The organism is Nocardioides carbamazepini (assembly GCF_024614185.1).
Taxonomy (GTDB): Bacteria; Actinomycetota; Actinomycetes; order Propionibacteriales; family Nocardioidaceae; genus Nocardioides; species Nocardioides carbamazepini.
Map to the genome: position 1 here is coordinate 1 of NZ_JAHTLF010000025.1, position 57671 is coordinate 57671.

The 57671-nt window shown below is 72.6% G+C and carries 47 protein-coding genes (1 of these 47 running past the window's edge); 29 read left to right on the top strand and 18 right to left on the bottom strand.

Annotated features, from left to right (window positions below; genetic code table 11):
• Window positions 1-201, top strand: a 201-nt coding sequence (locus KVF89_RS26135; RefSeq protein ID WP_257430063.1) for a hypothetical protein, incomplete at its 5' end; no start/stop codon positions are given.
• A 7-nt stretch (window positions 202-208) separates the two neighbouring features.
• On the opposite strand, the gene KVF89_RS26140 is transcribed toward KVF89_RS26135, so the two are convergent.
• The 5 genes from KVF89_RS26140 to KVF89_RS26160 all read right to left on the bottom strand — a co-directional run bounded on the left by KVF89_RS26140 (window position 209) and on the right by KVF89_RS26160 (window position 5675).
• Entirely contained in the window at window positions 209-382 is a 174-nt protein-coding gene (locus KVF89_RS26140; RefSeq protein ID WP_257430064.1) for a hypothetical protein, read from the bottom strand.
• 90 nt (window positions 383-472) lie between these two features.
• Window positions 473-2188 (bottom strand): lysine--tRNA ligase, encoded by a 1716-nt coding sequence (gene lysS, locus KVF89_RS26145; protein ID WP_257430065.1) that lies wholly within the window; start codon window positions 2186-2188, stop codon window positions 473-475.
• Window positions 2189-2207: 19 nt separating this feature from the next.
• Window positions 2208-3101 (bottom strand): diacylglycerol/lipid kinase family protein, encoded by an 894-nt coding sequence (locus KVF89_RS26150; protein ID WP_257430066.1) that lies wholly within the window; start codon window positions 3099-3101, stop codon window positions 2208-2210.
• On the bottom strand, window positions 3064-4932 hold the full coding sequence (locus KVF89_RS26155) for an ABC transporter permease (protein WP_257430067.1): 1869 nt from the start codon (window positions 4930-4932) through the stop codon (window positions 3064-3066). The genes KVF89_RS26150 and KVF89_RS26155 overlap by 38 nt, the downstream gene beginning before the upstream one ends.
• Window positions 4932-5675, bottom strand: coding sequence for an ABC transporter ATP-binding protein (locus KVF89_RS26160; RefSeq protein WP_257430068.1), 744 nt, complete (start codon window positions 5673-5675; stop codon window positions 4932-4934). Before KVF89_RS26160 ends, KVF89_RS26155 begins: the two co-directional genes overlap by 1 nt.
• Before the next feature lie 132 nt (window positions 5676-5807).
• Here KVF89_RS26160 and KVF89_RS26165 point away from each other — a divergent pair, with 132 nt between their 5' ends.
• The 3 genes from KVF89_RS26165 to KVF89_RS26175 all read left to right on the top strand — a co-directional run bounded on the left by KVF89_RS26165 (window position 5808) and on the right by KVF89_RS26175 (window position 9313).
• Window positions 5808-7088 (top strand): sensor histidine kinase, encoded by a 1281-nt coding sequence (locus tag KVF89_RS26165; RefSeq protein WP_257430069.1) that lies wholly within the window; start codon window positions 5808-5810, stop codon window positions 7086-7088.
• 38 nt (window positions 7089-7126) lie between these two features.
• Complete coding sequence (locus KVF89_RS26170) at window positions 7127-7777, top strand: response regulator transcription factor (protein WP_257430857.1); 651 nt, start codon at window positions 7127-7129, stop codon at window positions 7775-7777.
• Between the two features lie 87 nt (window positions 7778-7864).
• On the top strand, window positions 7865-9313 hold the full coding sequence (locus tag KVF89_RS26175; RefSeq protein WP_257430070.1) for a carboxyl transferase domain-containing protein: 1449 nt from the start codon (window positions 7865-7867) through the stop codon (window positions 9311-9313).
• 123 nt (window positions 9314-9436) lie between these two features.
• On the opposite strand, the gene KVF89_RS26180 is transcribed toward KVF89_RS26175, so the two are convergent.
• Window positions 9437-9811 carry a nuclear transport factor 2 family protein gene (locus KVF89_RS26180; protein WP_257430071.1) on the bottom strand — a complete coding sequence of 125 codons (375 nt, stop codon included), beginning with the start codon at window positions 9809-9811 and terminating at the stop codon, window positions 9437-9439.
• A gap of 214 nt (window positions 9812-10025) precedes the next feature.
• Here KVF89_RS26180 and KVF89_RS26185 point away from each other — a divergent pair, with 214 nt between their 5' ends.
• Window positions 10026-11324, top strand: coding sequence for an adenylosuccinate synthase (locus KVF89_RS26185; RefSeq protein ID WP_257430072.1), 1299 nt, complete (start codon window positions 10026-10028; stop codon window positions 11322-11324).
• A 69-nt stretch (window positions 11325-11393) separates the two neighbouring features.
• Here KVF89_RS26185 and KVF89_RS26190 read toward each other — a convergent pair whose 3' ends face one another.
• Both KVF89_RS26190 and KVF89_RS26195 read right to left on the bottom strand, forming a co-directional pair.
• Entirely contained in the window at window positions 11394-13574 is a 2181-nt protein-coding gene (locus KVF89_RS26190) for a serine/threonine-protein kinase (protein ID WP_257430073.1), read from the bottom strand.
• A 44-nt stretch (window positions 13575-13618) separates the two neighbouring features.
• Entirely contained in the window at window positions 13619-14185 is a 567-nt protein-coding gene (locus tag KVF89_RS26195; RefSeq protein WP_257430074.1) for a TetR/AcrR family transcriptional regulator, read from the bottom strand.
• A gap of 117 nt (window positions 14186-14302) precedes the next feature.
• Here KVF89_RS26195 and KVF89_RS26200 point away from each other — a divergent pair, with 117 nt between their 5' ends.
• The 17 genes from KVF89_RS26200 (at window position 14303) to KVF89_RS26280 (ending at window position 30288) form a co-directional block, all read left to right on the top strand.
• Entirely contained in the window at window positions 14303-15175 is an 873-nt protein-coding gene (locus tag KVF89_RS26200; RefSeq protein ID WP_257430075.1) for an alpha/beta hydrolase, read from the top strand.
• A 32-nt stretch (window positions 15176-15207) separates the two neighbouring features.
• Window positions 15208-16491 carry a phosphoribosylamine--glycine ligase gene (gene purD, locus KVF89_RS26205; RefSeq protein ID WP_257430076.1) on the top strand — a complete coding sequence of 428 codons (1284 nt, stop codon included), beginning with the start codon at window positions 15208-15210 and terminating at the stop codon, window positions 16489-16491.
• Window positions 16484-16990 carry a GNAT family N-acetyltransferase gene (locus tag KVF89_RS26210; protein WP_257430077.1) on the top strand — a complete coding sequence of 169 codons (507 nt, stop codon included), beginning with the start codon at window positions 16484-16486 and terminating at the stop codon, window positions 16988-16990. Before purD ends, KVF89_RS26210 begins: the two co-directional genes overlap by 8 nt.
• A gap of 161 nt (window positions 16991-17151) precedes the next feature.
• Window positions 17152-17373 (top strand): type II toxin-antitoxin system CcdA family antitoxin, encoded by a 222-nt coding sequence (locus tag KVF89_RS26215; protein WP_257430078.1) that lies wholly within the window; start codon window positions 17152-17154, stop codon window positions 17371-17373.
• Complete coding sequence (locus KVF89_RS26220) at window positions 17370-17774, top strand: type II toxin-antitoxin system VapC family toxin (RefSeq protein ID WP_257430079.1); 405 nt, start codon at window positions 17370-17372, stop codon at window positions 17772-17774. The genes KVF89_RS26215 and KVF89_RS26220 overlap by 4 nt, the downstream gene beginning before the upstream one ends.
• Window positions 17767-18264: a GNAT family N-acetyltransferase gene (locus tag KVF89_RS26225; protein ID WP_257430080.1), complete on the top strand. Its 498-nt coding sequence runs from the start codon at window positions 17767-17769 to the stop codon at window positions 18262-18264. Before KVF89_RS26220 ends, KVF89_RS26225 begins: the two co-directional genes overlap by 8 nt.
• A 123-nt stretch (window positions 18265-18387) precedes the next feature.
• Complete coding sequence (locus tag KVF89_RS26230; RefSeq protein ID WP_257430081.1) at window positions 18388-18942, top strand: Uma2 family endonuclease; 555 nt, start codon at window positions 18388-18390, stop codon at window positions 18940-18942.
• 105 nt (window positions 18943-19047) lie between these two features.
• The gene (locus KVF89_RS26235) at window positions 19048-19617 is read left to right on the top strand and encodes a Uma2 family endonuclease (RefSeq protein ID WP_257430082.1); all 570 of its coding nucleotides are present in this window, start codon (window positions 19048-19050) and stop codon (window positions 19615-19617) included.
• A gap of 17 nt (window positions 19618-19634) precedes the next feature.
• Window positions 19635-21095 carry an adenylosuccinate lyase gene (gene purB / locus KVF89_RS26240; protein WP_257430083.1) on the top strand — a complete coding sequence of 487 codons (1461 nt, stop codon included), beginning with the start codon at window positions 19635-19637 and terminating at the stop codon, window positions 21093-21095.
• A gap of 108 nt (window positions 21096-21203) precedes the next feature.
• Window positions 21204-21440: a hypothetical protein gene (locus KVF89_RS26245; RefSeq protein ID WP_257430084.1), complete on the top strand. Its 237-nt coding sequence runs from the start codon at window positions 21204-21206 to the stop codon at window positions 21438-21440.
• 128 nt (window positions 21441-21568) lie between these two features.
• Window positions 21569-22357 carry an ABC transporter ATP-binding protein gene (locus KVF89_RS26250; RefSeq protein ID WP_257430085.1) on the top strand — a complete coding sequence of 263 codons (789 nt, stop codon included), beginning with the start codon at window positions 21569-21571 and terminating at the stop codon, window positions 22355-22357.
• Window positions 22354-23202, top strand: coding sequence for an ABC transporter ATP-binding protein (locus KVF89_RS26255; protein WP_257430086.1), 849 nt, complete (start codon window positions 22354-22356; stop codon window positions 23200-23202). The genes KVF89_RS26250 and KVF89_RS26255 overlap by 4 nt, the downstream gene beginning before the upstream one ends.
• The gene (locus KVF89_RS26260; protein ID WP_257430087.1) at window positions 23199-25040 is read left to right on the top strand and encodes an AMP-dependent synthetase/ligase; all 1842 of its coding nucleotides are present in this window, start codon (window positions 23199-23201) and stop codon (window positions 25038-25040) included. Before KVF89_RS26255 ends, KVF89_RS26260 begins: the two co-directional genes overlap by 4 nt.
• Window positions 25037-25924, top strand: a complete 888-nt coding sequence (locus tag KVF89_RS26265) for a branched-chain amino acid ABC transporter permease (RefSeq protein WP_257430088.1) — start codon at window positions 25037-25039, stop codon at window positions 25922-25924. Before KVF89_RS26260 ends, KVF89_RS26265 begins: the two co-directional genes overlap by 4 nt.
• Entirely contained in the window at window positions 25921-27045 is a 1125-nt protein-coding gene (locus KVF89_RS26270; RefSeq protein ID WP_257430089.1) for a branched-chain amino acid ABC transporter permease, read from the top strand. The genes KVF89_RS26265 and KVF89_RS26270 overlap by 4 nt, the downstream gene beginning before the upstream one ends.
• 35 nt (window positions 27046-27080) lie before the next feature.
• A complete protein-coding gene (locus KVF89_RS26275) occupies window positions 27081-28382 on the top strand; it encodes an ABC transporter substrate-binding protein (RefSeq protein ID WP_257430090.1) in 1302 nt (433 codons plus the stop codon).
• Between the two features lie 55 nt (window positions 28383-28437).
• Complete coding sequence (locus tag KVF89_RS26280) at window positions 28438-30288, top strand: carboxypeptidase regulatory-like domain-containing protein (protein WP_257430091.1); 1851 nt, start codon at window positions 28438-28440, stop codon at window positions 30286-30288.
• A 6-nt stretch (window positions 30289-30294) separates the two neighbouring features.
• Here the strand turns inward: KVF89_RS26280 and KVF89_RS26285 are convergent, their stop codons facing one another.
• The 7 genes from KVF89_RS26285 to KVF89_RS26315 all read right to left on the bottom strand — a co-directional run bounded on the left by KVF89_RS26285 (window position 30295) and on the right by KVF89_RS26315 (window position 45549).
• Entirely contained in the window at window positions 30295-30612 is a 318-nt protein-coding gene (locus KVF89_RS26285; protein WP_257430092.1) for an antibiotic biosynthesis monooxygenase family protein, read from the bottom strand.
• A 58-nt stretch (window positions 30613-30670) separates the two neighbouring features.
• Window positions 30671-31963, bottom strand: coding sequence for an HNH endonuclease signature motif containing protein (locus tag KVF89_RS26290; protein WP_257430093.1), 1293 nt, complete (start codon window positions 31961-31963; stop codon window positions 30671-30673).
• Window positions 31964-32237: 274 nt separating this feature from the next.
• Window positions 32238-33215, bottom strand: a complete 978-nt coding sequence (locus KVF89_RS26295; RefSeq protein ID WP_257430094.1) for a hypothetical protein — start codon at window positions 33213-33215, stop codon at window positions 32238-32240.
• A 256-nt stretch (window positions 33216-33471) separates the two neighbouring features.
• Window positions 33472-36333, bottom strand: coding sequence for a hypothetical protein (locus KVF89_RS26300; RefSeq protein ID WP_257430882.1), 2862 nt, complete (start codon window positions 36331-36333; stop codon window positions 33472-33474).
• A gap of 153 nt (window positions 36334-36486) precedes the next feature.
• A complete protein-coding gene (locus KVF89_RS26305; protein ID WP_257430095.1) occupies window positions 36487-39072 on the bottom strand; it encodes a helix-turn-helix transcriptional regulator in 2586 nt (861 codons plus the stop codon).
• Between the two features lie 274 nt (window positions 39073-39346).
• Complete coding sequence (locus KVF89_RS26310) at window positions 39347-45046, bottom strand: Ig-like domain-containing protein (protein WP_257430096.1); 5700 nt, start codon at window positions 45044-45046, stop codon at window positions 39347-39349.
• Between the two features lie 8 nt (window positions 45047-45054).
• Window positions 45055-45549, bottom strand: a complete 495-nt coding sequence (locus KVF89_RS26315) for a hypothetical protein (protein WP_257430097.1) — start codon at window positions 45547-45549, stop codon at window positions 45055-45057.
• Between the two features lie 80 nt (window positions 45550-45629).
• Between KVF89_RS26315 and KVF89_RS26320 the strand changes: the two genes are divergently transcribed.
• Window positions 45630-47087 carry an MFS transporter gene (locus KVF89_RS26320; protein WP_257430858.1) on the top strand — a complete coding sequence of 486 codons (1458 nt, stop codon included), beginning with the start codon at window positions 45630-45632 and terminating at the stop codon, window positions 47085-47087.
• Here the strand turns inward: KVF89_RS26320 and KVF89_RS26325 are convergent.
• Window positions 47044-49602 (bottom strand): LuxR C-terminal-related transcriptional regulator, encoded by a 2559-nt coding sequence (locus KVF89_RS26325; RefSeq protein WP_257430098.1) that lies wholly within the window; start codon window positions 49600-49602, stop codon window positions 47044-47046. The two genes, KVF89_RS26320 and KVF89_RS26325, sit on opposite strands and share 44 nt — an antisense overlap.
• A gap of 94 nt (window positions 49603-49696) precedes the next feature.
• Window positions 49697-50059 (bottom strand): hypothetical protein, encoded by a 363-nt coding sequence (locus KVF89_RS26330; protein ID WP_257430099.1) that lies wholly within the window; start codon window positions 50057-50059, stop codon window positions 49697-49699.
• A gap of 106 nt (window positions 50060-50165) precedes the next feature.
• On the opposite strand from KVF89_RS26330, the gene KVF89_RS26335 reads away from it, so the two are divergent.
• Window positions 50166-51059 (top strand): hypothetical protein, encoded by an 894-nt coding sequence (locus KVF89_RS26335; protein ID WP_257430100.1) that lies wholly within the window; start codon window positions 50166-50168, stop codon window positions 51057-51059.
• On the opposite strand, the gene KVF89_RS26340 is transcribed toward KVF89_RS26335, so the two are convergent.
• A complete protein-coding gene (locus KVF89_RS26340; RefSeq protein WP_257430101.1) occupies window positions 50967-52019 on the bottom strand; it encodes a sulfotransferase family protein in 1053 nt (350 codons plus the stop codon). The genes KVF89_RS26335 and KVF89_RS26340 overlap by 93 nt on opposite strands.
• A 151-nt stretch (window positions 52020-52170) precedes the next feature.
• Between KVF89_RS26340 and KVF89_RS26345 the strand changes: the two genes are divergently transcribed.
• The 5 genes from KVF89_RS26345 to KVF89_RS26365 all read left to right on the top strand — a co-directional run.
• The gene (locus KVF89_RS26345; protein WP_257430102.1) at window positions 52171-53424 is read left to right on the top strand and encodes an ATP-binding protein; all 1254 of its coding nucleotides are present in this window, start codon (window positions 52171-52173) and stop codon (window positions 53422-53424) included.
• Window positions 53425-53463: 39 nt separating this feature from the next.
• Window positions 53464-54030 (top strand): RNA polymerase sigma factor, encoded by a 567-nt coding sequence (locus tag KVF89_RS26350; protein ID WP_257430103.1) that lies wholly within the window; start codon window positions 53464-53466, stop codon window positions 54028-54030.
• Window positions 54027-55082 (top strand): hypothetical protein, encoded by a 1056-nt coding sequence (locus tag KVF89_RS26355; protein WP_257430104.1) that lies wholly within the window; start codon window positions 54027-54029, stop codon window positions 55080-55082. Before KVF89_RS26350 ends, KVF89_RS26355 begins: the two co-directional genes overlap by 4 nt.
• Before the next feature lie 54 nt (window positions 55083-55136).
• Window positions 55137-56048: a phosphoribosylaminoimidazolesuccinocarboxamide synthase gene (locus tag KVF89_RS26360; protein WP_257430105.1), complete on the top strand. Its 912-nt coding sequence runs from the start codon at window positions 55137-55139 to the stop codon at window positions 56046-56048.
• 113 nt (window positions 56049-56161) lie between these two features.
• On the top strand, window positions 56162-57671 hold the 5' portion of the coding sequence (locus KVF89_RS26365) for a long-chain-fatty-acid--CoA ligase (protein WP_257430106.1). 74 nt of this gene lie beyond the right edge of the window; only the first 1510 of its 1584 coding nucleotides appear in the window; it begins with the start codon at window positions 56162-56164; its stop codon lies off the right edge, out of view.

Below are 57671 nucleotides of genomic sequence, written 5' to 3' on the forward strand. Positions count from 1 at the left end.
GTTGACGGCCAGGAGCACCTGCCGCTGCGCCCGGCCGTTGTCGGTGCCCGACTGCGCGCGCACCTCGTCGAGGGTGATCCGGTCGGGCAGCAGACGCAGCTTCGGTCCGGCCGGCTGCGCCAGCCGCGCGATGCCGTCGAGCCCGAGGTCCCACGGCGCTGGTGGTGGCCGTGGTCCGGGCGCGGCTCCGCCCGACGGTGAGCCCGGCTCAGGACCGCACCGCGAGGTAGGCGGCGGCGACCAGCAGGATGAGGCCGAGGGCTGCCGCGATCGGGAGATCGCTCGCCCGGGAGGCGCGGTGCGCGCGGGTCGCGGTCGGCCGCTCGTCGGCCGGCACCGGCTGGGTCGCGCGGTGCTTGTGGGTCAGCTGGGTGGTCCGCATGGGATCTCCTTCTCCGAGATGTTCACCTGACTGGACGGAGCCAGCGGTGGTTCATTACGCGGATTTCGGAGATTTTTCCGGGCGCGGACCTCAGGGGACGAGCAGCGAGCGCGCCTTCTCCGGCCCCAGCGCCGCGAACAGCGTGGGCAGCCGGGGGCCGCGCTCGGCGGCGACGAGCAGCTCGTAGAGCAGCTTGAAGAACGCCTTCTGGTCGGCCTTCACCTCGTCGGTCGGGGCGTCGGCCAGCGTCAGTCCGCGGCCCAGCTTCGGCACGCCGTAGATCAGCGTCGTCAGGGCGTCGACCGGATCGGCGGCGCCGTAGGCGGAGGCGAGACGCTTGACGAGCAGGCCTATCCAGAGGGTCTCCTGCTCCGACAGCGATCCGAGCCGCTCGGTGTCGGCGGCCTCGCGCACGGTGGTGCGGTCCTCGGGATCGACGTAGTCGGTGATCCAGGTCGCCGCCTTGGCCAGCCGCGGCTCCAGGTCCGCCTCGCTGGCACCGACGGTGCGCGCGGTGATCTCCCGCGAGCCCGCGGTCACGTCGGCGACCGACGACAGCATCCGGAACGGTACGACGACCGCGGGGGTCGGCAGCGTGCCGGCGGTGGAGGTCGCGGAGGCCCGCTCCCAGGCGAGCACGGCGGCGTCCCGCTTCTCCGGGATCGCGGCCTTCTTCGTGAGGGCGTCCCACTCGTCGTAGAGCCGCAGCACCTCCTGGCCGAAGTCGACGTTGAACGCCTGCTTCGGCTGGCGGCGGGCGTAGAGCCAGCGCAGGATCGGGGCCTCGAGGATCCGCAGCGCCTCGGCCGCGGTCGGCACGCCGCCCTTGGACGACGACATCTTCGGCATGCCGGCGACGCCGACGAACGAGTAGCCGACGAAGGACGGGGCCGTGCCACCGAAGATCGGTCCGACGATCTCCTTGCCGACGGTGTACGACGACCCGGGGGAGGCGTGGTCGACGCCGCCGGGCTCGAAGTGGACGCCCTCGTAGGTCCAGCGCATCGGCCAGTCGACCTTCCAGACCAGCTTGCCCTCGTGCTGAGTCGCGATGTTGGTGACGAACGACTCGCCGCAGACGTCACAGGTGTAGGCGAGGTCGGTCGTCTCGTCGTCGTACGACGTGAGGGTGACCGTGTCGCGGCCGCAGCCGCGGCAGTAGGGCTTGTAGGGGAACCTGATGAGGGAGTCCAGGTCCCCGTCATGGCCCGCGCCGTGCCCCGACTCCTCCTCCGCCGTGGGCTCCTCGGCCCCGTCCACCTTCTTGGTGCGGAACCGGGCCATCACCGTCTCGATCTCGCCGCGCTTGCGGATCGCGGTGAGGACCTGCTCGCGGTAGGTCCCGGAGCGGTACATCTCGGTCTGGTCGACCTCGACCATGTCGCAGCCCATCTCCACGAGCGCGGCGCGCAGCGGCGCCTTGTAGCGCTCGCCCCAGTTGGCGAACTCGGCCGTCGGGTCGGGGACGGCGGAGAGCGGGCGGCCGATGTGCTCGTTCCACGCGGGGTCGATGCCGGCGGGCACCTTGCGGAACCGGTCGTAGTCGTCCCAGCTGTGCAGGTGGCGCACGTTGATCCCGCGGCGACGGATCTCCTCGGCCACGAAGTGGACGGTGAGGAACTCGCGCAGGTTGCCGAGGTGGATCGGCCCGGACGGGCTGATGCCGGACGCGCAGGTGACCAGCTCGGGCAGGGTGCCGCCGTTGACCTGCTCGGCGTGCCGCAGCGCCAGGTCGGCGGTCCGGGTCACCCAGTCGCTGGGGTCCTGCTGCCGGCCGTCCTGTTGGTTGCGCTGTCCTCGTGCCACGGCGCCCAAGCCTATTGCGCTACGGCGCGGGGACCACCATCGCGTACGCCGCCGGCAGCACCTGCCACGTGCGGGACCGCACCGGCCCGTCGATCTCCCCGTCGCTGTTGCAGTCGAAGGGGGTGCCGCTGACCCGGACCGTGCGCCCCCGCAGGATGCGGACGTCGGAGTGCTCCTCGTGCCGGCCGAACGGCAGCCGGACGAGGTAGCCGAGCCGGGCGAGCGGGCTCGCCGGTGTGGCGATCAGCACGTCCACCTGGCCGTCGTGGGGCTCGGCGTCCGGGGTGAGCTCGGTGCCGCCCCCGACCGAGGCACCGTTGCCGACGGCGACCATCAGCACCGGCTGGTCGACGTCCACCACGACCTCGTCGTCGACCTCGACCCGGACCCGGAGGCTGGGCGGGTTCAGGGCGGTCTGCAGGGCGCCGATCGGGTACCCGATCCGGCCCAGCCGGGCCTTCCACCGGGCGCCGCGCTTCCCGGCCTCCGCGCCCGCGCCCAGGTGGACGCTGTTGACCGTGACGTGACCCTCCTCGTCGACGACGAGGTCGGTGGGTCGCGGTCCGCCGGTGAGGACGACCCGGGCCGCCGCCACCGGATCCAGCGGCAGGTCGAGGGTGCGGGCGAAGTCGTTGCCGGTGCCGAGGGGGATCAGCCCGAGCGTGCGCCCGGCCAGGTCGCCGCGCGCGTGCAGCTGCTGGACCACGGCATGGATGCTGCCATCGCCGCCTGCCGTCACGATCGTGCGGTCGCCGGCCTCGGCGAGCACGTCGGCGAGCTCGCCGGGGCCGGACGTGGCCCGCACCTCGACCTCGGCACCCGCCCGGAGCACTGCCAGCGCGGCGTCGACGGCCTCCTGGTCCGCCGTGCCGGCGTCACTGTTGGTGATCAGCAGCAGCGGAGGGGTGGCCACGTAGCCACACTACGGGGACCACCGCCGCCACGACCGTGACCGTCGCGCAGGCGGCGGCGATCGCGAGCAGGCTCGCCCACGGCACCGTCAGCGGTACGTCGTCGAGCCCGGCCGTCATGGGCGCGCGGAGCAGCAGCGCGACGGTCGCGGTCACCGCGGAGCCGAGGAGGAGCGCGGCGCCGGCGACCATCGCGGACTCGGCGAGCACCATGCGTCGGACCTGGGCCGCGGTGGCGCCGACCAGCCGGGTCACCGTGAACTCCCGGCGCCGTTGCAGGCTGCCCATGAGCAGCGTGTTGGCGATCGCGATGCCGGCGTAGAGCCCGGTGGGACCGAGGATGGCGATGAGGCCGACCTGGTTCTGGTCGCGTTGGGCCCGATCCACGCGGGCGATCCACTGCTCGGCGGTGAGCACGTCGCCGGTGCCCTCGTCCCGGAGCGCGGTGTGCAGCTCGGCGGCGTCGACGCCCGGGGCCGGCAGCACGAACCAGGTTCCGGTCGGCTTCGCTCCGTGTGCGCGGGCGAGCCTGGTGGGGAGGAGGACGTCCTCGTGCAGGGTCGCTGCGTCCTCGACGATCGCGACCACGCGCAACGGCACCCGGGTGCCGTCGGGGAAGAGCACCCGCACCTGCGAGCCGAGCCCGAAGCCGGCGTCGAACACCGCCGAGCGGCTGATCGCCATCGTCCGCCCGGTCAGCCGGGTCAGGTCGCCCCGGTGCGTGCGCAGGCCGCGGGTGGCGACGGCGGTCGCGGGGTCGATGCCCTCGGCGGTCCAGTCCATCCCGGCTTCGCCCGTGGTCGCCAGGGAGACGGCGTTGGTGCCGTCGATCACGCCCACCTCGGGGGCGTTGGGCGCCCGCAGGGTGTCGGTGACGACGACAGGGGCCGCCAGCTGCTGGCGGGTGATGCCCTGGTCCCAGTCCGCCGCGAAGCTCAGGCTGAGGATCAGGGAGCCCGCTATCGCGGAGATCGCCAGCACCGGCGCCGCGAGCGAGGTGGTCCGGCGGGCCTGGTTGCCCACGTTCGCACGGGCCAGCCCGAGCACGGGGTGCTCCCGGAGGGGCGCGGTCAGCACCCGCACGAGCAGGGGGAGCAGGACCGGGCCCCAGCAGACCAGGCCGACGACGACCAGCTCCGGCACGAAGATCGAGAGCATCAGCGCCAGCACCGGGTCGCCGGCCCGGATCCCGACCAGCATGAGCGCGGCGCCGGCCAGGCAGAGCGTGCCGACGACGCCGCGGAGCACTCCGATCCGGCGGCCGGTGTCGGTCGCCTCGCGCAGTGCCTGCGCCGGCGGCACCTTCGCGGCCCGGCGCGACGCGGCCCACGCGCCGAGCATCGCGACCACGACCCCGCAGCCGGCCGAGATCGCCAGGGGACGCAGGTCCCAGGTCACGGGCGCCCGGTCCGGTGTGATGCCCTGGGCGGCGAGCAGGACGGCCAGGGCCAGGGCGACCAGCCGGCCCAGGGCCGCCCCCGTCACCGCCGCCAGCGCGGCGACCACGAGGGCCTCGACGCGCACCTGGCGTCGTACCTGGCGCGGGGTCGCGCCGACCAGCCGGAGCAGGCCGAGCTCGCGGCGCCGTGCGGTGACCGCGAACCCGAAGGTGCTCGCCACGACGAAGATCGCCATGAAGCCGGCGAAGCCCGCCATCACGCCGAGCAGCGAGAGCGTGTCCTGGACCTCCGCGCCCTGATCGCCGATCGAGACCGTCAGCAGCACCACCCCGGCGATGAGTGCGACGCCGAGGGCGACCGCGACGAACGAGCCGGCGTAGAGCGCCCGGTGCTCGCGGACCGAGGCCAGGCCCAGGCGGATCGTGGCCGGCATCACCGCTCCAGCTCGTTCATCGCCGCCGCGATCTGGGTCGCGGTGCCACGGGCGAGGTGGCCGACGAGGAGGCCGTCCGCCAGGAAGAGCACGCTGTCGGCGTACGACGCGGCGACCGGGTCGTGGGTCACCATCACGACGGTGAGGCCCTCCGTGTCGACGGTCGAGCGCACCAGCTCGAGCACCTGCCGGCCGGTGGTGCGGTCGAGCGCACCGGTCGGCTCGTCGGCGTAGACGACCTGAGGGCGGGTCACCAGCGCGCGGGCGATGGCGACCCGCTGCTGCTGGCCGCCGGAGAGCTCCGCGGGGCGGCGGCGCTGCTGGGTGTCCAGCCCGACCCGGGTCAGCGCCGCGGCGACCTCATCGCGTGGGGGACGCCGGCCCGCGAGCCGCGCGGGCAGCGCGACGTTGTCGTAGGCGGTGAGGGCGGGCAGCAGGTTGTAGGCCTGGAAGACGAAGCCCATCGCGTCGCGCCGCAACCGGGTCAGCGCGGCCTCCGACAGCAGGCCGAGGTCGTGACCGGCGACGAGCACCCGCCCCGATGTCGGCCGGTCGAGTCCCGCGGCGCACTGCAGGAGGGTCGACTTGCCGGAGCCCGAGGGGCCCATGATCGCGGTGAAGCTGCCGGGTGCGAAGGCGTGCGTGACGCCGCGGAGCGCGTCCACCCGGCCGGCCCGGGAGCCGTAGCTGCGGGCGACGCCGTCGAGGACGATCGCGGGTGGGGCGAGGGTCGCGGTGCTCATGACGACCAGCCAACCGGCGTACCGGCGGCTGCGCGCTGGCCCGCGCGCGAGAGCGGGGGTAGCGCGGACGCGACCCCGGGTCGGGCGCCTGTGCCCCTCCGGGACGCACCCGCGGATCCCTACGCTGGGCGCATGTCCCGCCCGGAATCCGCCTGGAGTGCGCTGCGCGGCAACCCGGTGCGGTTCCTGCTCTCGTCGTGGCCGTGGCGCTCGCTGGCCTATCTGGCGAGCTCCGCCGTCGTCGGACTGACCGTGCTGATGGTCCTCCTCGGCCTGCTGCTCACCGGGGCGGTCACGGCCGTCCTGGTCGTCGGCTTCCTCCTCATCGGCGCCATCCCTCTCGTCGCGGTCGCCGTGCTGGCGCTCGAACGGCGCCGGATCCGGCTGGTGCAGCCGGGCGTCGTACCGCTGGGCGAGCCGCGTCCTCCGGTCGTCGGCGGCCTGCGCGCGTGGGTGCGGCAGCGGCGGCGGGAGCCGCCGTCGGGCCGTGAGGCCGGGTACGTCGTCCTGCTGGTCACGCTGCTCTGGCTGGTCGACGCGGTGGTCGCGTTCAACGCGGTGCTCCTCACCGGCGTCCTCCTGGTGTCCCCGCTGCTCGCGGCGAGCGGCGAGGTGGTCGTCTTCGCGTGGACCCCGGCGTCCGCCGGAGAGGCGCTCCCCATGCTGCTGATCGGGGCACCGCTCGCCTTCGCGGTGAGCGCGTACGCCGTGACCGCCCTGGCCGCCGCCCAGGCCGCGCTCGCCCGGCTGCTGCTCGAGCCCGGCGAGGAGGTGCTGGAACGGCGGATCCGCCAGCTGCGCCGGTCCCGGCTCGACCTGGTCGACGCGTTCGAGACCGAGCGCCAGCGGATCGAGCGGCATCTGCACGACGGTGTCCAGCAGCGGCTGGTGGCGCTCGGCATGACCCTGGGACGGGCCGAGCTCGACGTGGCGGAGGGGCCGGGCCTGGACCTGGTCCGGCAGGCGCACCGGGAGACCGAGGCGGCGCTCGCCGACCTGCGCGAGGCGGTGCGCGGCATCCATCCCCGCGTGCTCGTCGACCACGGGATCGCGGCCGCGGTGCGCGAGGTCGCGGACCGGATGCCGGTGCCGGTGACGGTCGGCCTCGACCTGCCACGGCTGCCGGCGCCGGTCGAGGCGGCGGCGTACTTCGTCGTGAGCGAGGCGCTCACCAATGTCGGCCGCCATGCCGGCGCGCGCACCGTGGGCGTCTCCGGGTGGGTGGCGGGCGACGACCTGGTCGTGACCGTGACCGACGACGGCGTCGGTGGGGCCCGGATCGGTGCCGGCACCGGACTGGCGGGTCTGGTGACCCGGCTCGACGCGCTCGGTGGGACGCTGAGCGTACGCAGCCCCGAGGGTGGGCCGACCGAGGTGAGGATGGAGTGCCCGTGCCGGACCGAGACTCCGTGACCGGCTCGCTGACCGGCTCGCTCACGGGTGGCCGCCGGCTGCGCGTGGTGATCGCCGAGGACCTCGTCCTGCTCCGCGAAGGACTGGTCGGCATCGTCGAGCGGGCGGGGCATGAGGTGCTGGCCGCCGTCGAGACCGCCGAGGCGCTGCTGGCCTATGTCCGGCGCGACCCCCCGGACCTCGTCGTCACCGACGTCCGGATGCCGCCGGGCCACTCCGACGAGGGCCTGCGCGCCGCGGCCGCGATCCGCGCCGACCACCCCGAGGTCGGCATCCTCGTCCTCTCCCAGTACGTCGCCGACGCCTACCTCGACGGCCTGCTCGAGACCGACGGCACGGGCGGTACCGGCGGGATGGGCTACCTGCTCAAGGACCGGGTCGGGCACGTGCGGGAGTTCCTCGACAGCGTCGACCGGGTCGCCGCCGGCGGGCTCGTCGTCGACCCCGACGTGGTCCGTCAGCTGCTCGCCCGCCGCCGCGACGACGGACCGCTGTCGGCGCTGACCGAGCGGGAGCGCGAGGTGCTCTCACTGATGGCGGAGGGCCGCACCAACGGCTCGATCGCCGCAGAGCTGGTCGTCAGCGAGGCGGCCGTGCGCAAGCACGTGGGCAACATCTTCGCCAAGCTGGACCTCGCACCGGACAGCGACCGCCGGGTCTCCGCGGTGCTGACGTACCTGCGTGGCTGATCGCCACTGGACGGGCGTCGCTTCGGCAGAAGTTGCCGACGTACGCCGTGGCGGGAGCGTGGTTGGATCCGAGCCATGAGCCCGGCCATGACCACGCCCCGCCGCTGGACCGCACGTGAGCTGATCGACCTAGTGCTCGACGATGGCTCCTACGAGTCGTGGGACGTCCCGGTCGACGTCAGCGGCCACGGCGAGGCCTACCAGGCGGAGCTGCGCGCCGCGGAGGAGAGGGCCGGCACCGACGAGTCCGTGCTCACCGGTCGCGGCACGGTGCGGGGACGACCGGTGGCGTTCGTCGTCAACGAGTTCCGGTTCCTGGCCGGCTCGATCGGCGTCGCCGCAGCGACCCGGATCGCGGCGGCCGTCCGCCGCGCGACGGCGGAGGGCCTGCCCGTGCTGGCGAGCACCTCGTCCGGCGGCACCCGCATGCAGGAGGGCACCCGCGCCTTCGTGAAGATGGTCGAGATCTCCCGGGCCCTGATGGAGCACCGCGCCGCCGGCCTGCCGTACCTCGTCCACCTGCGCCACCCCACGACCGGCGGGGTGTACGCGTCGTGGGGCTCCCTCGGCCACGTGACCGTCGCCGAGCCGGGCGCGCTCGTGGGCTTCCTCGGGCCGAAGGTCTACGAGGCGCTCAACGGCCGGCCCTTCCCGCCCGGCGTGCAGCTCGCCGAGAACCTCGCCGCGCACGGCGTGATCGACGCGGTCGTGCCCGTCGAGCACCTGCCGGCGCTGGTCGACCACGCCCTCGGCGTGCTCGTCGACCCCGCGGAGGAGCCGACCCTGGAACGCCGTACCCCGGTCGCGGCGGGGACCCTGCTCGACCACCCCGTCTGGGACGACATCGAGGCCACCCGCGCCGAGGGACGCGTGGGGGTCCGCGACCTGATCCGGTACGGCGCCGCCAGCACCCTGCGCCTCAAGGGCACCGACGAGGGGGAGCGCGACGACACCGTGCTCATCGCCCTCACCCGCCTCGGCGGCCGGCCGTGCGTGCTGGTCGGCCAGGACCGCTCCCGCCAGACCCCGGCGACCCCGATGGGCCCCGGCGCGCTGCGCGAGGCGCGACGCGCGATGGAGCTCGCCGAGGAGCTGCGGCTCCCGCTCGTCACCGTCATCGACACCCCCGGTGCCGAGCTCTCGCAGTCGGCCGAGGAGGGTGCGATGGCCGGCGAGATCGCCCGCTGCATCGCCGGCCTGGTCACCATGACCGTGCCGACGGTGTCGGTGATCCTGGGCCAGGGCTGTGGCGGCGGCGCGCTCGCCCTGCTCCCGGCGCGGACCGTCCTCGCCACCTCCCGCGGCTGGCTCTCGCCGCTGCCGCCCGAGGGGGCCAGCGTGATCGTCCACGGCGATCCGTCCCACGCCGCCGAGATGGCCGCCCACCAGAGGGTCGGCGCGCTCGACCTGCTCGCGGACGGCAACGTGCACGGCGTCGTACCCGAGCGGGACGACGACACGGCCGAGACGCTCGCGCGTGCCGTGGTGGCGGAGATCGCCGCTCGTCTCGCCGACCCGGCGCAGATTGAACTCTGATCGTCGCTGACCCGGCGCAGATTGAGTCCCGGTGCATTCAATCTGAGCCGGGTCGGCGTGTTGAGCTGCTAAGTCTGAGCCGGGTCGGCGTGTTGAGCTGTTAAGTCTGAGCCGGGTCGGCGCTCAGCTGACGACCATGTCCTCGCCCGACCAGAACGCCCGCATGCTGGTGATCCGGCCGTCGTCGTCGAACGTCATCACGTCGATCGGGGCGAGGGTGAAGGTCTGGTCGCCGGCCTTCGTGGCCAGCTCGAAGGAGAACGCCGCCTCGTTGCCGGCGACCCGGGCGAAGAGCAGGCGCCCGGACTGCTCGAGGCCGTCGAGAGCGGCGTAGAACTCGGCGATCTGGTCGCGGGTCGTGCGCACCTCCGAGCCGACCGGGTCCTCGACGGTGGCGCCCTCGGCGTAGAGCGCGACGACATCGGCGGAGGAGCCGGTGGCGACGAGGTCGACGTAGGTCTGGATGGTCTCGAGGATGGTCTCGCGGCTGGCGCCCATGACGGCTCCTTGGGTTGGGGTGCGACGGAAGTAGAACGTGTTCTCGTTGGGCCGAATCTATCCCCAAGGTCGCGTTTTGGTAACGTGACGCCGCAAGAGCCCCGGTCCTTGCCGGGGCTTCCTGCTTGTCCGACACCAGCAAGAGAACAAGTGGTGCGTTGAGCAGCCGTCCTCACGGGCGGAGGGACTCCGTCCGTGCGAAGGAGCAACCAAGATGCCTGCAATCGTGATCGTCGGAGCCCAGTGGGGCGACGAGGGCAAAGGCAAGGCCACCGACCACCTCGGCAGCCAGGTCGACTACGTCGTCAAGTTCAACGGCGGCAACAACGCCGGCCACACGGTCGTGATTCGCCAAGAGAATGGGGATGTTGAGAAGTACGCCCTCCACCTCCTGCCCAGCGGGATCCTCACGCCCGGCTGCACGCCGGTCATCGGCAACGGCGTCGTCGTCGACATCGACGTCCTGTTCCAGGAGATCGACGGCCTCGAGGCCCGCGGCATCGACACGTCGTCGCTCAAGCTGAGTGCCAACGCGCACGTCATCGCCGACTACAACCGCACTCTCGACAAGGTCACCGAGCGCTTCCTCGGCTCCCGCAAGATCGGTACGACGGGCCGCGGCATCGGCCCGACCTACGCCGACAAGATGAACCGGATCGGCATCCGGGTCCAGGACCTGTTCGACGAGAAGATCCTCACCCAGAAGGTCGAAGGCGCCCTCGAGCTCAAGAGCCAGATCCTCACCAAGATCTACAACCGTCGCGCCCCCTCGGTCGAGCAGACGGTCGAGGAGCTGCGCAGCCACGCGGACCGGCTGGCACCGTACGTCTGCGACACGGGGCTGCTGCTCAGCCAGGCCCTCGACCGCGGCGACGTGGTGTTGATGGAGGCCGGTCAGGCCACCCTCCTCGACGTCGACCACGGCACCTACCCGTTCGTGACCTCCAGCAGCGCGGTCTCGGCCGGTGCCTGCACCGGCACCGGCATCCCGCCGACCCGGATCGACCAGGTCATCGCGATCGCCAAGGCCTACACGACCCGCGTCGGCGAGGGGCCGTTCCCGACCGAGCTGCACGACGACAACGGCGAGTTCCTGCGCAAGGCCGGCTGGGAGTACGGGACCACCACCGGCCGCCCGCGCCGCTGCGGGTGGATGGACACCGTGATCACCCGCTACGCCGCGCGCGTCAACGGCGTCACCGACTTCGTGCTCACCAAGCTCGACACCCTCACCGGGCTCGCGGAGCTCCCCGTCTGCGTCGCCTACGACGTCGACGGGGTCCGCCACGACGAGATGCCGGTCAACCAGACCGACTTCCACCATGCCGTCCCGATCTACGAGAACCTCCCGGGCTGGACCGAGGACATCTCCGGCTGCCGCAGCTTCGAGGAGCTGCCGAAGGCCGCCCGGGACTACGTGGAGTACGTCGAGGCGCGCTCCGGTGCGCGGATCTCGGTCGTCGGCGTCGGCCCCGAGCGCGAGCAGGCGGTCGTGCGGCACCCGCTGCGCTGATCCCGCTGATCCCGCTGATCCCGCTGATCCCGCCGGTCTCGTCGGGCGCGAGCGCGCCCGACGAGACCGTCAGTCGACGAGATCGAACCCGTCGTCGCACTCCGGCGCGCAGTCCAGGCCGCCCCAGGGCTGCGGGTCACCGAACGACGAGCCGTCGGAGAGCTGCACGAACAAGATGAGCTCGTCGTCCGGCGCGCCCGTGTTGGCGGCGTAGCGGAGCTCGACCAGGTCGGCGTCGCCGTCCCCGTCGACATCGCTCAGCGCGCTGCCCGCGACACCGCTGTCGTACAGGTGCTTGCGGGCCTCGTCGATGCTGCGCCGGGTCCGGTGCCACCGGGTGCGGGGCTGGAAGGAGTCGTCGGCGACCTCGTAGACGAAGATCACCCGGCCGGCCGCGTTGGGGGCGACGAGCTCGTCGGCACCGTCGCCGTCGACGTCGCCGACGAGCCAGGTGACCAGGAGCGGGTCGACGGCGGCACCGCCGAGCACCTTCTCGGCGACCGTGACCAGCCGCTCGCCCTCGGGGCGCAGCAGGCGCATGTGGTCGGCGTTCTGCGCGTCCGTGCCGAAGACGATCAGCTCGTCCCGACCGTCGCCGTCGAGGTCGCCGGCGATCGGGAGGCTGTCGGAGAGCTCGGAGGAGTACCACTGGGTCGGCGCCGCGAACCCGCGGTCCTCGGCCAGCGCGACGTGCAGTCCGTCGAGCTCGTCGGAGGTGTCGCCGTAGAGGATCAGGTCGTCCTTGCCGTCGCCGTCGACGTCGCCCGCGGCCGCGTTGTAGTCCTTGATGTCGAACGCTGGGTCGAGCTCGAGCTCCGTCGTCCAGGGCTCGCTGTCGCCGGGGACCACCGCGACGGTCAGCCGGTCGTCCTCCTCGTCGAGCCACACCACGTCGGTGACCCGGTCCCCGTCGACGTCGGCGAGCTGGGGACGACCGACGCCCGCGCTCGCCCGCTGCGGCGAGCCGAACTGCAGGCCGGACGACGGAACCGTCCAGATGGAGAGCGGGTTGAGCGCCTCGAAGCGCGTCTGGTGGATCAGTACGTCGCCGTACTCGTCGCCCGTGAGCTCGCCGGCCACGATGGGGGCCGGGTCGGGCTCCTCCTTCGTCGCGCCGGCAGGGTCGTCGTCGCGGACCACCAGCCAGCCGGTGACGCCGGCGACGAGGGCCAGGACCACGGTCCCGGCCACGGCGAGCGGCCAGCGCCGACGCTTGGCCGGCTTGCCCGGTGTCCCCGGTGTCCCCGGTGTCCCCGGTGTCCCCGGTGTCCCCGGTGTGCCCGGTGCGGACGGCGGTGGCAAGGCGGGCGGCGGCGGGGGAGGAGGTGGCGCGATCGGCGGGACGGATCCGGTGCGGAGAACCGTCGGTCCCGGTGGGGCCGCCGGCAGTCCCTCGAGGGTGTCCGCCGGCGCGCTCGCGGCGAGCCGCTCGAGGTCCTCCCGCAGCGAGGCCGCGTCGGCGTAGCGGTGCGCCGGGTCCTTGGCCAGCGCCCGGCCGATCACCGTGTTGAGGTCGGCGGTGAAGGCGGAGTCGCCGGCCAGCTGCGGCACCGGCGCCTGCTGGTGGGCGAGCGCGACCTGCATGTCGCTGCCCTGGTAGGGCTCGTGCCCGGTCAGGCACGCCCACAGCACGCAGCCCAGGGCGTAGACATCGCTCGACGGCGTCGCCGGCAGCCCCTCCGTGCGCTCGGGCGAGAGGTACGACCAGGTGCCGGCGACCATGCCCGCCGCGGTCGACGCGGGGCTGTCGATCCCGTCGGCGCGGGCGATGCCGAAGTCGCACAGGTAGGCATGCTGGTCGGCCGTGCCGGGATCGCGGATCAGCACGTTGGACGGCTTCACGTCGCGGTGGACCACGCCGACCCGGTGGGCGTCGGCCAGGCCGCGGGCCAGCTGGGCGCACAGTCGCAGTGCCTGCCGGGCGGGCAGCGCCCCGTGCTCACGCAGCCAGCTCCACAGGTCACGGCCGTCGACGTACTGGGTGACGATGTACGGCGTCCCGTCGACCTCGTCGTGGTCGTGGATCGCGATGACGTGGGGGGAGTCGAGCCGGGCCAGCGCCGCCGCCTCGGCCTGGAAGCGCTGGCGGAACTCCGGGGACCGGGCGAGCGTGCCGGTGATCACCTTGAGGGCGACGGTGCGCTGCAGCCGCGGATCGGTCGCCGCGAAGACGACGCCCATGCCGCCCTGGCCGAGGACCCGATCCAGCTGGTAGCGGCCGAACTGCTCGCCGACGCTGGGCACACGCATGAAGGAACTCCCCCGAGTTGAGTGTCAGACGGGGCCAGTGTGCCTCAGTCGAGCCCGGTCACACCTCGCGCCGTCGCCCGGAAGTCCGCCGCGACGTCGCGGCCGTCGAGGTAGTTGCCGACCAACATCGCGTCCCGCAGCAGCACGAGCGAGGCGGCCGTCGCCGCAGGGTCGGGTGCGCCGGCGGCGGCCGCCAGGTCCGTGAGTGTGGCCCGGAACCAGTCGCGGTGGCGTCGTACGACGGCCCGCACCGGCCCCGCGGCGTCGGGGAACTCCGCGCTGGCATTGATGAACGGGCAGCCCCGGGTGTGCAGCCGGGTGGCGTCGTCGGCGACACCGTCGATGACGAGGGCGAGCAGGTCGCGGGGCGTCGCCTCCGCCGCCGAGGCCTGCTCGGCGGCGGCCGCGAACAGGCCGCGGATCGCCGCGTCCTCGTGCTCGAGGTAGGCGACGACGAGCGCCTCTTTGCCCGGGAAGTGGCGGTACATGGTGGCTCGGGTGACTCCGGCCTCGGCCAGGACGCGGTCGACCCCCACGCCCCGGATGCCCTCCGCATAGAAGAGCCGGGTAGCCGTGCGCAGCAGGCGCTCGCGGGGCTCGGAGACCTTCACGGTCCCGATCCTACGAATTCCGCCCTTGACGGAATGCATCGCGTGCCTCCACAGTTGAGTCATCAAAGAGAACGAACGGTCTATCTACCAGTATGGACCTCGACACCAGGAGACGCCATGAACGCCAGCGCCAGCACAAGTACCGTCACCGCCCGCGAGGCCGCCGAGGTCCGCGCCGCCAACGCGTCCGGCCGCCAGCCGGTCGTCTTCGTCCACGGCCTCTGGCTGCTGCACGGCAGCTGGGACGCGTGGAAGGCCTACGTCGAGGAGCGCGGGTACGCCGCAGTCGCGGTCGACTGGCCCGGCGACGAGGCGAGCGTCGAGGCCGCGCACGCCAACCGCGGCTCGCTGGCCGGCACGTCGGTCCGCGACGTCGCCGACCACGTACAGGAGGTGATCGATGGCCTGGAGCGCAAGCCGATCGTCATCGGCCACTCGTTCGGCGGCCTGCTCGTCCAGATCGTCGCCGGTCGTGGTCTGGCCGCCGGCACGGTGAGCATCGACCCGGCCCCGACCCAGGGTGTGCTGCCGCTGCCGTACTCCTCGCTCAAGGGCGCCTTCCCGGTCCTCGGCAATCCGCTCAACTACGGCCGGACGGTCACCCTCACCTTCGACGAGTTCCGGTTCGGCTTCGCCAACGCGGTGTCCGAGGAGGAGGCTCGCGAGCTCTACGCGACCTTCCACACCCCGGCGCCCGGCCGCCCGCTCTTCCAGGCGGCTACGGCGAACTTCAACCCCTGGGCGAAGACCCAGGCCGCCAAGAAGGGCGCCGATCGCGGCCCGCTGCTCGTGGTGACCGGAGAGAAGGACAACATCGTGCCCTTCGCGATGGCCAACGCGGCGTACAAGAAGCAGCGCAAGAACCAGCACCACGCCACCGAGATCGTCGAGATCCCCGGCGTCGGCCACTCGCTGGTGATCGACAGCCACTGGCAGGAGGTCGCCGACGCCGCGCTGGACTTCCTGTCCCGCAACGGACTCGGCGCCTGACCCGACCCTTCGCCCGAATAGGATCGACCTCCGTGAAGACCCTCGTGATCGGCACCGGTGGCCGCGAGCACGCGCTCGCCCTCGCGCTCTCCCGCGACCCCGGGGTGAGCGAGGTCCATGTGGCGCCGGGCAACCCGGGGATCGGTGCGTTCGCGACACTGCACGACGCCGACCCGATGGACGGTACGGCGCTCGCCGCCCTCGCCGCGCGGATCGGCGTCGACCTCGTGGTGGTCGGGCCCGAGGCGCCGCTCGTCGCCGGAGTGGCCGACGCGGTGCGCGCCGCCGGGATCGCCGTGTTCGGTCCCTCGCGGGCGGCGGCGATGCTCGAGGGGTCGAAGGCCTTCTCCAAGGAGGTGATGGCGGCCGCGGGGGTGCCGACGGCGGGCTCGCGCACCTGCACCACCCCCGAGGAGGTCGCGGCCGCGCTCGACGAGTTCGGACCGCCGTACGTCGTCAAGGACGACGCCCTCGCCGCCGGCAAGGGCGTCGTGGTCACCCGGGACCGGGCCGAGGCGCTCGCTCACGCGGCGGGCTGCGGCCGGGTCGTGATCGAGGAGTTCCTCGACGGTCCCGAGGTCTCGCTGTTCGCCCTGTGCGACGGCACGACCGCGCGTGCCCTCCAGCCGGCCCAGGACTTCAAGCGGATCTTCGACGGTGGCCGGGGCCCCAACACGGGCGGGATGGGGGCGTACTCCCCGCTGCCCTGGGCGCCCGCCGACCTCGCGACCACCGTCATCGACACCGTCGTGCAGCCCACCCTCGACGAGATGGCGCGTCGCGGGACCCCGTTCGTCGGGTGCCTGTACGTCGGCCTCGCCCTGACCGCCGAGGGCCCGAGGGTGATCGAGTTCAACTGCCGGTTCGGCGATCCCGACGTGCAGCCGGTGCTGGCGCTCCTCGACTCGCCGCTGGGTGAGCTGCTGCACGCGGCTGCCGAGGGACGGATCGACGACGTCGAGCCGCCGCGCTTCCGCGAGGGCGCGTCGGTCACCGTGGTGCTCGCGTCCGCCGGCTATCCCGAGTCGTCCTCGAAGGGCGACGTCATCACCGGGGTCGGCCGTGCCAACGGGGTCGCCGACGTCGACGTGATCCATGCCGGCACCGCGCTCGTCGAGGGCGGCGACGGCCAGCGGTTGGTGACCGCCGGTGGCCGGGTCCTGGCTGTGCGCGCCGTCGGGTACGACGTCGCCGACGCCCGCGCCCGGGCCTACGCCGCTGCCGACCTGGTCGCCTTCGACGGCCTCCAGCGCCGCTCCGACATCGCCGCCGAGCCGCTCGGGGTCGTCGAGGGCGCCTCGCTCGCCGATGACTGACCGACCGGTCGTCGTCCGCGCGGCGCACGACGCGGACCTCGACGCCGTCGCCGCGATCTACGCCCGCGAGGTCCGCGACGGGCATGCCACCTTCGACACCGACCCGCCGCCGCGAGCCACCTGGGAGAGGAAGCTCGCCTCCACCCATCCTGGCGACCACTTCCTCGTCGCTGTGGCGGGCGAGGACGTCCTCGGGTTCGCCTACTCCGGTCCGTTCCGCGACCGGGGCGCCTACGACCGCACCCGTGAGGTGACCGTCTACCTCGACCACGCCGCCACCGGCCGTGGCGTCGGCCGGCTGCTGTACGACGACCTGCTGGCCCGGCTGCGTACGGCGGGTGTGCGCACGGCGCTCGCCTGCATCGCCCTGCCCAACGACGCGAGCGATGGCCTGCACCGGGCCTGCGGATTCGAGCGACAGGGTGTGCTGCGCGAGGTCGGCCGCAAGTTCGACCGGTGGATCGACATCGCCTGGTGGCAGCGGATGCTCGACGCCTGAGTGCTTGGCCGATCGTCGCTGTGGATGGTGGCCGCGGCAGATCAGCGGCTCGTGGCACGCTCGGGTCGTGGCCTCGGGCCCGACCCGAGACCCGGAGCTCGCCGGCGGCGACGTGACGCGCGCCGGTCGGCGGGGAAGCAGGATGGGGTTATAGTGGGGGTATGCCGAAGGTGAACATCTATGTTCCGGACGTGCTGTACGACGAGATCCGTCGGACCGACCTGCCCATCTCGTCGATCGCGCAGCAGGCCTTCCGCGACGCGTTGAGCGCCCGCGCCAACGCGGACTGGGTCGCGGCGGCCCGCAGCCGCCCAGCGCGCACCACGCAGCGGGTCGACACAGTGGCACTGATGGACGAGGTCCGCGACGAGTTCGGCGCATGATCGTGCTCGACGCCTCGGCGCTGGTCGACGTCGTGACCGACCAACCCGCGAAGCCGGCCGTGCTGGAGCACCTCGAGCAGCCGATCGCCGCTCCGGGCCATCAGCTCGCCGAGGTGCTCTCGGCAGTCGCTCGGATGGCGCGCGGCGGCCTGCTCGACGCGGAGGCCGCCGCGGCCGCGGTGGCCGATGCCGCCGCGCTGTCGCAGAACCACGTGCCTCTCGACGACGAGCTGCTCGCAAGGGCGCTGGTTCTCAACGGGCGGCTGCGCGCGCTGGACGGGCTCTACGTCGCGCTCGCCGAGCGGCTGGCCTGCCCGCTCCTGACCACCGACGTGCGGCTGAAGCGTGCCGATCCGCCCTGCGAGGTCATCGTGGCGGAGGCGGTGGACGTCGATGGCTGAGCCGGGAGCGCAGCCGGGCGTGCTCACCGAACGCCTCCAGCTGGTCCTGTGGGACGAGTCGACCGTGGCCGCGATCCGCGACGACCATCGGCTGCCGGGCTGGCACCAGGAGTTCCCGCGCGAGGACGACCGAGGTGCCGCGACCCTGTGGCGTGACGGGGATCCGTGGGGGCCGCGGTCGATCGTGTCCCTCAAGCAGCAGGTCGTGATCGGCTCGATCGGCTTCTTCGGGCCGCCCGTGCCGGCCGACGACGACGTGCCCGAGGTCGAGGTGGGCTACGGCCTGGTGGCGCCCGCGCGCGGCTACGGCCTGGCCACCGAGGCGCTCGGTGCGCTGCTCGCGCGGGCCGACGCGGCCGGCGTCCGGGTCCGTGCGTCGATCGCGCCCGACAACACCGCCAGCCTGCGGGTCGCGGCCAAGACCGGGTTCACCGCGATCCGCGGCAGCAGCGAGGAGGGCGAGCTGGTGCTGGTGCGCCCGCGGCGCTGACGAGGCTCTGGATGACGCCGACCCGGTGTTTCCCGCCGCCCGACGATCGGCAGCCTTCCCTCGCTCCGCCCCGGAGCGCAGAATGGAAGGAGAGTTGATGTGTCCCCAGCAGCAGGAGCAGTCGTGTCCGAGGTCCGCGTGCCCGCCTTCGAGCGGATCCGCATGTCGTACGACGAGTGGTGGGCGCTCCCGGAGAAGCCCAAGTCGGAGTGGGTCGACGGCACGGTGGTCGTGGTGAACGTGCCGCCCAATCTCGACCACAGCGACTCCGGCTTCGGCCTCCACAGCACGCTGAGGCGGGCGTTCCCGAGTCTCCGGGTCTATGCCGACGTGCCGCTGCGACTCCCGCGCAACCGGGTCCGCCGCCCCGACCTGATGGTGTTCGACCACCGGCCGGAGAGGGAGCCGGTCGAGGAGACACCGATCCTCGTGGTCGAGGTCCTCTCCCCGGGCACCCACCTCATCGATGCCTTCGAGAAGGCACCGGAGTACGCCGAGGCCGGCATCGGCCAGTTCTGGATCGTCGACCCCGAGGCGCGCAGTCTGGACGTCTACGCGTTGGTCGATGGTCGCTGGGAGTCGTTGCTGCGGCTGGACGACCTGCGGCCCACCGGCGAGGTCACGGTGGAGGGCCACGGCACGATCGCCCTGGACCTCCCGGTCATCCTCGCCGGCTGAGCCGATGCGGACCTCCTCCCGGTGATGCCTGTGGAGAGCGGGAGCGGGCACCGCTGATCCGTGTTGGTCTTTCCCCGGGCTCGACGAGGGGTCAGAATGGAGGGGATGGATGTGTCTGTGGCGACAGCGGAGGAGACCGACGGGCTCCGGCGTGTCCCCATGTCCTACGAGGAGTGGCTCGCGCTCCCGGAGAAGCCCAAGGTCGAGTGGGTCGACGGCGAGGCCGTGTTCCACAGGAGCGGGTCGCCCGATCACCAGGACGCGGCGGCCAACCTGCTGATCTTGCTGCGGCAGTCGCTGACCGGCGTCAAGGTCTACCCCGAGGTGGCCGTGCGGCTGCCGCGCAACCGGGTCCGGATCCCCGACCTGCTCGTCACCGAGCGCCGGCCGGAGGGCCACCACGTCATCGAGCCGCCGCTCCTGATGGTGGAGGTGCTCTCGCCGAGCACCCGCACCGAGGACCTGTTCCGCAAGTCGCTCGAGTACGCCGCCGGTGGCGTCGGGCAGTATTGGATCGTCGACCGGCGGCTGCACAGCATCGACGTGCTGGGCAACGAGGACGGCGAGTGGAGCGTCGTCCTGCTGCACCTCGACGAGGAGACCCCGTCCGGCGAGGTCGCCGTCGGCGAGCACGGCGTCGTCCCGCTCGACCTGGCGGCGGTCCTCGGCGGCTGAGCCGTTCGGGGGTGGCCATGGGAGAATCAACGCCCGTGACCGTGCCGAACCTCGTTCCCAATGTCTTGGCCACCCGCTACGCCGCCGCCGACCTGACCGCGATCTGGTCGCCGGAGCACAAGATCGTGCTCGAGCGGCAGCTGTGGATCGCCGTCCTGAAGGCGCAGAGGGATCTCGGCATCGACGTCCCCGACGGTGTCGTGGAGGCCTACGAGAAGGTCGCCGACCAGGGCGCGCAGGGGGTAGACCTCGACAGCATCGCCGCACGGGAGCGGGTCACGCGCCACGACGTGAAGGCCCGGATCGAGGAGTTCGCGGCGCTCGCCGGCCACGAGCACATCCACAAGGGCATGACCAGCCGCGACCTGACCGAGAACGTCGAGCAGCTGCAGGTCAAGCAGTCCCTCGAGCTGCTGCGCGACCGCGCGGTCGCGACCCTCGCCCGCCTCGCCCGGCTCGCCGCCGAGCACGAGACCACGGTGATGGCCGGCCGCTCCCACAACGTCGCCGCCCAGGCGACCACCCTCGGCAAGCGGTTCGCGACCGTCGCCGACGAGCTGATGATCGCGGTGGAGCGGATCGAGGACCTGCTCGGCCGCTACCCGCTGCGCGGCATCAAGGGTCCGATGGGCACCGCTCAGGACATGCTCGACCTGCTCGGCGGCGATGCCGACAAGCTCGCCGACCTCGAGCGTCGGGTGGCGAAGCACCTCGGCTTCGACCGGGTGCTCACCAGCGTCGGACAGGTCTATCCGCGCTCCCTCGACTTCGACGTGCTCTCCGCGCTGGTCCAGCTAACCGCGGCGCCGTCCAACCTCGCCACCACCATCCGGCTGATGGCCGGCAACGAGATCGTGACCGAGGGCTTCAAGGAGGGCCAGGTCGGTTCCTCCGCGATGCCGCACAAGATGAACACCCGCTCCTGCGAGCGGGTCAACGGCCTCGCCGTCGTCACCCGCGGCTACCTCTCCATGATCGGCGAGCTCGCCGGCGACCAGTGGAACGAGGGCGACGTCTCCTGCTCCGTCGTACGTCGGGTCGCGCTGCCCGACGCGTTCTTCGCCGTCGACGGCCTGTTCCAGACCTTCCTCACCGTGCTCGACGAGTTCGGCGCCTTCCCGGCGGTCATCCAGCGCGAGCTGGACCGGTACCTGCCCTACCTCGCCACCACCAAGGTGCTGATGGCCGCGGTCCGCAACGGCGTCGGCCGCGAGAGCGCGCACGAGGCGATCAAGGAGGCCGCGGTCGGCACCGCTCTCGCGATGCGCCAGGGCCAGGCCGAGAACGACGTCTTCGCCAAGCTCGCCGCCGACGACCGGCTCGGCCTGACCACCGACCAGCTGCAGTCCCTCGTCGCCGAGCCGATCACCTTCACCGGTGCGGCCGTGGCCCAGACGCAGGAGGTGTGCCGTCAGGTCGAGGCCGTCGTCGCCGCGCACCCCGGCGCCGCCGACTACCACCCGGGCGCGATCCTCTGACGGCGCCGGCCCGGATCGTCGTCGCGTTCCCGGTCCCCGCGGACCGGGCGTTCGCGTATCTCGCCGACCCGGGGAACCGGCCCGCCTGGCAGTCCTCGCTCCGCGCGGATGCGCACGACGCTCTCCGAGCCGCCGTACCGCTGGGTCGAGGAGGGGGAGTGCGGACCCTTCCGGGCCCGGCTGGAGCTGGCCTTCGCGCCGGACCCGGTGGCTGCCGCCACCAGTCGGGTGACGGCGGAGTTCGCGGTGCGCGGGCTGGGACTCGGCCCGGTGCTGACCCGCGGCAGCCGACCGGCCGTCGCCGCCGACCTGCGTCGCGCGGCGCGGGCGCTCCTGCGCGACTGACCCGAGTGCTTGCCTGCGACCGTCGGTAACATTCCGGCCCTACTGGCCGGTAACCACTGTCCAAGCAGCGAACCGGCCCGCTACATTCTCCGCACTTGTGATGTCGGTCACAGTCGGAGGGAGCGCGGGTGCTCGCTGTCCAGAACCTCGAGGTGGTGTACGACGACGTCGTGCTCGCCCTGCGCGGGGTGAGTCTCGGGGTCCCGGACGGCCGGATCGTCGCGCTGCTGGGGGCCAACGGCGGGGGCAAGTCGACGCTGCTGCGCTCGCTGTCGGGCCTGCTCGACGTCCACGACGGGGAGATCCGCAAGGGCACGGTGACGCTCGACGGTGAGCAGGTCGGTCAGCTGAGCCCGTCCGCGCTCGCCCGCCGCGGCATCAAGCACGTCCTCGAGGGACGCCGGGTCTTCAAGGAGCTCAGCGCCGAGGAGAACCTCCGGGTCGGCGCGTACGCCGACCGGCGCAACCTGAAGGCCAACCTGGAGCGGGTCTACGGGCTGTTCCCGGTGCTGCGGGACCGGCGCGACGGGCAGGCGGGCCTGCTGTCCGGGGGCGAGCAGCAGATGCTCGCGATCGGGCGGGCGCTGATGTCGGACCCGCGGTACCTGCTGCTCGACGAGCCGTCGCTGGGCCTGGCGCCCAAGGTCGTCGAGCAGATCCGCGACATCGTCGTCGAGATCAACGGCCAGGGGACCGGGATCCTGCTCGTCGAGCAGAACGCCACGATGGCGCTGGAGATCGCCCACCACGGCTACGTCCTGGAGAACGGACGGGTCGTCATGGACCGGCCGGCCGCCGAGCTGCGCGAGGACGCCGATGTCCGCGAGTTCTACCTCGGTCTCGGCGCCGACGGCGAGGCGGCGTCGTCCTTCCGCAACGTCAAGCACTACCGGCGCCGGAAGCGGTGGGCGTCATGAGCGCGCCGGGCAGCGCCGTCCTCGAGTTCGAGGACGTCCACCTGTCGTTCGGCGCGGTCAAGGCGGTCAACGGCGTCGGGTTCACGGTCGGTGACGACGAGCTGTTCGCGGTGATCGGCCCCAACGGCGCCGGGAAGACGAGCATCTTCAACGTGCTCTCGGGCGTCTACCGGCCGCAGCAGGGCCGGGTCCGGCTGCACGGCACGTCCCTGCTGGGCAAGCGGCCGCCGGCCATCGCCCGCCTGGGCATGGCCCGCACCTTCCAGAACATCGAGCTGTTCGCGAACCTCACCGTGCTCGACAACCTCATGCTCGGACGCCACCAGCACATCGGCTACGGCACCTTCGCCGCCCTGGCCTGGGTCGGGCGGGCGCGCAACGAGGAGCTGCGGCACCGCCGCCGGGTCGAGGAGATCGTCGACTTCCTCGAGCTCGAGCAGTGGCGCAAGCTCCCCGTCGGACTGCTGCCGTACGGCGTCCAGAAGCGGGTCGAGCTCGGCCGGGCGCTGGCGATGGAGCCCCGGCTGCTGCTGCTCGACGAGCCGGTGGCCGGCATGAACCTCGAGGAGACCGAGGACATGGCCCGCTACATCCTCGACATCCGCGACGAGCTGCGGATCCCCATGATCATGGTCGAGCACGACATGGGACTGGTCATGGACATCGCCGACCGGGTGCTGGTCGTCGACTTCGGCACACCGGTCGCCACCGGGACACCGGCGGAGGTGCAGCGCAACCCCGACGTGATCCGCGCCTACCTCGGCGGCGCGGCCGAGGCGGCCGTGGAGCAGGCCGCCGCGGAGCAGGGCGGCGCGGAGCAGGGCGGCGAGGCGAGCTCGGCATGACGACCCGCACCGTGGTGACCCGGATCCGCGACCGGGCGCGCTCGGCGCCGAAGGGCGTGGCGATGCGCGAGAAGCGGCTCGGCATCTGGCGCGAGATCACCTGGGCCGACTACTGGGACACCGTCCTCGACGTCGGGCACGCCCTGCTCGCGCTCGGCGTGCGACCGGGCGACCGGGTGTCGGTGCAGAGCGAGAACCGGCCGGAGTGGCTGTTCCTCGACATCGCCACCGTCGCGGTGCGTGCGATCACCGTCGGCCTCTATCCGACCAACCCGACCGCGGAGACGGCCTATCTGCTCTCCCACAGCGGCTCCTGCCTCCACCTCGCGGAGGACCAGGAGCAGGTCGACAAGGCGCTCGGGGTCGAGGACGTCCCCCGGCTGCGCACGATCGTCTACGTCGAGCCGCGCGGCCTGTCGCCGTACGACGACCCGCGGCTGATGACCTGGACGCGGCTGCTCGAGCTCGGTCGCGAGCACCGGGCCGCCCATCCCGGAGCGGTCGAGACCCTCGTCGACGCCGCCGAGCCCGGGGACGTGATGACCCTCGTCTACACGTCCGGCACCACCGGCCCACCGAAGGGCGCGATGCTCACCATCGGCAACGCCGAGTTCGCCCTCGAGACCGTGCTCGAGCGCAGCCCGTTCGCGCACCCGCCGCCGGGGCCGCGCGACCTGACCCTGTCCTACCTCCCGCTGTGCCATGTCGCGGAGCGGGTGCTGACGACCTGGTACAACGCAGGCGCCGGCACCCAGGTCAACTTCGCCGAGTCCATCGAGACCGTGCCGCAGAACCTGCGCGAGGTGCAGCCGTCGCTGTTCTTCGCGGTCCCGCGGATCTGGGAGAAGCTGCTCGCGACCACCCGGATCAAACTCGACTCCGCGACCTGGGCCAAGCGCAGGTACGCCGCCTTCTGGCTGCGTCGCGCCGACCGGCTCGGTGCCCGGCTGGCCGCGACCGGCGGTCGCCACACGCTCGGCACCCGGCTGGCGTACGCCGTCGGCTGGGTGCTGTTCTACCGCGCGCTGCGCGACCGGCTGGGCCTGAGGCGGGTGCGCCATGCCAGCAGCGGCGCCGCCCCGATCGCGCCGGAGGTGCTGCAGTTCTTCATGGGCATCGGGGTCCCCATGCACGAGCTCTACGGCATGACCGAGAACACCGCGATCGCGACCGCGAACCGGCCCGGCCGGGTCCGGCTCGGCACGGTCGGCGAGATCCACGACGGCACCGAGGTACGCCTCGACGACACGACCGGCGAGATCCTCACCCGCCACGCCGCGGTCTTCGCCGGCTACTGGCAGGACCCGGAGGCGACGGAGCGCGCGATCTCCGCGGACGGCTGGCTGCACACCGGTGACGTGGGGGAATGGGTCGACGGCACGCACCTGCGGATCACCGACCGGATGAAGGACATCATCATCACCGCGGGCGGCAAGAACGTCGCGCCGTCGGAGATCGAGAACGCCCTCAAGGCCTCGCCGTTCGTCAAGGAGGCCGTCGTCGTCGGCGACGGTCGCAAGTACCTCACCGCGCTGATCGGGATCGAGCTCGACACCGTCGGCGCCTGGGCGCAGCAGCAGCGGCTGGGGTTCACCACCTACCGCGACCTGGCCGAGAAGGCGGAGGTCAGGGCCCTGGTGCAGGGGATCGTCGACGACGTCAACAGCCGGCACAACCCGGTCGAGCAGATCAAGCACTTCCGGATGCTGCCGAAGGAGCTGGACCACGAGGACGGCGAGCTCACCGCGACCCAGAAGGTCAAGCGCTCGGCGATCGACGCGATGTTCCACGACCTCGTCGAGGACATGTACGTCGCGGGACGGGAGGGGGCGGCATGACGCAGTTCCTGGGCGCGGTCGCCGGAGGCGTGGGCCTCGGCTCGATCTACGCGCTGCTGGCGCTGGGCTTCGTGATCATCTACAAGTCGATGCGGGTGATCAGCTTCGCCCAGCCGGCCTTCATGCTCGCGGGGGCCGTGCTGGTGTCCTACCTCTCGCCGTCGATCGGCTTCGTGCCGGCGGTGGTGGTCGGCGCGATCGCCATCGCCGGCGTCGCCCTGGTGGTGGAGCGGGTCGCGATCCGGCCGATGGTGGGCAAGGCGGTCTTCGTGATCGCCATCATCACCATCGGGATCGACATCGTCGTGCGGGTCGTGGCCGGTGCCTTCATCGGACGGGACCCGCGCCAGGTGGGCGACCCGTGGGGCATCGACGCGTGGGAGGTCGGCGGCGTCTACATCGCGCACCGCCACATCGCGGCGTTCCTGGTGACGACCGTGCTGGTGCTCGCCCTGTTCGCCTTCTTCCGCTGGACCCCGATCGGCCTGGCGATGCGAGCCTCGGCGCTGGACCAGGAGGCGGCGATGGCCCAGGGCGTCAGCGTGGGCGCGGTGTTCGCGGTCTCGTGGGCGCTCGCGGGTGGACTCGCCGCTGTGGCCGGTGTCTTCGCCGCGAGCGGGCGCACGATGGACCAGAACCTGTGGCACATCGCGCTGGCCGCACTGCCGGTGATCATCCTCGGCGGGCTCGACTCGCTCGGGGGCGCCGTTCTCGGCGGGTTGCTGATCGGCGTGGCGCAACAGGTCGTGGCGTCGTACCACCGGCAGTGGTTCCCCGGCCTCGACACCAACATCGGGTCGATCACGCCCTACCTCGTGATGCTGGTGGTGCTGCTCGTCCGGCCCTACGGCCTGTTCGGCACCAAGGAGGTCGAACGGGTATGAGCATCGGCACTCCGTGGGGCCGCCCCGAGCTCTACACCGACTACAAGCAGGACATGGCGCTGCTCAACACCCGTGCCAAGACGGCCGGCGTCGCCGCGATCCTGGTGGTCGCGGCGCTGCTGCCGCTGCTGGTGGCCGACGACCTCCTCGTCATCCTCGGCGGCGGCCTGGTCCTCGCCATCGGCGCGCTGGGACTGAACCTCGTCACCGGGTACGCCGGACAGGTCTCGCTCGGTCATGCCTTCTTCGTCGGGGTCGGTGCCTACACCGCCGCGGTGATGGCCGGCGACCCGGACGGCCGCTATCTCGGCCTCGGCATCGACTTCATGCCCCTCTGGCTGCTCGGCGCGGGTCTGGTCGCGGCGCTGTTCGGCGCCCTCGTCGCGCCGCTGGCGACGCGGCTGCGCGGTCTCTACCTGGCGATCGTGACCCTCGGGCTGGTCTTCATCGGCCAGTACTTCTTCTTCGAGTGGAACGAGCTGAGCGGCGGTCCCCAGGTCGGCCGCGAGGCGGCGAAGCCCGCGCTGTTCGGCATCGAGTTCACCGTCGACAACGGGTTCAAGGGTGGGTGGACCGAGGAGCAGAAGCTGTTCTGGCTGTTCCTCGTGATCCTGGTGATCGCCGCGGTGGCGGCCCGCAACATCGCCCGGTCGCGGATCGGTCGTGCCTTCGCCGCGATCCGCGACCGCGACGTGGCCGCGGGGGTGATGGGCGTCAACCTCACCCACTACAAGGTCATCGCGTTCACCCTGTCCTCGTTCTACGCGGGCATCGCGGGGGCGCTGATGTACTCCGCCAGCGGCCACTTCACCCCGGAGTCGTTCAGCCTGCTCATGTCGATCCAGTTCATCGCCATCGTGCTCATCGGCGGCGTCGCGACCGTCTCGGGCACGATCATGGGCGCGCTGCTCATCGCCATGCTGCCCCGGATCGCCGGCGAGCTGCCGGCCTTCGTGCCCTTCCTCTCCAGCTCGGCCAGCGAGCACCCGAACGTCTTCGAGTTCGAGCAGGTCATGTACGGCGTGCTCATCGTCGCCTTCCTGCTGTTCGAGCCCCGCGGGCTCTTCGGCATCTGGCACCGCATCCGCACCTATTGGAAGAGCTTCCCCTTCTCGTACTGAGCCGGGGACCGCACCAGGAAAACCCAGGAGGAACCGTGAATCGTAGGTCGAGAAGGCTGGGCGTCCTCGCCAGCGCGCTGACCCTGTCCGTGGCCGTCACGGGTTGCGGTCGTGACGACGGCGACGACGGCGGTGGCGGCGGTGGCGGCGCCGCGCCGGGTGTCTCCGACGAGGCCTGTCCGGACGCCGTCGATGACAGCAAGGGCTGCATCTACCTGGGGACGATCACCGACCTCACCGGCGTCTTCAAGGGCGTCGGCGAGCCGTTCACGGCCGGGCAGAAGGCGTTCTGGGACCAGGTCAACGCCGACGGGGGAGTGGGGGACTACGAGGTCAACGTGTCCGAGTACGTCAAGGACAGCGGCTACGACCCCGAGAAGCACGCCGAGCTCTTCAACGAGATCAAGGACGACATCCTGGCGGTGACCCAGTCCCTCGGCACCGCCCACACCAACGCGATCCTGGAGGACGCGACCAACGAGTCGATCCTGCTCGGCCCGGCCTCGCTGGGCTCGAACTGGATCTTCGACGACATCTCGATCGAGGTCGGCTCCAGCTACTGCACGGAGGCGATGAACATCGTCGACTACGCCGCCGACGAGGGCGGCAAGTCCGTCGCCGTCGTCCACTTCCCGGGCGACTACGGCGACGACGCGATGGTTGGCGCCCGGATCGCCGCCGAGGAGCGGGGCCTGGAGTTCACCGACATCACGACCGGCACCGTCGACGGCGGCGACGACCAGTCCGCCGCGGTCGCCGCGGTCCTCAAGGCGAAGCCCGACTACGTCGTGATCGCCACCAGCCCCAAGGAGGTCGCGGCCGTCGTGGGCGGGACCGCGCAGCAGGGCTACCAGGGCAGGTTCATCGGCTCGATCCCGAGCTGGAACGCCGCGATCCTCGCCTCGCCCGCCGGACCGGCGATCGAGGCGATGTACCTGCAGGCGTCGTCGTTCCCGACCTGGGACGCCGACACCCCCGGCATGGAGAAGATGCGTGAGGCCGCCGGCGAGACCGCGCCCAACGACTGGTTCTCGATCGGGTTCAGCAGCGGCTACGTGATGAAGGCGATCCTGGAGCAGGCGATCGATGACGACAAGCTCGACCGCGAGGGCATGGTCGACGTCGCCAACAGCCTCACCGGCATCGAGAGCGAGGGCACCCTGCCCGACGGCACCGCGAACTGGGCCGGCGATCCCAACGAGGACGCCGTCCGGGTGACCCAGCTCAACAAGGTCGACCAGGCGGCGTCGTCCAAGGTCTCCCTGGCCGTCGACCCGTTCACGGGCGAGACCGCGGAGGGCTACGAGTTCACCGAGCCCTGCTACCTGATGAAGTAGCCGGCGAGTACGCCGGTCCGCCGTTCCCCCGGGGACGGCGGGCCGTTGTACCTGCGTGCGGCCCCTCCGACTCCTCGCTCAGCTCGTCGTGCTGCTCCTGGCCGTCTGCGGCCCGGGTGTGGCCGCGGCGACCACCCCCGCCGCGTCGTCGTCGGCGGGCGCGATCGCCGGCCACGTCACCGACAGCGGAGGCGTCCCGATCGCCGGGGCTTCGGTCACCCTCTACGAGAGCGTGGGCACGCTCTGGGTCCAGGCGGGGACGACCTCGACCGACACCGGCGGTGCCTACGACACCGCCGCTCTCGCCCTCGACGACGGCAAGTACCGGATCCGGTTCCGGGCGAACGGCTATGCCACGGAGTACTACGACGGCGCGCGGGTGCTGCGCACGGCGACGAGCGTCGTCCTCCCCACGACGGGCGGCGCGATCGATGCCCAGCTCACCGACGCCGCGACGGTGACCGGCGCGGTGACCGACGACGCCGGGGCTCCCGTCGTCGGTGCCCGCGTCGCGGTGCTGCAGAACGGGGGAGACGGCGTCTGGGACGTGGTCGCCGAGACGACGACCGGTGCCGACGGCTATGCGGTCGCGGTGGCACCCGGCAGCTACCGGGTCGAGGCCGAGGCGAACGCCCTCGTGGTCCCCGGCGGGGACAGCTATGGCTACGGTGTCGAGTCTCGCGACGTGGTGGTCGCCGTCGGCGGCGCCAGCGGTGTCGACCTCCGGTTCGGTCCGCTCGCTCACGTCTCCGGCGTGGTGAGGGACCTCGTCGGCCACCCGATCGGTGGCATCGCCGTGTTCGCCTCCGGCTCGTGCGGCGATGGCTGCGGCCTGACCCCGGTCGCCGGCACGCGGACCGCTGCTGACGGCACCTACACGCTCCGGACGGTCCCGGGCAGATACGCGATCCACTTCGACGACCAGGAGGAGGCGTGGATCGGAGAGCGGTGGGCCGGCGGGACGCCGATCGAGGTCGGTGCCCCGGGCGTGGGTGGGATCAGCCCCCGGCTCTCGGCCGCGCGAGTCATCTCCGGTCGGGTCGCGGTGGACGGCGTCGCGCGTGGCTTCGTCCGGGTCTCGTGGCGGGACGCGTCGGTCGCCGCGTCCGAGCCCTGGACCGAGGAGGACTGGACGTTCAGCAAACCGGACGGGAGCTACTCGCTCACCGTGCCGGAGGGCTCCTATCGGCTCCGGTTCCGGGACCCGGAGATCCGCCGGTGCGAGTACTACGTGGGCGCGGCGACGGCAGGGGACGCGACGACGATCGACGTCCGCGAGGAGGACCGCGCCGGCATCGATGCCAACCTCACGGCCGCCGACGCCGGTGACTGCACGGGAGACGACCCGGGGCGGAGGATCGCGAACGTGCTGCGACCGGTGATCACCGGCACGCCCCAGGTCGGCCAGACCCTCACTGTCACGCCGGGCGTCTGGGAGCCCGGCGACGTCGAGGTCCGGTCCTACGTGTGGTCGGCCGGAGACGCGATCGTGGCCACCGGCGCCGCGCCGACCTATGTCGTCCGGCCCGCCGACGTGGGCCGGAGCATCGTCGTCCAGGAGGTCGTCAGGGCCGACGGCTTCGCCGAGCCGGGCTTCGCCGAGTCCGACGCCCGGGGGCCGGTGACCGACCCGGCGGCGTGTGCTGCGGCCGCGGCTGCCGTCTCGGGAGCCATCGCGACGGCGACGGTCGCGGCGGCAGCCGTCGACGCGGCCACCACCAAGGCGGCCAAGGCGGCGAAGAAGCTCAAGAAGCTGAAGAAGGCGGGTGTCGCGAAGGCCAAGGTCACGAAGGCGAGGAAGCGGGCGAAGGTGGCCCGGCAGGCTCTCGCCGGCGCGCGGTCCCAGCAGGCGACGGCGTCCGCGGCCGTCGCGGGTGCGAAGGCGGCGGTCCCGGTCGGCTGCTGAGCGCGATCAGGCCGGCTTGACGTCCAGCACGACCTCGAACTCCAGCAGGTCCGCGCCGGTCGAGACCGGCTTGCGCGGCGCCTCGCCCGCCGGCGCGGCATGGGCCGCGCGCGCGTCCCCGTCGCGCCAGGCGGCGAAGGACTCCTCGTCGGCCCAGTGGGTCACGACGAAGTAGCGCTCCTCCCCGGCGGTGGGTCGCAGCAGCTGGAAGCCGAGGAAGCCGGGGGAGCCCTCCACGGCGCCCGCCCTGGCGGCGAACCGCTTCTCCAGCTCGGGGCCGGCCTGGGGCGGGACCTGGATGGCGTTGATCTTCACGACGGACATGGGATTCCTCCGGGGCGATGGGCTTCCGCGAGCCTATCCAGTCCCCGCATCCGCCGGCTCAGTTGCGTCGGTGGAAGCGGATGTCGCCGTCGGGCAACCGTTGGTGGGTGTAGCGGTGGTCGTGGATGCGTTGATGGTGGTGGCCGCACAGGGTCACGGCCAGGTCCAGGTCGGTCGTCCCGCCGCCTGACCAGGGGTCCAGGTGGTGCAGGTGGCACCAGCGGGCGGGAATCGTGCATCCCTCGGCACGGCAGGCGTGGTCGCGGAGCCGGATCGCCGCGCGTTGGGCGGGCTGGAACAGTCGGGCCGACCGACCGAGGTCGAGCACGCGCCCGTGGCCGTCGAGGACGACCGGGATGATCCGGGCCTGGCAGGCCAGTCGCCGTGCCTCGCTGGCCGAGATCGTCTCTTCCCCGTCACTGGTGAGCAAGCCTGCGGTGGCCAGGTCGGCGCGGAGCTGGTCGAGACCGATGGTCACGGTGACGGCGGTCGCGTCGCCACCGTGCTGGGGCAGGCGGTCGGGGTCGAGGAGCTCGAGCAGGTCCATGAGCGCCCACGCGCGGCGGCGGTGGAACGGCGAACGCGCCACGTCCGGGTTCGCGTCCTCAGTCGGGCCGGCCCCGGCGTCAGCCTCTGTGTCGGGGTCGGTGGGTGTGTGGCGGGCGGGGTTGGTGTGGGCGTCGAGGTAGCCCTTGAGTCGCTCGACCGTACTGGTCGGCAGCACCCCGGACATCCGGGAGCGCCCGTCGCCGAGGTTGCGGAACCTCAACGTGGCCCGGTCGCGTGCTGCGGCTTCCTCGGCCTCCAGCCGCTTGGCCTCTTCCTCCTCGGCGATCTGTGGCGCCAGCACGTCGAGGATCCGTCGTCCGAGCCGTCGCAGCTCTGCTGGACCGAACTCGTCGGCGTAGTCCACCAGCCGCGCCTCGGCATCGGCGCGCAGGTCGGGGCCAAGCTGTTCGGGCAGGTCATCGACCGCCGCTGTGATCACCCGGGCCTGTGCGGCGTTCACCGCACCGGTTCGCATCGCGGCAGCGACCAGCGGCCGCGTCTGCAACGCAGCTGCCAGATGCACGTCGGCTCGAGCCGCGGCGGGGTCGAGCTGTGCCGTGTGGGCCAGCCACGCCCCGGCGTCGCGGGCACCATGTGCTTCGGCGACATCACCTGCCTCGGCGAGACAACGCAGCCGCAGCTCGTCGACCTGTGCCGCCAGCCTGGCCGACTCGACCAGCAGTTGCTCTTTCTCCGTGATCGAGAGGTACAACGGCTGCAGGTCAGCCACCTGGTCGAGCGACGCACGCGCGTCGGCCACCGCAGCCAGCAACGGCTGCTGAACGAGTGGTGCGACGGTCATCGTGCGGCCTTTCGGAGAGCGCGACGTACGTCGATCCTATCAGATACATCGAACATACGTTCGACTCGACCGACCCCTGTGGATAGCTCGGAGTGTGATGTCCCAAGACATCGGTGACAGTTCTGCATCAGGACATCGGTGACGTCTGGCGGTGCCGGATCGCAGGCCGGGCCGGCGTTGCCGACGTGGGTCACGCCGGGGACCCGGATCCTGGACACAGGGGTATGTCCCCCCTGCCGGACAGGCCGGGACATCATCAAAGACCGCCAGCCGGCTACTTCCCGAGTGGGCCATCCTGGCCGTGGTAGCCGAGCTGCACTGCCCGAGCCACGATCTCGTACCAACCCTGGTGAGCGATCGCGATGTCCTCGGCATGCTCTTCGGCGAACTCGGTGATCAGGGGCATGAGGTTGCTGATCTCGCGGTCGTGCACGTCTGTGCGGCAGGTCGTGTCGGCGGCGAGGACCTGGTCCTCCAGTTCGAGGAGGTGCTGCCAGGCGTCGGTGTAGGTCCCGGGGTCCTGGCCCGGGGCCGGGGGCGGACCGACCTTGCCGGCTTCGCCGGCCATGACGGGAGCGAGGTCGTCGTAGGTCGCGCTGTTCTTCTCGAGCACTGGTAGATCCGCTGCGGCCATGCAGTCGTCGTAGGCCGCCGGATCGCCGCCGAGTTCGGCGCCAGCTTCTCTCAGCACCGTTCGCCATGCCTCGATCAGTGCCGATGCCCCAGCAGGGTGGGAGCCGCGTTCGACCTCGTCGTCGCTGGCCGGCTTCGTGCTGGCCTCGCAGCCTCGGATCGCCTGCTCGTAGTCGGCAGGGCGCGGCTCGTCGGAGTTCATCACCTTCTCCGCCTCGGAGTAGGGGCGGGTTGCGATCTCGTTCTCCGAGTACACGCGGTCACCGATCTCGGCGAACCAGATGGAGGGGCGCAGGGCATCGTAGGGGGCGGAGTAGGGCCGGGACAGTGACCAGTCCCACTCTGGATAGCCCCGTTGTTCGAGGCATGCGTCGAGTGGACCGTTCCTGGCGTAGGTCTGCAGGACGTAGGCAGCGTCATGTTGATCCTGGGTGCCCGCGAAGCTCTCGTAGACGCGTTGTGCCTCAGCGTGCACCTCGGCCGCCGAAGCGCTGTTGGACGTGGCCTGGGGGCCATCGGAGACGCCGGTGCCGCACGCGGTGAGCGAGGTGGTGACCAGTGCTGCGAGGCCCCAAGCGCTGAGTCGGCGATTGAGTCGGCGATCGGTGTTCGTTTCCATCCGGATCACCCGTTCGAGTCGGCGGGATCGGAGTCACAGGACCCGGTATGGCCATCGTGGAGATCAGGTTCACCCGCATCCATCGACGGTAGGCCCGGGAGGCCGGCTTCGGGACTCCAAAATCGGGGATGCGGCCGCGATCACCCGGAGAGATATCACCACCAAGACCCCGCCCCAGGGTCACCGATGTCTTGCGACTCAGCGGTCGGGGAGAGGGCCGGTGATGTCCCCGAGACAGCACCGGCCCCGGCCTCGCTCAGGTGGTGTGTCGGCGCCGCCCGGGGGCACGGACGACGGCGAGACCGGCGAGGAGGAGCAGCGCGCCGGCCAGGCCGTGCCACCAGGTCACTCCGGACCCGGTGGCGGGCAGGGCGCCGGCCTCCCCGGCGTCGGCGCTCTGCCCGCCGGACCCGGACCCGGAGCCGGTCCCGTCGGCACCGCCCTTCCCGCCGTTGCCGTTCTTCCCGCCATCACCGGGGGCGCCGCCGGTCCCGGGAACGCCGGTGCCCGGGGTCCCCGCGCCCGGATCGGGGGTGCCGGGGTTCGGGTTGCTCGCGGCGGAGACGGTCAGCGTCGCCGTCCCGGCCACCGTGTCGCCGGGGGCGGCGAACACGGCGCCGAAGCGGCCGGAGGCGATCCGCTCCGGCAGAGGCAGGCCCGGGACGACGTACGACCCGGTCACGGTGAGCTCACCGGCCTCGGCGGAGCCGCAGGCGTTCGCGGCGCAGGCGCCGGGTGCGGTCACGGTGAACGTGGTCGCCTCGGTGAGGTCGCCGACCTCGTTGTCATACGCGTCGAAGCCCACGGTCGTGAACGACTGCGTCTGGCCGACGGTGATGCTCGCCGTCCCCGGCGAGACGGTCAGTCTGTCGACCGGTCCGGGGGTGACGCTCAGGTGGGCGACGGCGGACAGGCCGGCGTGGCTGGCGTCGATCGGGTACGTCGCCGCGACGGTGCTCGAGCACCGGTTCGCGGTGCAGGTCGCACCGGTCGGGGCGACGAAGGTGGTCTCGGCCGTGACGTCGTCGATCGGATTGTCGTACGCGTCGTAGGCGGTCGCCGTGAGATCGACCGGGGTGCCGGCCGCGACAGTCGTGGTGGGCGGGTCGATCCCGAGGCGATCGGCCGGGCCGGGGATCACCGTGAGGAAGCCGAGGTACGGCAACCCGTGGCCGGCCTCCACGCCGTTGATCGACCCGATGGTGATGACGTAGATGCCGGCCTTCGTCGATCCGCAGACCATGCCCGTGCAGGAGGCGCCCTCGCTGGCCGCCAGCTCCACGCCGAACGGGATGGCACCCGGCTGTGCGAGGTTGCCGTACTCGTCCATCACTCCCGGCGTGAAGGTCTGCGTCTCGCCGGCGCGGATCAAGGCGTTGCCGGGTCCGAGGCCGCTGACTGCCAGGGCGCCCGGTACCACGACGAGGGCGCTGGTGGCGGTGAGATCGCCGAAGTGCCCCGTCACGGTGTGCCGTCCGGCGACGGTGGAGGTGCACGTGTCGTTGCTGCAGGACAGGGAGCGCAGCCCGTACGGCCCGCGCCAGGTGCCGGCGCCCTCGATCTCGAGGCTCGTCTCCTCGGTCACCGTGCCGAGCGGCCGACCGTCGTCGTCGTACGCGTAGGCGATGAAGCTGCCGGGCTGTCCGGCGGTGACACTCGGTGCGCTCGGCTGGAGCTCGATCCGGGCGATGGCGTCGGTCGGGCGGGCGTCGGCGTGCACGCTCAGCCGCGCGGTCGCGCTCCGGCCGTCCGCGGTCACGGTGACGGTGTAGACCCCCGGTGTCGCCGACGTGCAGATGTTGAGGTCACAGGTGCCCGGAGCCTCGATGGTGTACGTCGTCGCGCTGTCGACCAGGGTCCGGTTGCCGAAGCCGTCGACGAGCCGGGCCTGGAAGGCGGCGGGCCCGCCGACCGTGACAGCCGCGGTGGCGGGGGTGAGGTCGAGTCCCGTCGGAGCCGCCGCGACCACCTCGACGCCGGTGCCGGCGGTGAGCTGGTCGACCGTGGCGGCGATCAGGTAGCCGCCGGCGCGGGTCATGGTGCAGGTGCCGGCGGGGCAGGCCTGCGGTTCCGAGAGGTCGACGTCCGTGAGGCTGTCGGCTCGCCAGATCTGGAAGGTGGCCCGGTCGGTGACGTCGAACGTCGTGCCGTCGTCGGTGCGGCCGGCCACCGTCACCACGATCGGCTCGCCGGCGACGACGGTTGACTGCTGGGCGGTGAGGCTGATCTCCTTCAGCGCGTCGTTGTCCTCGACGACCGTCAGGCTGGAGGTCGCGGTCTGCGCGGGGTCGCTGCGCAGGGTCGCGGTGACCGCGTAGGTGCCCGTCGCGCTCGCCGCGCAGCGGGTGCGGCTCGGGCCGTCGGCAGCGCAGTGGAGCCCGGCGTCGGCGGTGAAGTCGGTCTCACCGGCGTTGTTCCCGGCGTTGCCGTACTGGTCGACGACCTGGGCGCCGAGGAGCACCTCGTCGCCCACGGAGACCGTTGCGTTCGCGGGGGTGAGGGTGATCCCGACCGGCGCTCCCGGACGCGCGAGGAGACCGACGATGTCCGTGAAGCCGCCCCAGGTCACCTTGATCGCGAAGTAGCCGGCGACGGTGGTGGTGCAGGAGCCGGCAGCACAGGTCCCCTTGCCACCCACGAACTCGTACGCCGCCTCGGTGGTCACGTCGACCAGAGGCGTCCCGGCGTCGTCGGTCGTGCGCACGGTCAGCGCCGCGGACTCGCCCACGATGATCTCGCTCGCCTCGGGGTCGACCGTGATGTCGGCGGGCTCGACCGCCGCGGGGGCCGCGGCCTCGGCGCGGCCTTCGTCGGGCTGCTGGGCCGGCTCCGGCTCGGGTGTGGGCTCCGGCTCGGGTGTGGGCTCGGGTGTGGGCTCGGGGGTGGGCTCGGGGGTGGGCTCGGGGGTGGGCTCGGGGGTGGGCTCGGGCTCGGGCGTGGGTTCCGGGTCCGGCTCGGGTGTGGGTGTGGGCGTGGGCGCGGGTTCCGAGGAGGTCGCGGTGGGGGTGTCGCCGGGCGTCGTGGGGTCGTCCGCCGCGGCGGGCGCGATGCCCGTGAGCAGGAGCAGGGTGGCCGCGCCGAGGGCGAGGGCCACGTCCGGACGGCGACGTGAACGCATGGGGGAGGCTCCGATCGGGACGCCGCAGGCCGGTCACGCTGCGGGCGACTCCACCGAACGCCGCCCGCGCCGCGCCCGGCAAGGGCACCGGGGCACAAGTCGCCCCGAATGTCACCCGAACGCGTGGGCGGATCCCTCGCGTCCGACGCGCTGCTACAGCAGGTCGAGCTCGATCGCGCGCTCGATGACGGCCTTGCGGGAGCTCACCCCGAGCTTGCGGTAGATCCGCTGCAGGTGGGTCTTCACGGTGTTCTCCGACAGGTGCATCGCGGCCGCGAGCTCGCTCCGGCTCGGGTGCTGCGCCAGGGCCGCGAGCACCGCCCGTTCCTGCCGGGTGAGCGCGACGACCGTGTGGGCCGCGACGAAGCAGGCCGGGACCGGCACGGCCAGATGGTCCTGCACCGCCACGCTGCTGCGTCGTGCGGCGGTGCGACGCAGCGCCGCGACGTCCTCCGGGGGGAGGTACATGAGGTGCAGCCGCGCCCCGTCGGGACCGACCTGGGCGAGCACCCGCTCCAGCAGGGCGGCGGCGGCCTCCTCCTGCCCGGTGCGCGCGGCGGCGGCGGCGCCGAGGACGAGCAGGGCGGCGAGGGACCGCGGTGTGTGACCGGGGCGGGCCTCCCACTCGGGCAGGGCGGCGAGCGTGCCCACCGCGTCGCCGGCGAGGAGCCCGGCCAGCACGGCCGCGGGCGCCAGCTGGCCGGCGTACCTCGTCCGGGACCGCAGCACCGCCGTCGCCCGGGCGTGGTTGCCGGCGGCGAGCCAGGCCACCGCGAGGGCACCGCGGACGGCCGCCGCACCGACGCTGTCGCCCATCACCGGCGGCGCCGGGGTGCGGCGGAGCTGTTCCTCGATCCGGCGCGCTTCCGCGGCGGCGGTCCCCAGGCCGATGTGCGCGTGCAGCAGGGTCCAGGTCAGCAGCGGCCAGTACTCCGTGGTGTCGCGGAACGTCGTGTCGTCGAAGGCGGCCCCGGCGCCGGCGAAGTCGAAGTCGTCGAGCAGCAGGATCGCCTCGCCGATCCGGCCCAGGGCGTTGGCGTACGAGCGGTCCTCGCCGGGGCGCCATGCGTCCGCGGTGACGAGGGACCGCGCCGAGCGGGCCTCGACGGTCCGGCCCTCGAAGGCGCCCAGCCCGACGGCGTACACCGCGGTGTGGTTGCGCACCACGGGGTCCGTCGCCATGGCGACCGCGCGGGAGGTGGTGTCGCGCGCGGCCTCCGGGGCGCCGGCGAGGAACTGGGAGTAGGCGAGGTGGCGCAGCGCCATCGGTCCCAGGAAGGCGACCCGCTCGCGGTCGCCGTCCGGCATCCGCCGGTGGAAGGCGAGTGCCTCCGCGGCGGCGCGGCCGGACTCCTCGACCCGCCCCAGGAGGCGCAGGCTGACCACCTTCGCGACGTACCCGAGGAGGTACTCGCCGGCCGTCGGGTTCGGGAAGCGCGGCCCGTCCCAGCGCGCGGAGATCCGGAAGTAGTCGGCTGCCGCCCCCCGCAGGGCCGGGTCGCGGAAGCAGGCGAGGCCGCGCCCGAAGGCGAGGGCGGGGAACTGGGTGAGCGCCCGGCTCGGGACGGAGGCGAGGTGGCGGTCCACCAGGCTCGCCGAGTTGGCGTCCTGGGTGGTGACCACGACCGCCGCATAGACCCGGGCCGCGATGCTGAACAGACCGGCGCCGACGGCCATCTCCAGGGCCGCCTCGTAGCTGCCGTGGCGGTGCAGCCAGGCCGCGCTGCGCTCGGCCGCCCGCTGCTGCTCGTCGGCCGGCCGCTGGCGCGCCTCGACGAGCATCGCGTCCCGCAGCGACTCGACGTACTGGAAGACCTGGTGGCCCGGCGCGAACGGGATCCAGCGCCCGAAGCCGTTCCACTCCAGGTCGTCGAGCATCTCCTTCACCTCGGCCGGTCCGGTGACCCCGGGCAGCGCGGTGGCCAGCTCCACGGCCAGCTCGGCGTCGAAGTACGGCGGCACGCTGGTCGCGAGCACGAAGGAGTACGCCGCGCCGCGCTCGAGCTGGACCCGTAGGTCCTCGGCCACCAGGGCCTGCCAGGCGGGGTCGTGCTGGCCCGCGGTCGCCCGGGGCCGGTCGTGGGAGCGGTCGAGCATCGCGGCGCGCAGCGCCAGCGGGTAGCCGTGCGTGGCCGCGTGGAGTGCGGGCGCGGTGTTCGCCGTCCCCGGTGGGCCGAAGGCCGCCACCAGGTCGCGGGTCTCGCCGAGGGTGAAGGCGAGGTCGTCCTCGGTGAGCAGCTGCACCTCGCCGCGCAGGCTCCGGGCGGGTCCGGCCAGGCCGCCCGGGGTCCGGGTGGTGACGACGACGCGGAGCTGAGGGACCAGCCGGACCAGCCGCAGCAGGTCCGCGTCCACCTGGGCCGTCGCGGCGCGGACCTTCTCGTAGGCATCGACCACGAGCAGCGGACGCGTGCGGCCGGCGAGGCCGCGAGCGATCACCGCGGCGGGGTCGGTGCTGGACTCGATCTCGGTCAGCAGACCGGCTCCCGGGCCCTCCGTGATCTCGACCCGCGCGGCGGCGGCCAGCACGGTCTGCCAGAAGGCGGAGCGGGTCTCGAGGTCGTTCTCGAGGGTCACCCAGACGACGTCGACCCCGTCGAGGGTCTCGACCCAGGCCCGGGCGAGGCTGGTCTTGCCGAAGCCGCTCGGCGCCGCGACGACCGTCAGTGGCGTCGGTGACCCGTCGAGCGCGTCGTGCAGCCGGGCTCGCGACAGGAGCACGGGACTCCCTGTCGCCATCGCTCCTCCTCGACCCGAGTCGACGAGACCATCATCGCGCACGACCGGGGAGGAGGCGGAAGGAGGTGCGACCCGGATCGGCCTGGGGGGAGTGGGCCGTCCGGGTCGCACCGGTCTGCCGGCGTCGTCGCCCCACACGCGACGCCGGCGCCGTGCGCGCGGTCCGCGGGTGCGGAGCCACGCGCCGCGGGTCAAGCCAACGCGTACCGCCCCGCTGCCCGCAACGCCGCTGGGCGGATGTCGCCCGTCATGTCACCCCTACCTCCTCCACTGCTCATCCGATCGGCGTGGCGGTGACCACGAGGTTCTTGGTGTAGTGGAAGCGGCCGTTGCGGTAGGTGACTCGCCCGGTGCAGGTGACGAGGGTGAGCTGGTGCGCGCCGGTGGTGGAGGTGGCGGTTCCGCTGAGGCCCCGGGCGCGGGGCTGGGTGGTGATGGTCTCGATGCGGTAGCGCAGTCGGGTGCCGTCCGCGGTGCGGACGGTGATGATCTGTCCGGGGCGGGCCCGGCGGAGCTTGCCGAAGGCGCCGGGGCGGTCGCCGCGGTCGGAGACGTGGCCGGCGATGACGGTGGAGCCGACCGACTCGCCGGGTGCGGCCGAGCCGGCGAGCCAACCGCCGCGGGCGGTGTCGGTGGGGATCACCATGTCCCGCTTGCGGATGCCGACGGTCTCGAGGCGGGCGTTCAACCCGATGCCGGGGATGCTGACCTTGACGGGTCGGATCCGGCGGCCGTGCACCGACGGGTCGGCGACGACCCCGGTGTAGCCGGTCTTGACGGTGACCTTGGCCGGCAGGGACGGGCGGTGGACCAGCGTGGTCGAGTCCGGTGAGCCGCACGACTGGGTGCTGGCGGTGTTGTCACCGTCGGCGCTGGTCGTGGCGACCCACGTGTAGTGGCCGGGCCGGGTGACGGCGACCGGCGGGAGCGCCGTGGTGCCGTTGACGGGCGCGAAGGGCACGGTCGCGACGGCATTGGCCGGCGTGCACATGCCGGGGCCGGCCTTCTTGGCGGGCCCGTAGAGGGTCGCCGTCCCGGTGATCGTCTTGCTGACGACCCGGGTGGCGGGGCTGAGGCCGGTGATGGTGACCGAGGCGGTGAGGGTCACGGGCTTGACGTTGCCGGTCCTGGTGACCTTGAGGGTGGCCTTGTCGGGGGCGTGGACGGTGAGGGCGGGCCCGCTGGTCGGGGCCGGCTTGGCCTGGACGGTGACCTCGACGGTCGCGTCGGTGCACTGCACGGGAGCCGAGGTGTCGCAGACCTGGACGGTGTAGTCGTCCGCGCCGCTGAAGCCGGGGGTCGGGCTGTAGGTGATGGCTCCGGTGGTGGGGTCGATCGCGAGGGTGCCGTGGTCGGGGGTGGTGACCGTGGTGGTCGCGGCCGGGGCGAGCGGCATGCCGGTGGTGGTGGCGTAGTCGTCGAGGCCGGTGGTGACGGGGGTGTTGTACGGCGTGGTGATCGTCGCGCCGGTGGTGAAGACGTTGTCGACGGTCGCGGTGACGGTCGCGGTGTCGCACACGGGAGTGGGGTGTGAGCTGTCGCAGACCTCGTAGGTGTAAGCGTCCTCGCCGGAGAACCCGGCATCCGGGGTGTAGGTGATCACACCGCCGGTGACCGACGTGGTGCCGTGGGCGGGGTCCGACGACACGGTCGGATCGCCCAGGGCCTGGCCGGACGCGGAGGTGTCGTCGGCCGTGACATCGGTGGCGACCGCGGTACCGACGGTGGTCGAGGCGGAGTCGTCACCGGCAGTGACGGTGTTGGCGCCGACCGTCACCCCCATCATCAGGTCGGCGCATTGGACCGGTGCCGACGTGTCGCAGACCTTGATCGTGTAGCTGTCGGCGCCCGAGTAGCCGGAGGCCGGGCTGTAGGTGACCGCACCGGTCGCCGGGTCGATCGTGATGACGCCGTGACCGGGAGCGGTCACCGAGGTCACCGACTCCGGGTCGAGGGGCCGGCCCGAGGTGGTGACGTGGCCATGGAGGGGCGTGATGAGCGGCGTGTTCTGCGGTGTCTGCACGTCCGGACCGGGGAGGAAGCCGTTGCGCACGGTGACGGTGACCGTGCCCGTGTCGCAGACCGGGGTCGGAGTGCTGGTGTCGCAGGCCTCGTAGTCGTAGGAGTCCTTGCCGGAGAATCCGATGGCGGGGGTGTAGGTGATCCCGCCGGATCCGACACTCGTCGTCCCGTGCTCGGGTCCGGAGGTGACCGTCGGGTCGTCGAAGGCCTGGCCGGATGCGGACACGTCGTTGCCCGTGACGTCGGTGCTCACCGGGGTCACGACGTCGGTGGACGCCGTGTCGTCCACGGCCGTGACGGTGTTCGCCTCGACGGTGACGGCCACCGTGATCTCCGCGCACTCGACCGGATCGGCCGTGTCGCAGACCAGGACCCGGTAGGAGTCGCCGCCGCTGTAGCCGTCGTCGGGCGTGTAGGTGACCGCGCCGCTGGTGGCGTCGATCGACAGCGAGCCGTGGTCCGGCTCCTGCACCTGGGTGACCGCGGTCGGGTCGAGCGGCTTGCCCTGGGTGCTCGCGATGCCCGCGAGCGGGGTCGTCACCGGCTCGTTCTGCGGCGTGGTGACGCCGGGGCCCGCGGTGAAGACATTGGGGACCGTCACCGTGACCTCGGCGGAGTCGCAGACGTCGATGTGGAAGAAGGCGGTGATCCCGATGAACTCGGCGCTTCCCTCCATGGTGACCCGGGTCTGGTAGACGTAGCGGTCCGTCCCCGAGAAGCCCGCCTGCGGGGTGTAGGTGATCCTCCCGTCGGGGCCGATGCTCGCCGTACCTCCGTCGGGCTGCACCGAGACCGTCGTGACGGCCTCCACGCCGTCGATGCCGGTGTCGTTGGCGTGCACATCGGTGGTCACCGGGGTCTGCAGGGTCGTCGTCGCCGTGTCGTCCTCGGCGGTGATGCCGACCGTGACCATCATCAGGATGTCGTCGTTCGCCGGGTCGGAGACGATCAGCCGATCGTTGTCGGGCGCGACGATCCAGGTCGGCGTGCGCGCGTCCCACCGCTGGGCCACCGTCTGGGCGTAGCCGGAGCCGTTCGGCGTGAGCTGGAGCACGCGCCGGTTGCCGGTGTCGGCCACGAGGACCGCGCCGTCGGGACGGACGGTCACGCCGATCGGCTCGCTGAGGCTCGTCGAGACCACGCTCAGTGCATAGTCGGGCCCGGACGGCGTCAGCCTCACGACACGGCCATTGCCACGGTCGACGACGAAGAGATTGCCGTCAGCGTCGACGGCGACACCGCGCGGGCTGTCGAGGCCGGAGGCCACGACCGAGGAGGTGTAGGCCCCGCCGGACGGAGTGAGCCGGTGGACGTGGCCGCTGCCGCGCTCGGCGAAGAACACGTTGCCGTCCGCATCGACGGCGACGCCGGCAGGCCGTTGGAGGTTGCCGGCGAGGACGGTCCTGGTCGGGTAGCCGTTGTCGTCCTCCGACCAGGTGAGCTTCACGATCTCGTGCTCACCCTCGTCGGCGTAGTAGACGTTGCCCTGCGCGTCCGCGGCGATGCCCTGCGGGTCCAGGTCCTGGCCGCCGTCGATCGGTGACGGTCCGGCGCCCGGCGCCCAGGCGTTCACCTGGGCCCCGGCCGCGTCGGAGATGAAGATGAAGTTCCGTGGGTCGACGGCGACGCCGGCCGGCTCGGTGAAGTCGTCGTCGCTGACGACGATGTCGTAGCCGTACTCCTTCGACGGGATGTCGCCGCAGCCGTCGGACGTGGTGACCGTGACGGTCACCCGTGCGACCGCGCAGACCAGCCCGTCCTCGTCCAACGCCTGGTAGTCGTAGTGGTCGGTGCCCGAGAAGCCCGGGGTCGGCCGGTAGGTGATCGTGTGGTCGTCGTTGACGGTCGCGGCGCCGTGCGCGGGCGCGCCGACCACGCTGATGTCGTCGAGGACGGAGTCGGTCGCGTCATTGGCCCGCACATCCGTGGTGACCGAGCCGTTGGCCCCGACGGTGGCGGTGTCGTCCTGCGCATCCACCGTCAGCGGGCCGAACTCCCAGAGCTTCTCGAAGTCGGCGACGAAGACGGCGTCGTCGTCGGTGACGACGAGGTTGTAGGCGTGGTTCGCGCCCCAGGGCGCATAGCGCTGCTTCGGGGCGTAGCCGGCGCCGGAGGGCGCCGCCGTCCAGACGCCGGGGTCCTCGGTGGTGCTGATCCACAGAGTGCCGGTGCTGTCGACGGCGACGCCCTGGCCGCTGCCGAGACCGGTGACGGCGTCGGTCTGCGTCGTGCCGTCGAGCTTCACCACGCGCGTGTAGCTGGCGACGTAGACCGCGCCGGCGTCGTCGACCGTCACCTGGTGTGGGACGTCGAGGCCACCGATCACCTGGGTCTGCGCCATGCCCGGCCCGGACATCCGCACCACGCCGCCCCCGCCGAACGAGGTGGCGTTGATGCTGACGTAGACGTCGCCGTTCGCAGCCACGTCGATGCCGCCGAGGCCGTTGAGGAGGCCGCCGCTGTAGGTGTTGGCGACCGTGTACGTCGAGCCGGACGGGGTCAGCTCGAGCACCTCACCCGGGTAGCGCACCACCCACAGCGTGCCGTCGGAGTCGTCGAGCGCGATCGCGGAGACATTGCCGATGCCGGGGGCAACCACCGATCGGGTGTAGCCCGACCCGGACGGGGTCAGCTTCACGATCTCGCCGTTCTCGGAGTCGGTGACGAAGATGCCGCCGTCGGCGTCGATGTCGAAGTAGGTGGGGTAGTCGGTGCCGGTCTCGATCGGGAGCCGGGTCAGCGCACCGGTGGTGCCGACCGGGCCGCAGGCGTTGTCCTGGCCGACGGTCACGGTCACCGTCGCGGTGGCGCAGACGCTCGCCGGGTCGGCGGAGTCGCGGACGGCGTACCGGTAGCTGTCGGTGCCGGAGAAGCCGGCGTCCGGGGTGTAGGTGATGGTGCCGTTGGGGTTGACCGTCGCGGAGCCGTGCGCAGGGTTCTTCGCGATGGTCGGTTCGGCCAGGTCGGCGCCCTCGGCGGAGTCGTTGGCGAGCACGTCGGTGGTGACGGTGTCGCCGGACGTCGTCGTCGCGGTGTCGGCGACGGCATCGACCGAGACGGGGGTCAGCTTGACCACCCGGCCGTTGCCGGTGTCGGCCACATAGACGTTGCCGGCGGTGTCGACCGCGACGTCCTGGGGCTGGTCCAGGCCGTCGGTCGGCAGGGTCGTCTGGTCCTCGAGCGCCGCGCCGACCCGGACCAGCCGGTCGTTGCCGGTGTCCGCCACGACGATCGGCGGCGTCGCGCCGGACGGGTCGAGGTCGAGCCCGCCGGGGGACGACAGTCCGTTCGTCGGGAGCGGAGCGCCCTGGGTGTTGCCCGGGATGTTCAGCGCGCGCACCGTGTCGCCCATGGTGAAGAACAGGGTGTTGCCGGCCACGGAGATGCCGTGGACCTGGGTCGGCAGCGGCAGCGACTGCACCCCGGAGGCGGTGTAGCCGCCGCCTCCCGGCGTCAGCTTGGTGATCCGCTGGTGGGCGGTGTCGCCGACGAAGACCGTGCCCGACGGGTCGACGTCCAGCGCTCCCAGTTCGCCGCCGAGGCCCCAGGTCACGTTCTCCGCGGTGTAGGCGCCGCCTGACGCGATGAACTTCTCCACGTTGCCGTTGGGCTGGTCGGCGACGTAGATCGTGCCGTCCGTGCCCACCGCGAGCGCGTACGGCGCGTAGGTGCCGTCCGCGGTGGTGCGGGTGTAGGTCCCGCCCGAGGGCGTCAGCTTGTCGACCTGGTCGCCGTTGCCGACGTAGACCACGCCGTCCGCGGCGACGTCGATGCCGCGGGGGGTGGTGAGGCCGGTGGCGACGGTCGACTGCCGGTAGCCGGCCGCCGCCAGGGTGTCGCAGCCCACGGTGGCCGCTTGGGCGGCGGGTGCCAGCGTCGTGCCGAGGCCGGTGATCACCAGCGCGCCGCTGACGGCGAGTGCCGCGGAGAGTGCGATCCGGGGGAGCTTCATGGGGGGCCTCACTTCGCCTGGTTGACGGCGCGAACGACGCAGAGCGTCCCCGCGGGTGCATCGAAATCGCGTTCGGCGATCCAGTCGCCGGTCTCGCCCGGGCCGACCGTGACCGAGGCCGACGCCGAGTCGACGCTGCGCCCCTGCGGGTCGGTGAAGAGCACCAGGACCACGAAGGTCCGCGCCTCGGTCCCGGTGTTCTCGGCGCTGCCCTCGGCCTTCCAGCCGTCGGCGGTCGCCTCGCACCCGGTCTGTGCGACGTGTTCGTAGAGGTCCGGGTCGTTGTCCAGTGCCGCGCCCGTGGGGAGCTCGTGCCGCACGCCGGTGAAGGCCGGCGCCGGGCGCTCCGCGGGCGTCGCGCGGGCCTCGGCGTCGGCTTCCGCGTCGGTCGACCCGCCCGAGCATGCGGAGAGGGTCAGGACGGCCGCCGTCGCGGCGCAGGCTGCCGCCGGCCACCCGGAGGAGGGCAGGCTGAGGAGGGCAGGGATGCGGGGAGCACGCATGTGGGGGAGCAACTTTCGGTCCGCGGTGCGGACGATGCGCACCGACACCCCAGCGAACCCCCACCATTGCCCGGGTGACAATGCTCCGTGCCGGATGTCGCCCGCCGGGTCACCCGCTCCTGGCCGTGATCGCCCTGCTGGCCGCGGTCGAGGTGGCCAGCGGCGTGATCCAGGGCTACTACGGGCCGATCATGGTCGACATCGCCCACGACCTCGACGTCCGATACGCCGACCTCAACTGGCTCGAGGCCTCCCAGCTGATCTTCTCGGCGCTGGTCGTCCCGCCGCTGGCCCGGCTCGGCGACCTGGTCGGGCACAAGCGGGTGCTGGTGATCGCGACCGCCGTGACCGCGGCGGCGACGTGGGGCATCGCGTTCGCGCCGAGCTTCCCGCTCATGCTGGTCGCCTGGACCCTGCAGGGCGTCTACGTGGTGTGGCTGCCGGTCGAGGTCGCGGTGATCCACCGCCGGACCGCGGGCCGTGCCGACCAGGGCCGGGTCACCCGCCGGGTGGCGGCGATCCTGGTGGCGACCCTGGAGCTGTCGGTGATCGTCGCCGCGGTCCTCGCCGGCCAGCTCGCGGACCGGGTCTCGGTGACGACCATGCTGGTCCTGCCCGCGGTGGTGGTCACCCTGTGCCTGCCCGTGCTCGCCCTCCTGGAGGAGGTCCCCGGCCGTCGCGGCGGCCGGTTCGACTGGGGCGGGCTGGGCCTGATGACCCTCGCCGTCCTGGCGGTCCTGGGCGGCCTGGTGCTGATCCGGGTCGACGGCCTGACCTCCGTGCCCGCCTGGCTGCTGATCCTGGCGGGTGCGGCGCTGCTGGTCCCGTGGTGGCGCTACGAGTCCCGGCACGCCGACCCGATGGTCGACGTCCGGCTGCTGGCGCACCCCGCCCAGTGGAGCGTCCAGGCCACCGCCTTCCTCGTCGGCATGTCCCTGCTCGGCGCGCAGGTGCCGCTGTCGACGTACTTCCGCAGTGATCCGGCGGTGCACGGCTACGGCTTCGGTCTCACCGCCGCGGAGGGCTCGGCGCGGATCGCGCTCTACGTCGCCTGTCTGGCGGTGGGCGCGCTGTCGCTGGGACCGGTCAGCCGCGTGCTCGGCGCCCGCCGCGCGATGGTGGCCGGCTGCGTCGTCTACGCCCTCGGGTACGCCGCCTGGCTGCCGCTGCACGCGAGCCCTGGCGCGGCCTGGGGGGTGATGGCGGTGATCGGCCTCGGGACCGGCGGACTGGTGGCGGCCATCCCGGCGGCGGCCGCGGCGGCGGCGCCGCCCGGCCGGGTCGGCTCGGCGACCGGGCTCACCAACGCGACCAAGACCATCGGCGGCGGCCTCGCCTCGTCGGTCTTCGCGATCTGCCTGGCCAGCACCGGCACGCTGCGGATGAGCGGCGGCAGCCTGGGCGGCTACTACGCCGTGTGGTCGATCTGTGCCGTGTCGGGCCTGCTCGCCGCCGTCGTGCTGGCCGCCACCTCCGGGCGGAGCTCGGCCGCGGTCAGCGTGGAGCCAGGAGATCCAGCTCGATCGCCTTCTGGATGACCGCCTCGCGGGAGTTGACGCCCAGCTTGCGGTAGATCCGCTGCAGGTGGGTCTTCACCGTGTTCTCCGAGACGTGCAGGGCGGCGGCGGCCGTGGCCCGGGTCGGGTGCTGGGCGAACGCCGCGATCACCGTGCGCTCCTGCGGCGTGAGCGACGCGGCCAGGATCTCGCCGGTGACGCAGTTCGGCACCGGGGCGGCGAGGTAGTCGCGCAGCGTCGTGTCGCCCTGCTCGGCCGCCAGCGCGCGCAGACCGGCCAGGTCGGTCGCCGGGAGGTACATCAGGTGAGCCCGGGCGCCCCCCGGGCCGACGATCGCCAGGACCCGGTCCAGCAGGGCGGCCGCCGTGTCGGGACGCTCCGAGCGGAGCGCCGCGGCGGCACCGAGGCTGAGGACGGCGGCCGTGGACCGGGTCGTGTGCCCCGGCTGCGTCTCGAGGCGCGGCAGCGCGCCAAGCGCCTCGGCGGCCTCACCGGCGAGCAGCCGGCCGAGGAGGACGGCGGGGGCCAGCTGACCGGCGTACCTGGTCCGGGTGCGCAGCAGGGGGCCGGCCTTGGTCCGGTTGCCCGCGGCCAGCCAGAGCACGGCGAGGGTGGCGCGGACGGCGGCGCCACCGAGGCTGTCGGCGGTGCCCGGCGGGGTCGGGGTGCGGGCCAGCGCGGCCTCGACCCGGTGCGCCTCGGTCGCCGCATGACCGAGGCCGAGCCGGGCGTGCATCAGCGTCCAGGTGACGAACGGCCAGAACTCCGAGGCGACGACGAAGGCGCAGTCGTCGTACTCGGCGATCGCGCCGGTGAGGTCGAAGTCGTCGAGCAGCAGCGCGGCCTGGCCGATGCGGCCCAGCGCGTTGACGTAGGTGCGGGTCTGGCCGGGGCGCCAGGCGGCGGGGTCGACATGGGCCTGGGCCGCGCGGGCCTCGCCGCACCGCCCGTCGATGGCGTTGAAGCCCACGGCGTAGACGGCGGTGTGGTTGAGCGTCTCCGGGCGGGTGCTCATCGTGATCGCCCGGGTGGCGGCGGTGCGGGCCTCCTCGACCTGCCCGTCCTGGAAGAGCGAGTAGCCGAGGTGGCGCAGGGTGGTGGCGCCGAGGTCCGCCACGTGGTGCTGCTCCCCGTCGGGGATGCTGTCGAAGTGGGCCAGCGCCTGCTGGGCCGCCCGGCCCGAGTCCTCGAAGCGACCCAGCGCCCGCAGGCTCGCGACCTTGGCGGTGTGGACCATCAGCACCTCGCCCGGCGTCGAGCCGGGTGCGGGCGGGCCCACCCAGGAGGCGGGGATCCGGAAGTAGTCCGCCGCCGCGCCGAGGGTCGCGGGGTCGCGGTGGCAGGCCAGCCCGCGACCGAGCGCGAGCGCGGGGTACTGAGTGAGCGCGCGGCTCGGGACGCTCGCCAGCTGACGGTCGAAGCGCGCGGTCGTGATGGTCTCCGGGTTGCTCGCCACCAGGGCGGCATAGACGCGGCCGGCGACGTCGTACTGCCGGGCGCCGACGGCGACGTCGAAGGCCGTCTCGAAGTTCCCGTTGCGATACAGCCAGGTCGCCGCCAGTCGAGCGTGCCGGGCCTGGGTCGCGGCCGGCAGCCGCGTGGTGTCGGCGAGCATCGCGGTCCGCAGCGACTCGACGTACTGGAAGACCTGGCGGCCCGGCGCGAACGGGATCCAGCGGCCGAAGCCGTTCCACTCGAGCTCGGCGAGGGTCTCCTTCACGTCGGAGGTCCCGGTCAGCTCGATCGCGAGGTCCGTGTCGAAGTAGGGCGGCAGGCAGGTCGCCAGCACCAGGTCGTAGACGGTGCCGGTGCCCAGCTGGATGCGGAGGTCCTCGGCGACGAGCGACTGCCAGTCGGGCGTGGCCGGGTCCGTGGTGGCCCGGGCCAGCGAGAGCATGCCGGCGCGGACCGCGAGCGGGAAGCCGCCGGTGGCCGCGTGCAGCCCGTCGGCCCGCTCGGCGACACCCGGCTCGGCGAAGGTCCGCAGCAGCTCGTGCGTCTCGTCCTCGGTGAAGGCCAGGTCGGCGGCGGTCAGCAGCTCGACCTCGCCACGCAGCGTCCGGCCGGGACTGGCGAGGCCCGTGGCGGTCCGGGTGGTGACGACCACTTTGAGCTCCGGGCAGAGCCGGGCGAGCTGGGCCAGGTCCGCGTCGACCGGGCCGGTGTCGTCGCGCAGCCGCTCGTGGGCGTCGACCACCAGGACGAGCGGACCGCGGGCCGACAGGGCACCGGCGACGAGGGCGGGCAGGTCCGCGGTGCGCGCGACGTCGTCGACCAGGCCCGCGGCCTCGATGGTGGGCAGCACGCCGAGTCGCCCGGCGTTGGTCAGCACGGCCTGCCAGAAGTTGGTCCGCGCCACCCGGTCGGTCTCGAGGGTGACCCACACGACCTCGCCGGGGTCGCGCGTCGCCACCCAGCAGCGGACCAGGCTGGTCTTGCCCGAGCCGCTCGGGGCCGACAGCACGACCAGCCGCGGCTCGTCCTGGTCCAGCCGCGCGTGCAGCCGGGGACGCGCGAGCAGGACCGGTCCCGTCATGAGTCGCCACCTTTCGGGGTGACTCTAGTGGCGGGTCGCGGTGCCGGGAGGCCGAATCCGAGACCGGCGCGGTCGGCCAGCGGCGCCCGCGGGGTCAGGCGCGCGCTTCGCCGCCCCAGTTCGCGAGCTTCACCGCGATGTCGTGCAGCCGGGCCTCCGGGATGCCCTCGGCCTCGAAGGCCAGCTGGACGTGGTCGTCGGAGGTGCGCGCGAGGCCGACCCTGCCGGTCTCGGGCAGGTGCTCGATGATCCGGATCAGGCGGTTGCCGATCCGGCCGAGCTGGGAGGCGTGCTCGTCGGAGAGCTGGCCGAGAGCCTCGGGCTCGCGGTGGTGGAGGGTCAGGCCGAGCCGGCCGCCGGCGTCGTGGCGGGCGAGGATCCAGACCTCGTCCTCCCAGATCACCTGGCCGGGGGCGAAGGACGTGCTGTCGATGAGCGGCTGCGCGGACTCCGTCATGGCGACACTCTGCCATCCGTCCCGCGCCCGCCGACCGGCACCCCCTCGCCCGGGCCGACGCACCTGTCTCCAAAGTCTCTCGACTTTGTGAAGTAATATGCCGGCCATGACTCTGGGTGCCCTCGCCGTCCCGACGTACGACGACCCGCGGATCGTCGTACCCGCACCGGCCGCCGGGGCCGGCAACTGGGCCGGTGCCGCCAGCGCCGTACTCGTCGACGGGACCATCTGGTTGACCTACCGGGTGCGACGCCCCGTCGACGAGGGGCGCGGGGTGAGCGTGGTGGTCGCGCGCTCCGACGACGGCGAGCGCTTCACCACCGTCGCGGAGGTGCACCGCGACGCGTTCGGCTGCGAGTCCTTCGAGCGCCCCGTCCTGGTCCCGGTGCCCGGTGTCGGCTGGCGGCTCTACCTGTCGTGCGCCACCCCGGGCTCGAAGCACTGGTGGGTCGACAGCCTGACGGCCCCGACCCCCGAGGACCTGCCTGCCGGCGAGCGCCGGGTCGTGCTCCCGGGCGACGAGACCGTCGCGGTCAAGGACCCCGTCGTCACGTACGGCCCCGACGGCTGGGAGATGTGGCTGTGCTGCCACCCCCTCGCCGAACCCGGCCACGAGGACCGGATGACCACCCGGCTGCTGCGCAGCGCCGACGGCCTCGACTGGACCGACCTCGGCGAGGTGCTCGCCGGCCGCCCGGGGGAGTGGGACGCGCGGGGTGCCCGCGTCACGACCGTTCTCCCGTCCGTCGCGGGCGGCCCGCTGACGGTCCTGTACGACGGGCGGCCGGATGCGGCCTCGAACTGGTTCGAGACCACGGGCCTCGCCACCTGGGACGGCTCGCGCCTGGTCGCCTCCGCCGGTCCCCCGATCGCCTCGCCGCACGGCGACGGCGCGTGGCGCTATGCGTCAGCCGTGCCGCTGCCGGACGGCCGGACCCGGTTCTACGTCGAGGCGGCCCGCGCCGACGGTGCGCACGACCTGGTCACGCTGGTGCGCTGAGACCGAGGCGCGCTGGGCGAACGACCCGCGGTCGCGCGTCGAGAGCCAGTCGGAGAAGTCCTCGCCGGTGATCTCGGCGAGCAGCCGGACGTCCTCGGCGAAGGCCGGCAGCAGCCGAGCCCGCTGCTCGGCGCTGAGCGAGGGCCGGTGCGCGTCGCGGCTCTGCAGGCGGGCGAGCACGGGCAGGCTGGCGCGGCGCCACAGCTCGGGAGCCGCGAACTGCCCGGCCCACGCGCCGCCGCGCACGACCGGGCCGAGCACGCGTGGGCGCCAGCCGGGGGCGACGTACGGGCGCGAGTTGTCGCGGGGGATCTCCCGCACCTGGCCCTCGCGGATCCCGAGGAAGCGGCACGCCCGGTCCACGGTGCGGGCCGGGTGGTCGACGATGTCGCGATAGCGGACCACGAGGATCCGTGCGGGGTCGACCAGCTTGACCAGGTCGCGCAGCTGCTCGCCGTACAGGCCGAGGTCGCGGTAGCGCCAGAACGGGGCGTGCCCGGAGGCGATCCGCTCGGCCTCGCGGCCGAAGGCGGTCTCGAAGTCGGCCTCCGGCTCGAGGCCGTCGGACCACAGGTGCATCCAGTTGCTGTAGGCCCGGTCGATCGGGTCGCGGACCACGGCGATCAGCCGGACCTCCGGCAGGGCGTCGGCGATCCGGCGCTGGGCGCCGCGGTGCCACAGGTAGAACGGCGTCGACTCGCCGCGCACGGTGTCCGGCGGCGCGGGGCGGAACAGGTCGGCGTACTCGTCGGCCCGCCAGATCCACTCCTGCTGGGAGTGCCGGTCGCCGGGGCCGCCCCAGTGGGGCGGGGGAGCGCCCTCGCAGAGCCAGAACTTCGGCTCCTTCGGTGTCGTGACGAAGACGTCGGGGTGGGCGGCGAGCGCGAGATGGAGTGCACTGGTGCCGGCCTTGGGCGCGCCGACGAGCAGGAAGTCGGGGCGAGGTTCCCGGAAAGTCATGTATGTCAGTTTACTTAAACATATAGGCCGCGCGCCACCGGTGGAGCGCTCAGCGAGTCACCGAGGTTGAGGCAGCGATTCAACGAGAAGTATCCAGCGTTTCAACGAAAACCCGGCAGCGTTTCGGCGACTCGACTGCTACTGTCGCCTCGTGGAGGTCATCAGCCGCACTGCTGCCGATCAAGCCGCGGAGCTACTTGCCGTGTTCCCGGCCCTGGTGATCGAGGGCGCGCGCCAGGTCGGCAAGAGCACCCTCGTCTCGCTGCTCGACCCGGGGCGGCCGACGGCGGTGCGCACCATGGACGACCCTGAGGTCCGCGACGCAGCGATCGCGGACCCGCGGGGATTCGTCGACCAGATGCCTGACGGGCTTCTGGTGATCGACGAGGTGCAGCGACTGCCTGAGATCACCGTGGCCGTCAAGGCGGCGATCGATCGAGACCGGCGTCCCGGACGCTTCCTGCTCACCGGATCGGCCGATTTTCTGAGGCAATCCGCCACGACCGACAGCCTCGCGGGCCGGGCTGTGACACTGCGCCTTCTCGGTCTCAGCCAGCGTGAGTACGACGCCGCGGCCGGCGACTTTCCGCACGCGCTGGTCGGCTGGCTGGCGTCGCGACAGCTCCCCGACGTCCCTGGGGAGCCACGGTCGACCTACTTGGAGCGGATCGCCCGCGGGGGATATCCGGCCGTCGCGCAGTTGAGCGACCGGACCCGGGCGATCTGGCTGGACGGCTACGTCTCGGGTCTGCTCAGCCGCGACGCGGTGGATCTGATGCGGGTGGAACCGACCCGACTGATGACGTTGATCCGCCTCCTCGCGGCGAACCAGTCCGGTGAGCTGGTGAAGGCGCGCGTAGCGCGGGATGCCGCACTCCCGGCGGCCAGTGTCACGCCGTACCTCGACCTGCTCCGCCGCCTCTTCCTGATCGACCTCGTGCCGCCGTGGACGCCGAACCTCACTCGGCGAGAGGTGGGTCGTCCCAAGTGTGTGGTGACCGATCCGGGCCTGGCGGCTCGACTGGTCGGTGCCACGGCGAGCAGTCTTGAGGGCGTCCCGGCGCCGGCCAGCCTCGGTGGCCTGGTGGAGGGGCTGGTCGTCACCGAACTCCTGGCCGCAGCGACCGTCAGTGAGACCAATCTGCGGCTGTACCACTACCGCGATCGCAACGGTGTCGAGGTCGACCTGGTCGCCGAGCTCGACGACGGCTCGGTCATCGGGATCGAGGTGAAGGCGGCACAGGGGAACTCGGCCGCACAGTTCAAAGGGCTCCGATTCCTCCGGGACTCGCTCGGCGACCGGTTCCGCGGCGGTGTCGTGCTGTCGATGGCCGGGGGGACCTATCGGTACGCCGAGGGGCTCTGGGGGCTGCCGATCTCCGCGCTGTGGGCGCCTGTCCCCTGAGCCTGCAACGATCGTCCTGCATCCGGACATGGGAGAGGCATGAGGGACATCCCCGCCCGGGAGGACGACTTCCGCCGCTTGTACGCCGCGCACTTCGACGCGGTGCTCGGCTTCGCCCTGCGCCGGACCGACCGTCCCGAGGACGCGGCCGACGTCACGTCCGACACCTTCCTCGTCGCGTGGCGCCGCCTGGCGCACGTGCCGCCGGGCGACGGTGCCCGGCCGTGGCTCTACGGCGTCGCGCGGCGCACCCTCGCCAACCACCGCCGCGGCGACGGCCGACGTGCCGCGCTCGGCGAACGGCTGCGGCTCCAGCTCACCCACGCGATGGCCGATCTGGCCGACGAGGTGGTCCACCGGGCCGACGTGACCGCCGCGATGAAGCGGCTCAGCGCCCGTGACGAGGAGGTCCTCCAGCTGCACCTGTGGGAGGGCCTCGAGCCGCGCGAGATCGCCGAGGTGCTCGGCATCCCCGCGGCCGTCGTCCGCCCGCGTCTCTCGCGGGCGCGCTCCCGGCTGCGCGCCCTGCTCGGCAACGATCCGCCCGCCGCCGGACATCTCCCTGCAGAACCCGTCACCGCGATCCGGAAGGAAGGTCACCGATGAACCGCACGATCACCGACGCCGGCGTCGCCGGCCTCGCCCTCCACGAGGGTCGCGCCGAGCTGCTGGAGGAGATCATGACCCTCGCCCCCGTCGAGACCCCCGACCCCGCCACCGTGCCCCGGCGACGCCGGGTGCTGCCCGTCCTCGCCGCCGCCGCTGCCGTCGCGGCGATGGTCGCCGGCGCCGCCTGGCTCGGCGTGCAGCGCGACGAGCCGGGCCGTGACCTCGGGCCGGCCACCGCCGGCTCGCCCGACCACGGCACTGGTGATCGCGCCGTCCTCGCCCTGCCCGGATGGCTGCTGGACAACGTGGACGACGCCAAGCAGGACGGCGAGCTCTCGTACCGCAAGGGCGATCAGGAGCTCGACGTCCACTGGCGCCCCGCCGACCAGTACGACGGCTACGTCGCCGACCGCGACGACATCGGGCCGTCGGTCGAGGTCGACCTGCTCGGCAGGGCATCGCTGATGTGGGCCTACGGCAAGCGGGACCACACGGTGATCCGGCCGGTGGAGAAGGGCCTCACCCTCGAGGTTCGCGGCACCGGTATGTCCCGTGCTGCCTTCCTCGACCTGCTCGGCGACCTGCGGCTCGTGGACGAGGCAGGGTTGGCCGAGCACGTTCGGGTGACCGAGAGGGTCTCCCCCGAGGACCGCGTCTACCAGGCGCCACCGGTTCCCGTGCTGATCACCGCGGACGGCTGGCAGCCACAGGTCGACGACGACGGCGGGGTCTGGTGGAGGGGGCCGGACGGAGCCCGGCTGTCGCCGGCCTGGATCGGGGGTGTGGACGATCCGTTCACCTACGACCGCTACCTCGACAACACGAACCGCGAGGAGATCCGGATCCTCGGCAAGCGGACGCTGCTCACCGACTGGAAGGAGGGTGGCGAGCACTACCGGGTCGTCGCCACCTCCCCGCTCGTCGGCGACACGATCCTGGTCCTCGAGGCCGCCGGCATGGGCAGGGCCGCGTTCCTCGACGTCGTCCGCTCGGCGGCCGTGGTGCCGGACGGCGAGTACGAGCGCGTGGTCCGGGCGGCGATCGACTGACGCGGGACCCGGGCGGCAGCCACCTCGCGCAGCCACCTCAATAGGCTGTCGCCCGTGACGCTCGCGAACATCCCGCCCGCCCCGGCGCTCCCGGGCGCCCGCCACCTGCACTCGGGCAAGGTGCGTGACCTCTACGAGCTCACCGAGGGCCCGCACGCCGGCAAGCTGCTGATGGTCGCCAGCGACCGGCTCTCGATCTTCGACTTCGTGCTGGAGACGACCATCCCCGACAAGGGGGAGATCCTCACCCGGATGTCGCTGTGGTGGTTCGAGCAGCTGGCCGCCCTGGTCCCGAACCACGTGATCTCGACCGACGTGCCGGAGGCCGTGCATGGCCGCGCCGTGATCTGCGAGCGGCTCGACATGTTCCCCGTCGAGTGCGTCGCGCGCGGCTACCTGACCGGCTCCGGCCTGCTCGACTACCGGTCCTCCGGGCCCGATCATCGCGTGTGCGGCATCGCGTTGCCGGCCGGCCTCGAGGACGGCAGTCGCCTGCCCGAGCCGATCTTCACCCCCGCCACCAAGGCCGAGCTCGGCGACCACGACGAGAACGTCTCGTACGACGCCGTCGCCGCCACCGTCGGCGCCGAGACCGCGGCGGCGCTGCGCGACCTGACCCTCCAGGTCTACGGGCGGGCCGAGGAGATCGCCCGCGCACGGGGGATCCTGCTCGCCGACACCAAGTTCGAGTTCGGCGTCGTCCCCGGTGGCGACGGCCGGATCGTGCTCGCCGACGAGGTGCTCACCCCCGACTCCTCCCGGTACTGGCCCGCCGACGACTGGCGGCCCGGTCGCACGCAGCCGTCGTACGACAAGCAGATCGTGCGCAACTGGGCGCTCTCGCCCGACAGCGGCTGGGACAAGGCGTCGGGGGAGGCCCCGCCGCCGCTCCCCGCCGAGGTCGTCGAGCGCACCCGCAGCCGCTACATCGAGGCCTACGAGCTCCTCACCGGCGACAGGTTCTAGGTCGGCCCGATCGACCGGCCGTGGCGCCCGTTAGTCCCGTGCACAACCGCTCCGGCGAGGTTCTGGGCCCACGACCAGTGACCGGGCTCACGGCCGGCCAGTAGTTTGTGCGCATGACGAACCTCGCCGAGTTCCTCGAGAACAGCGCCCAGGCCTACCCCGACCGCACCGCGATCGTCTTCGGGGACACGCGGCTGTCCTACCCGCAGGTCAACGGGGCGGCCAACCAGGTCGCCAACCTCCTGGTCTCCCGCGGCATCAAGCCCGGCGACAAGGTGGCGCTGAGCTGCCCCAACCTGCCGTACTTCACGATCATCTACTACGGCATCCTCAAGGCCGGCGCGACCGTCGTCCCGCTCAACGTGCTGCTCAAGGGCCGCGAGGTCGCCTACCACCTCGGCGACTCCGACGCGAAGGCCTACTTCGCCTTCCAGGGGACGCCCGACCTCGCCATCGGCGCCGAGGCCCACGCCGGCTTCCAGGAGGTCCGCCAGGAGGGGGGCTGCGAGCACTTCTTCGTCATCACCGCCGACCCGACCGCCCCGTCGCCGATCGAGGGCACCGAGACGCTCGGGCAGGGCCTCGCCGGCCAGGCGCCGACCTTCGACACGGTCGCCGTGGACGACGACGACACGGCCGTCATCCTCTACACGTCCGGCACCACCGGTCAGCCCAAGGGCGCCGAGCTGCGGCACCGCAACATGCGCGACAACGCGCTGGCCGGCACGGACCTGTTCGGTGCCGACGCCGCCCGCCCGGACACGTACCTCTGCGTGCTGCCGCTGTTCCACTCCTTCGGCCAGACCGTCATCCAGAACGGCGCCTTCGCCTTCGGCGGCACCGTCGTGATGCTGCCGCGGTTCGAGGCCGCTTCCGCGCTCGGGCTGATGGTGAAGGAGAAGGTGACGTTCTTCGGCGGCGTCCCGACGATGTACTGGGGTCTGCTCGGCGCGCTCGACGACACGGTCGACGTGAAGGCCCTGGCAGAGAACCTGCGGGTGGCGGTGGCCGGCGGGTCCGCGCTGCCGGTCGAGGTGCACAAGGAGTTCGAGAAGCGGTTCGGCGTCACCATCCTGGAGGGCTACGGCCTCTCGGAGACCTCGCCGGTCGCCAGCTTCTCCAAGCTGGGCGACGGCGTACGCGTCGGCTCGATCGGCACCCCGATCCCCGGTGTCGAGATGAAGCTGATCGACCCCGAGGGCTGGGACGAGATCGATGCAGGCAAGGACCCGGACGGGCTCTCCGCTGTTGGGGAGATCGCCATCAAGGGCCACAACATCATGAAGGGCTACTACAAGCGCCCCGACGCCACCGCCGAGGCGATCAACGCCGAGGGCTGGTTCCGCTCCGGCGACCTGGGCCGCCGGGACGCCGACGGCTGGTACTACATCGTCGACCGCTCCAAGGACATGATCATCCGCGGCGGCTTCAACGTGTACCCCCGCGAGATCGAGGAGGTCCTCCTCACCCACCCGGCGGTCTCCCTCGCGGCCGTCATCGGCGTCCCGCACGAGAGCCACGGCGAGGAGATCAAGGCGTTCGCCATCCTGAAGCCGGGCGCGAGCGCCACCCCGGAGGAGATCGTGGCCTGGGGCAAGGAGCAGATGGCGGCGTACAAGTACC

Excerpts from the sequence above, each read along its gene's own strand:
- KVF89_RS26305 (WP_257430095.1), bottom strand. The coding sequence starts at position 39,072 with ATGGCGACAGGGAGTCCCGTGCTCCTGTCGCGAGCCCGGCTGCACGAC.
- KVF89_RS26300 (WP_257430882.1), bottom strand. The coding sequence starts at position 36,333 with ATGCGTTCACGTCGCCGTCCGGACGTGGCCCTCGCCCTCGGCGCGGCC.
- KVF89_RS26295 (WP_257430094.1), bottom strand. The coding sequence starts at position 33,215 with ATGGAAACGAACACCGATCGCCGACTCAATCGCCGACTCAGCGCTTGG.
- purB (WP_257430083.1), top strand. The coding sequence starts at position 19,635 with ATGGGAGAATCAACGCCCGTGACCGTGCCGAACCTCGTTCCCAATGTC.
- KVF89_RS26185 (WP_257430072.1), top strand. The coding sequence starts at position 10,026 with ATGCCTGCAATCGTGATCGTCGGAGCCCAGTGGGGCGACGAGGGCAAA.
- KVF89_RS26355 (WP_257430104.1), top strand. The coding sequence starts at position 54,027 with ATGAACCGCACGATCACCGACGCCGGCGTCGCCGGCCTCGCCCTCCAC.
- KVF89_RS26245 (WP_257430084.1), top strand. The coding sequence starts at position 21,204 with ATGCGCACGACGCTCTCCGAGCCGCCGTACCGCTGGGTCGAGGAGGGG.
- KVF89_RS26175 (WP_257430070.1), top strand. The coding sequence starts at position 7,865 with ATGACCACGCCCCGCCGCTGGACCGCACGTGAGCTGATCGACCTAGTG.
- KVF89_RS26210 (WP_257430077.1), top strand. The coding sequence starts at position 16,484 with ATGACTGACCGACCGGTCGTCGTCCGCGCGGCGCACGACGCGGACCTC.
- KVF89_RS26330 (WP_257430099.1), bottom strand. The coding sequence starts at position 50,059 with ATGACGGAGTCCGCGCAGCCGCTCATCGACAGCACGTCCTTCGCCCCC.
- KVF89_RS26320 (WP_257430858.1), top strand. The coding sequence starts at position 45,630 with ATGCTCCGTGCCGGATGTCGCCCGCCGGGTCACCCGCTCCTGGCCGTG.
- KVF89_RS26235 (WP_257430082.1), top strand. The coding sequence starts at position 19,048 with ATGGATGTGTCTGTGGCGACAGCGGAGGAGACCGACGGGCTCCGGCGT.
- KVF89_RS26285 (WP_257430092.1), bottom strand. The coding sequence starts at position 30,612 with ATGTCCGTCGTGAAGATCAACGCCATCCAGGTCCCGCCCCAGGCCGGC.
- KVF89_RS26325 (WP_257430098.1), bottom strand. The coding sequence starts at position 49,602 with ATGACGGGACCGGTCCTGCTCGCGCGTCCCCGGCTGCACGCGCGGCTG.
- KVF89_RS26165 (WP_257430069.1), top strand. The coding sequence starts at position 5,808 with ATGTCCCGCCCGGAATCCGCCTGGAGTGCGCTGCGCGGCAACCCGGTG.
- KVF89_RS26270 (WP_257430089.1), top strand. The coding sequence starts at position 25,921 with ATGAGCATCGGCACTCCGTGGGGCCGCCCCGAGCTCTACACCGACTAC.
- KVF89_RS26315 (WP_257430097.1), bottom strand. The coding sequence starts at position 45,549 with ATGCGTGCTCCCCGCATCCCTGCCCTCCTCAGCCTGCCCTCCTCCGGG.
- KVF89_RS26190 (WP_257430073.1), bottom strand. The coding sequence starts at position 13,574 with ATGCGTGTGCCCAGCGTCGGCGAGCAGTTCGGCCGCTACCAGCTGGAT.
- KVF89_RS26140 (WP_257430064.1), bottom strand. The coding sequence starts at position 382 with ATGCGGACCACCCAGCTGACCCACAAGCACCGCGCGACCCAGCCGGTG.
- KVF89_RS26335 (WP_257430100.1), top strand. The coding sequence starts at position 50,166 with ATGACTCTGGGTGCCCTCGCCGTCCCGACGTACGACGACCCGCGGATC.
- KVF89_RS26220 (WP_257430079.1), top strand. The coding sequence starts at position 17,370 with ATGATCGTGCTCGACGCCTCGGCGCTGGTCGACGTCGTGACCGACCAA.
- KVF89_RS26265 (WP_257430088.1), top strand. The coding sequence starts at position 25,037 with ATGACGCAGTTCCTGGGCGCGGTCGCCGGAGGCGTGGGCCTCGGCTCG.
- KVF89_RS26180 (WP_257430071.1), bottom strand. The coding sequence starts at position 9,811 with ATGGGCGCCAGCCGCGAGACCATCCTCGAGACCATCCAGACCTACGTC.
- KVF89_RS26290 (WP_257430093.1), bottom strand. The coding sequence starts at position 31,963 with ATGACCGTCGCACCACTCGTTCAGCAGCCGTTGCTGGCTGCGGTGGCC.
- KVF89_RS26255 (WP_257430086.1), top strand. The coding sequence starts at position 22,354 with ATGAGCGCGCCGGGCAGCGCCGTCCTCGAGTTCGAGGACGTCCACCTG.
- KVF89_RS26160 (WP_257430068.1), bottom strand. The coding sequence starts at position 5,675 with ATGAGCACCGCGACCCTCGCCCCACCCGCGATCGTCCTCGACGGCGTC.
- KVF89_RS26310 (WP_257430096.1), bottom strand. The coding sequence starts at position 45,046 with ATGAAGCTCCCCCGGATCGCACTCTCCGCGGCACTCGCCGTCAGCGGC.
- KVF89_RS26225 (WP_257430080.1), top strand. The coding sequence starts at position 17,767 with ATGGCTGAGCCGGGAGCGCAGCCGGGCGTGCTCACCGAACGCCTCCAG.
- KVF89_RS26200 (WP_257430075.1), top strand. The coding sequence starts at position 14,303 with ATGAACGCCAGCGCCAGCACAAGTACCGTCACCGCCCGCGAGGCCGCC.
- KVF89_RS26350 (WP_257430103.1), top strand. The coding sequence starts at position 53,464 with ATGAGGGACATCCCCGCCCGGGAGGACGACTTCCGCCGCTTGTACGCC.
- KVF89_RS26260 (WP_257430087.1), top strand. The coding sequence starts at position 23,199 with ATGACGACCCGCACCGTGGTGACCCGGATCCGCGACCGGGCGCGCTCG.
- KVF89_RS26340 (WP_257430101.1), bottom strand. The coding sequence starts at position 52,019 with ATGACTTTCCGGGAACCTCGCCCCGACTTCCTGCTCGTCGGCGCGCCC.
- KVF89_RS26215 (WP_257430078.1), top strand. The coding sequence starts at position 17,152 with ATGCCGAAGGTGAACATCTATGTTCCGGACGTGCTGTACGACGAGATC.
- KVF89_RS26155 (WP_257430067.1), bottom strand. The coding sequence starts at position 4,932 with ATGCCGGCCACGATCCGCCTGGGCCTGGCCTCGGTCCGCGAGCACCGG.